Here is a 57,671-nt window from a genome sequence, read left to right on the forward strand (position 1 = left end):
GCATATTCCGATTGAAGCAGGCACACCAGCACCTAAATAAAAACTAGCAAACTGATACCCTGGAAAAAGAGGAAAGGCAATAATACGCTTTTCCTCTTATGATTTGTATTGCTTCACTAATAATTAATCCCGACAAAGTCATTCATTAGAGTAACTTACCATCCCCCACCTACTATGCCAATTTTTTTGCAGCACACGCTTTTCATATATTTTCATGAGCCGATCTGATTTCTGAAAAAACGGTGTAGGCCGAACAACCATATTCAAAACATCTCGGGTTCCGTGTGGTGCGGTTAAAATAAGCTTTCCATTGTTATCCAGACGAACACCCAAGGCAGTTGCTGTTTCAGGAAATTTAGCTATGGCATCTTCTGTATCAGTGTAAGGATCCAGGTTATTTCGCAAATGCATACGGGCTTCATTTTTTACAGACCATGGTAATCCTGGCAGTAAACCAGCCAATAAACTTTCCAGCCGTTTTTCTTCAACCTCATTTATGTTTTTTTCGTCATAATAAACAACGTCAATATCCGCGATTTCAGTTCTTTTTTCAAAACCATGAAGAACATCCCAGATTTTCGATCTTGCAAAGCCAGCGCAAATCCACCAGTCAGGTAAATCCAGCTCACTTGCAGTATGTAGTACATTCATCATCCACTGATCTTCACTAATTATTTGAATAATATCTGCTTCATTTTCTAATTTCATAAGATCACCCCATCTATTTTATTATAAGTGAAATTCTTGTACTAAAGTATGCTAGAATTGAAACACTTACTTTTGAAAGTGGTAATTGCTAAGGGGTTGATAATCTAATGAAAAATAATGAAGTAGAAAATATTGGACAGATAAATAAGCTTCCAATCATTGCCGTACTAATAACTGGTGCATTTTTGGCTATTTTAAATCAGACTTTACTGGCGACAGCCATTCCACATATAATGGCGGATTTAAATTTATCGGAGAATACTGCACAATGGCTGACAACCATTTTTATGCTGGTAAATGGGATCATGATTCCCATTACGGCTTTTTTAATTGAAACATTTACGACGCGTCGCTTATTTCTGACAGCGATGAGCACATTTGCTTTTGGTACGTTAATTTGTGCGATTGCTCCGGGCTTTGCTATATTGATGGTAGGACGAATCATTCAAGCAGCTGGTGCTGGAATTATGATGCCATTAATGATGACAATTTTTCTTTTGATTTTCCCGATTGAAAAAAGGGGATCAGCCATGGGAACAGTAGGACTGGTAATTGGATTTGCTCCAGCCCTTGGACCTGTTATATCCGGCTGGCTTGTAGAGCAATATCCGTGGAGATCCTTATTTTATATTGTGCTGCCATTAGCAGTGATCAATGTTATAATAGCTTATTTTGTTATGAAAAATATTACAAAACGAACTTTTCCAAAGGTCGATGTGCTGTCCATTATTTTTTCCACCTTGGGTTTTGGTGGTTTGCTGTACGGGTTTAGTAGTGCCGGAAATTATGGATGGTCGAGTGTGCTGGTAATTACTTCTTTAATTGTTGGAACACTAACCTTAACGACATTTATTTTAAGACAATTCAAGCTTGCTCAGCCTATTTTAGAATTCAGGATATTTAAAAACAAAATATATACGGTTACTACAATTATTGGAATGATTGCATTTATCGGATTGATAGCAGCAGAAACGATACTCCCAATCTATATGCAAAATATGGCTGGATATTCTGCGCTGGAATCAGGCATGATGATCCTGCCCGGTGCTTTAATTATGGGGTTCATGTCACCAATTAACGGAAGAATATTTGATAGATTCGGAGCCAAGTATCTGGTCATTATCGGAATGACACTTTTAACAGTGACATCACTCTTATATACAAATTTAACGCCGGAAACTTCGCTACCCTATATAACAACCGTTTTTGCGGTACGGATGTTTGGGATCTCCATGATTATGATGCCTGCGACTACGGCCGGGCTGAATCAGCTGCCAAATAGGCTGATCCCTCATGGTTCTGCAATGACAAATACAATGCGCCAGGTTGCAGCATCTATTGGTACAGGACTTTTAATAACAATTATGACAGCAACAGCATTAAATACAGGAGAAAATGCAACACCGAGTGAAATGATTCATGGTGTTAACATCGCATTTTATGTAGCAACAGGGCTATCTTTAGCTGGTCTAATTTCGGCGTTTTATATCAAAGGTACGACTCCGGCTGAGGATCGGGCTGGAATGGAATCCGAATAGAGAGGGGGGTGCTCCAGTGGTTTGGCAGCACTTTCCAAGAAACTGCTTTCGCTGATAAAAGCAACATTTGAGCTGATAGACGAACCAATTTCGCTGATATAAAATGTGAAACCGCTGATATGCAGCTCAATATACTATATAAAAGATAAATTCGAGCAGGAGGGTTGTGCAGACTACTCCTGCTCGAATATTAATTAACCAGTCCAATAGGCTTTAAAATATCCTATTCTTCAAAACAATAATGCAGTTTATCAAAGGTTGAACGCAGCTCATGAATTCGCTTTTTAGTATTTGCTGTTGATTCATCGCCTTTTAAAACATCTCCGATAAGTTTAGCGATAACTTCCATATCATCCTCTTTCATTCCAAGCCTTGTTATTTCGGTCGTGCCGATTCTTAGTCCACTGGGCTCATCCCAATCCTCCGGTTTATCTGTAGGAATCAGGTTTTTGTTTGTAATGATATTTGCTTCAGCTAATTGATTTGCTGCATGGTATCCTCCACCAAATTTTCCAACATCTAAAATCACTTGATGTGTCTCTGTAAAATCTTTATGTGAACCTAATACAGTAATCCCTTGGTTCTGGAATGCTTTACCAAGTGCTTTTGCATTTTTTACTATTTGTCCCATGTACTCTTTTCCAAATGCTAAAAATTCTGCTGCTGCAACTGCTAATGCCGCTACTCTGTTAACTTGGTGAGTCGCTGCGAGTGCAGGGAAGATTGTATCTGTAAATGGTTTGGTTAATTCAGGGTCGTCCCATAAAATAATTCCACTTTGCGGCCCACTAAATGTTTTTCCTGCTGAACCTGTAAGAACACTTGCGCCTTCCTTAAGAGGATCTTGAAACAGGCCTGCTCCAATTAGTCCAAGCTGATGTGCACCATCGAAGAATATTTTGCCGTCCCACTCTGAAACAATTTCAGCCATCTCTTTGATTGGAAAAGGAAACAGTGTCATGGATGCACCAAGCGTTACTACTTTTGGTCTTGTTTCCCGTGCGGTTTTGGCAAATTGCTCAATATCTACGGTCAGTTCAACTGGATCCATTGGGATATCCCGAATATTTAGACCACGAATACCAGCAGGTCCGTCAATCCGGTTACTTGAATGTCCACCAAAAGGCTGTGACATCGTCATAATAGGATCACCAGGTTCAGTTAATGCAGCATATACGGTCATATTTCCAAGCATACTCGCAATTAATCGGTGATCAGCATAATTAGTTCTAAAAACTTTCTTTAATAACTCCATACAAAGTGATTCTATTTCATCGATGTATTGTGTTCCAGCAAACCAACGCTGTTTGGGGCCAATATGACCTTCAGCAGCACGAATTCCTACTTCTGATGATAAAAGCTTTCTCACGATGGGGCTTGTTGGTGCTTCCGGAGCCAAAAGGTTTAAACATTCTCTTCCACGCCAAAGTTCATTCCTGTTAACAGCATGAACAACTTCATCTGCCGCCAATCTTTCTGAAGGACTATTATCAATTAATTCACGTGCCCAGTTTAAAACGGATGCATCATGTACCTCGTAATTTGTTTCGGTAATCGTAGTCATTAAATAACCTCCCTGAAATATTGTTTACTCTGTAAGAACATTGCTCAAGCTTAGCCAATTTTCTTCCACTGAAACAGATACAGCCCTGCTGTCACCCAACTCACTTAATGCAATAATCTTTTCATGCTCCTTAACTGAATCGATGCCTTTTAATGAGTCGAATTTAGCGAATTCAAGCCTTCTTATTTTTGGTGTAATGCGTTCTAAAGCCCTGATAATTTCATCATTTTCGGATGCTTGCAGGAATACTTGATGAAACTGATCATCCGCTTCAACAGCTTTAACTAAATTCCCTTCTTCCAGCATTTGCTTGAAACTATGGTTCAGTTTTTTAAGTAATTGGAAATCTTTCTCCTTGAATCTGGAAACAGCTAATCTTGCTGCCAAACCATGCAATGTTGCAACAACGACAAAAGCCTGTTTCACCTCCTTAATATTTAACTCAGCTACACGGGTGAGAGCACTTGGTGTTGAGACTACCAAACCTTCGTCCTCAAGCCGTCTTAATGCTTCTCTGACTGGTGTGCGACTAACATTAAATTGTTCCGCAAGGGCCTGATCTCTGATTTTTTCTCCAGGTTTGAGCTCCATGTTAATAATTGCAGTTTTTAAAGAGCGATAAATTTGTTCTCTAAGTGATAATCTTTCTATGCTTTTAATAGTTGTATTCGTTTTCATAAATCCAATATATCGGATTTCGGTTTTATAGTCAACCGATAATATTAAATTTTCAGTTTTTTAAAAATATAAATTGAGAAATAATTTATCATTAATTGAGTCAGATGTTAGAATAAATGAGAATGATTTATTTTGATGAAGTAAACGAGGAGAATTTAAATTGAGGAGATAATGTCTGGATTGGCGGTGGGACAATAATTAATCCTGATGTAAACGTTGGTAACAATGTTGTTATTGGATCCGGTTTCGTAATAACGAAGGATGTAGCGGATAATGTAGCTGTTGCAGGAAATCCTGCGAAGCTTATTAAGGAGATAAATGCATAGAGTTAATGTCCTCTTGTTGTCACCTCAGTATATAAAGTATAATACATAGTAAATATACTGTTACGGTTATTTCAGAATCAGTGTTTTACAACATGTATAAAGTTAAAGCAGGAAATTGGAGTTTTATGTAGAATTTAAATTTATAGGAAAAGGAGAGTGAGGCTGGCATGGAAACATTACCTGGTTGGTTTTTAATAATCTTTTTGATGTTTTTGTTTCTTACATTTATAATCAGCGCCATCTGCTATGCCCGGGCGGTGCAAACAACTATATCAGTAATAGCACTTATACTTTCGCTGGCCATTCCACTTATAAATTTAGTGTTTAGTGCTCAAAGGTCAGGAGAAATGAATGGATATGAATATTTAATTGCTCAATTACAAGATGGAAATTGGTGGGCCATTCTAATAATAGTGGGTTATGTTTATTTAATTGTTTGGTGGGTTTTATTTATAAATAAACAATTGATCAGGATACAGTTTTATCAAAGAGTTATAAAATTATATAAGAAGCTGAGTGACAAAACGGTTACCTATTGGAAAAATCGATCATCATGATACTACTACTACTACGGGTTCGATGGAAAAACATCTTGCAGGGAGTGACTGTTTTGGATGAAAAAATAATATCCTTTCCTCCGGTATTGCCTAAAGAACCTAAAGTACTTATTCTTGGCTCTATGCCTGGTGGAATATCCTTGGAAAAAAAGCAATACTATGGTAATCCCCGTAATCATTTTTGGGGAATACTTTTTGAGCTATTTAATCAAACTCCAATAGAAGATTATGAGGAAAAAATTAATTTCGTGAAACAGAATAATATTGCACTTTGGGATTCGATCGGTAACTGTTATCGCGAAGGAAGTCTCGATACAGCTATTACAGACGAAGAACCGAATGATATTATGGGATTACTTCGGCAATACCCGACTATTAAGCTTATTGCTTGTAATGGGACCAAATCATATCAGACATTTTTGAGGAATTTTCCAAGGGAGAAATTAGACGCTGTAGATGTTGTAAAAATGCCATCAACAAGTCCCATCCCTGGTCGGTACACAAAAAGCTTTGCCGGTAAAGTGGAAGCATGGAAGCGGATCGTAGATTTCTCATAAAATATTTTTTGATTATAATCATGCTTTGAGGGGTATATATATTGAAAAACGGTGATATGTCATCTGTTTTATGATACTATAGAAATGAGTCAAAAGTCTGTTAATCAGAAGTTGAAAAAATTCTACTTACTTTCGGCCTAGTAAAAAAAATTTTGACTCAAGTTTATAAAAGACGAATAATTTTATAATGATGGTAATAAGATTACATTGGCTGTTTTTTTACAGATAAAATAATAAAATGAGCCGCAAGCGGCAACTTACGGCTCTGACAGCTACCCGCAAAGTGCGGCGACTCTGTCTCACAGATCAAAAAAAGTAATTATCCTGTATCACATTATCGGCAGGGTGGTTACTTTTTTTCTCGGCTGTTAACAATCAACAATACCAGTGTAGCAAAGAGAAACATCAACTCAAGAGTTGTGTCAATTGGTATCACAAGTTTCAGCCCCTTTCATTAGGGGTTTTTAGCCGCCGAGTAAAAGAAATACTTTTACCGCTTTAACCGAAGCTCACCCTGCATAGCATGTCTCCTTCATTATACTATGGCTGTAAAAAAAAGGAAATGGTACAATATTCATATATTTCTGTATGTTAAGTAAAACTTCTCTCTTATACAATCTGAATATGCCTACTTTTGTCATGTCTATATTTTCTATAAAAAATAATCATCGAATCAATTGTTTCTTTAAAATCAGGACATCGTATTCCTGAACCGGCAAGATCCGCAATAGTTTGGGTGGAATCATATGATGATTGAAACATAAAGTAGTCCATCGCTTCTTTTTCAACATACAGCCATTTACGAACAGGAGCCGATGACAGTGCACTTTTTGCTAAAGGAAGCGGGATGGTTCCTTTGGGTGTTTTTCCTACGTAGTTTTGAGAGAGCATTGTATGCAGTTCTCTCATCGTATATGGATTTGGATCAGTCAGATGATAGGTTTTTCCAACACTGGAAGCGGAAAAGGAAAGAAAACTTGTTGCCTCCAGCACGTAGTCGGACGGAACAAAATTACCCTCTGCACTTCCTTCGCTAAAGTATGGAATAACCGGAAGAAATCGCAGGTGATCTAGCAAATTCAGCATAAAATAAATCCCATCAAATTTAATGGTCTCCCCGGTTTTTGAATGTCCTCTAACAATTCCCGGCCGAATAATAGTCGTCGGTACCGAGGCTTTTAACCCCTCAACCATCAGTTCAGCCTCAAATTTTGTTCGTTCATAATGATTTCTAAAGGTCTGTCCTTCCACCAACTCATGTTCAAAAATGCGTCCTTCCCGAGTGCCTGATACATAGGCAGTGCTGAAATAGATGTAGCGCTTAAGCCTATCAAGTGTTTTCACCCAATCATTTACGTTTTTTGTACCGTTTACATTGACACGAAAAGCTATATCTTTTGGCACTGCCAAGTCATAGATGGCTGCAAGATGGAAGACATGTGTAACAGAACTTTTTAAAGTGTTGTTCATTGCAGCATCGATTTTCATCGAAGGAACGGTAATGTCACCAGGAATTATGTTAAAAAAATCCGGATTTAATTCATTTCTTTCAGTAAGAGATGTAATTTCCTTAACAGCTTTATCTTTTAGACTGGGTAAAACAAGCAGATGAATCTTTTCAATATCTTTTTTATGATCCTTGATGAGTTGTGTGATCAGGCTGCTGGCCAGAAAACCAGGATAGCCTGTAAGAAAATAGGTATGCTTCATGAGATCAACTCCAATTTTATAGTATATTGATTGAATACAGTATATCACGCAAAATATATTAAATTTACCTTTTTCAAAAAACTGCTTGCATTATTAAAACTTCTGCCGTATAATAAATTTAATTTCATAGCAACACTATTAAAAACGTTGATGAGGAAAAGTAAGGTTTAGATATTTTTTAAAAGAGAGCTTCGGTAGCTGAAAAGAAGCAAAAAATACGAATCTGAACAATGGCCTCGGAGTTTCGTGCTGAAAGTACCTTTTGGTATTAGTAGGTTCCGACGAGATTTGGTACTCGTTACCCATACCACAGTATAAAAAGTCAGATGATCTTTTCGTACTTGATGAGGCTGTATGTGTGAGCATACAGTGAAGTAAGGTGGTACCACGTTTATCAAACCACGTCCTTATCGTTTATTCGGTAATGGCGTGGTTTTTTTAATTCATAAATTTATTGGAGGGTTACAGATGAGTAAAAATTTAGTCTTGCAGACGGATTTTGGTTTAAGTGACGGGGCGGTAAGTGCAATGTATGGTGTTGCCATTTCGGTTGACCCGGATATTCGGATTTTTAATTTAACACATGATATTCCACAATATAATATTTGGGAGGCTTCTTATAGACTTTATCAAACTGTCAGATATTGGCCTGAAGAAACAGTATTTGTTTCTGTAGTAGATCCAGGGGTGGGAACGGAGCGATTAAGTGTTGTTGTAAAAACGGGGGAAAATCAATATATCGTGACCCCTGATAATGGAACATTGACCCATATAAACAATAGTGTTGGAATTCTTGAAGCACGGGTTATAGATGAAAAAGTAAATCGTTTACCAAATTCCGGTGAATCCTATACATTTCATGGACGTGATGTATATGCGTTTACAGGTGCAAGACTTGCTTCAAATACCATTTCGTTTGAAGAGGTAGGTCCTGTTGTTGATGTTGAAAACATAATAGAATTGACAAAGCCAAAGGCAAGTAAAGACGGAGAAGTTATTCGGGGTAATATTGATATTCTTGATGTGCGTTTTGGTAATCTATGGACAAATATTAATCGTGAATTATTTAAAGAAACAGGTGTTGAGTACGGAGATTCACTGGAAGTTACGATTGAAAATAATACCCGTCATATTTATAAAAGTATTATGAGATTCGGGCGCTCCTTTGCCGAAAGCCGTATCGGTGAACCGCTTGTATTTGTTAATTCGGTTGATAAACTGGGTGTTGCTCTCAACCAGGGTTCATTCGCCAATGCCTACCATATTGAAACAGGTGCCAACTGGAAAATAAGCATTCGAAAAGTGCCAAATAATCTATAATCAATTAAAATATAAAAATTTTAGTGCGTGTTCAAAAGGAGGATAAAAAGGACCGAGAAGTTCGAGGCGGCGTAGCTTTGAGTACCGGAATGTATGCTTTTAATACATGAGGAAAGGAAAAGCAAGCCAACGAAGAAATTCGATGTGTCATTTTTACCGGACTTTTTGAACATCTTATTTAAAGGGGGAAGGAAAATGGGGAAGATATCAATTAAAACGATTGTAGCAATAGGGATTGGGGCAGCGGTTTTCGTTATTTTAGCACGTTTTGTTGCTTTACCAACCGGAATTCCAAATACAACGATCCAAACAGCATATGCATTTTTAGCTTTAATGGCGGTAGTCTTCGGGCCGATTGCTGGCGGATTGATTGGATTTATTGGTCACACATTAACTGATGCTACTGCTTATGGATCTGTTTGGTGGAGCTGGGTTTTTGTATCGTTATTTATTGGATTCTTTATCGGATTGGTTGCTAATAAAATTAATATTGATAGTGGTATACTTGGAGCAAAACAAATCATTACATTTAATATTATACAAGCAATCGTTCAAGCTATTGGTTGGGGTTTACTTGCACCAGCACTGGATGTTTTAATTTATGCAGAACCAGCAAACAAGGTATTTGTACAAGGAGCAGTCGCAGGTATATCAAACATTATTACAGTTGGGGTAATTGGCACAATCCTATTAATTGCATATGCAAAAACCCGCAGCCAGAGTAATAGTTTATCGAAGGAATAACCAGGATGGCACGATAGAAGGAGATCACTATGAAAAAACCAATCATAGAATTCAGTAATTTTACATTTAAATATAGAAGCCAAACAGAACCTACACTTGTCGACATTAATTTAAAGATTTATGAGGGAGAAAAGGTGTTAATTGTTGGTCCCTCAGGATCTGGAAAAAGTACGCTAGCCCATTGTATTAATGGGCTAGTTCCTTTCTCATATAAAGGTGATATCCATGGAAGTCTATTGATAAAAGATAAGGAATCAAAGGATATGGACATTTTTTCCATATCGAAATTGGTTGGTACGGTTTTACAGGATCCAGATGGACAATTTATTGGGCTATCGGTTGGTGAGGATATTGCCTTTGCTTTAGAAAATGATGAAGTATCCCAAGAACACATGACCCGTCAAGTGGTGGATGTCTCGAAACTTGTTGGCATGGAGGAAAATATTGAATCTTCCATACATCAGCTATCCGGTGGACAAAAACAACGTGTATCACTAGGAGGGGTAATGGTTGATCAGGTAGATATATTACTTTTTGATGAACCATTAGCAAATCTTGATCCTGCAACGGGAAAGCTTGCCATTTCGTTGATTGATAGGGTGCAAAAAGAAACAGATACAACAGTGATTATTATTGAACATCGATTAGAGGATGTCCTGCATTCAGATGTTGATCGAATAATTGTAGTCGATGATGGGCGGATTGTAAGTGATTCTACCCCTGATGAATTGTTATCTTCAACTGTTCTGGAATCAAGTGATATCCGTGAACCACTCTATATCAAAGCTTTAAAATATGCTGGTTGTGCTATTACTGCGGAAATGAATCCATCTCATCTAAACACATTGAAACTTGATGATTGTAAAAATAAGTTAATACAATGGTTTGAAGCAACAACTCAAAATGAAATTAATGAAAAGGCATCCCCCATTTTAGTTTTAGAGGATGTTACATTTGGCTATGAGCAGTCTAAAAACAACATACATAATATATCCTTTTCCGTTAATAAAGGAGAAATGGTAAGCATTGTCGGGAAAAATGGTGCTGGAAAATCAACACTGTCTAAATTAATTTGTGGTTTTGAAAAGGTTAAATCCGGCAGAATCTTATTTAATGGAGAGGATATTACAAAAGATACCATTCATGAACGTTCACAGCGAATTGGTATGGTTATGCAAAATCCAAATCAAATGATATCCAAGCATATGATAGTTGATGAGGTGGCACTGGGACTTGTGATGCGGGGAGTGCCAGAAAATGAGATTAAGGAACGTGTAGAAAAAACGTTGAAGGTTTGTGGTCTCTACCCATTCCGAAATTGGCCGATTTCTGCATTAAGCTTTGGTCAAAAGAAACGAGTGACGATTGCTTCCATTTTGGTATTAAATCCAGAAGTCCTGATTCTTGATGAACCAACTGCCGGTCAGGATTTTCGCCATTATACAGAGATCATGGAGTTTTTAGTTGAATTAAATCACAATGGTGTAACAATAATTATGATAACGCATGATATGCACCTCATGCTGGAATATACACCACATGCCATAGCTATTACTGATGGAAGAATCATAGCCGATAGTTCAGCTGTTGATGTAATTACAAATGATACAGTAATAGAAAAAGCTAATTTAAAAAAGACTTCATTATTTGATCTAGCTGTTAAGGCTGGGATTGGAAATCCGAAAGAATTTGTCACAAGGTTCATTTCCTTCGATAAGGAGGTTAGAAAAAATGGCAGCGGAAATGCTTTCATATATTGAAAGAAAGTCCCCGATTCATGATTTATCAGGCGTAACAAAGCTGATCATTTTTTTAATGTGGTCTACTGCAGCCATGCTTACATATGATACACGTGTATTGCTGTTTCTCCTAGTGATGAGCATAACTGTTTTTATTATTTCAAAGATTAGTATTCGCGACATAGCGTTTGTATTGATATTTATTCTGTCTTTCTTGCTTTTAAATAATATTGCGATCTATATTTTCTCTCCACAGGAGGGTGTGAAAATATATGGAACGAGCCATGTATTATTTGAAATTGCGGGTCGCTACAATGTTACGTTAGAACAGCTATTTTATCAGTTGAATATAACACTTAAATATTTTGTAGTAATTCCAGCAGCACTCCTATTTATTGTAACCACTCACCCGAGTGAATTTGCAGCCTCGTTGAATCGGATCGGAATAAATTATAAAATAGCTTTTTCTGTTTCACTTGCATTAAGGTATATTCCTGATATTCAGCGTGATTTTCGTACAATTGCACAATCACAGCAAGCAAGAGGAATCGATTTATCAGGAAATGAAAAGCTGTTAAAACGAGCTAAAAATGCAACATCTATTATTATGCCATTAATCCTATCCAGTCTGGATCGGATTGAGGTTATTAGTAATGCACTGGAGCTTCGGGGATTTGGTAAAAATAAAAAGCGAACATGGTACAGTGCTAAGCAGCTTAAACGTGCTGATTATATAACTGTTCTCATGGGGGGTATTATTTTAATCGTATCATTAGTTATAACTTTTCATGATGGAAGTCGCTTCTATAACCCATTTAATTAACTAAAGGTATATGCAGACTCCTCTGTTATTTACCTTTTTTACTTACAAAAATGAATACAGTATAATAAAGTCATAGTTTTTAACCCCCTCTGAAGGGATGAATTAAATGTGAAGGTTTTTTGGGTGAGATTTGGTTTGTTTTGCATATTATGGGTGCTATTAATTTTAATGGACAGTGAACAAATACCACTGAGTATAATGGCTTTTACAACTGCTATGGGGGGTTATTTTTTCCTATCCTTACAGAAAGCACTGCTTCTTTTATACACAGGATTATCTGCTATCGTTATTGTTCATGGTTTTTTCCTTGTAGATGAACCAATATTTACTGTTATATTACTGCTATATATTATGATGGATGCAGCTTTTCGATTGAAAAATAAATATTTGCCATGGTACCTGCTTATCAACCTTGCTTTTTCTATTTACCTTCTGTTTATTCAGTATTATCCTATTCTTGAAATAATTATAATTAGTGTTTTCTTTTACTTTCTTATTATGGCTATTAACAGACTCTCGATGGATCTGCGTGAACAACAGGAGATGTATGATGGATTATTGACGGAGTACCGAAATTTAAAACGATTAAATATGGCAACTGAACGCGATGCACGGCTGGGGGAGCGGACAAAAATAGCACGGGAGATTCATGACTCTGTTGGTCACAGGTTAACCGCCCTGATTATGAAGCTCGAGATGCTTGCTATTCAACAGGGAAGTACTGAGTATAATGAACTGAAAGAGATGGCGAGTGTCAGTTTGGATGAAACCCGTCAGGCAGTGAAAGCATTACAAACAGAAGAACATGAAGGAATTGCAACCGTCGTACATTTAATTCGTAAACTGGAAGCAGAAAGTCATATACTTGTACAGTTTACGATGAGGCAGGGGATACTGTCAGTTCCGTTGACCAATGAAAAAAGTGTCGTATTGTATCGTGTGATCCAGGAAGCATTGACCAATGCAATGAGACATGCCGGTTCTAGAGAAGTACATATCATTTTAGGGAAGTCTGCAACTGGAGATATTGCATTTGAAATAAAAAATTCAATTTTTAATGCGAAACCATTTACGTTTGGATTTGGGCTATCCAACATGAAGAGTCGTGTTGAGGAATTATATGGCAGTTTATCTGTGTATCAAACTGATGAACAATTTATCGTAAATGGAATAATTCCAAGTGAATAGGGAGGCTGTAAAATGCGTGTGTTGCTCGTAGAAGATCAAGCAATCGTAAGACAGGGACTTAAGGTTATTCTGGAGCAGGATGAAAATATTAACGTTTCGCATGAAGCAGGGAATGGCCAGGAAGCAATAGAAATAATGGAAAAGCACATGATAGATTTTATTATGATGGATGTGCGAATGCCTGTTATGAATGGAATTGAGGCAACCAGGAAAATTAAGCAAAAATGGCCGGAAGTAAAGATTTTGATATTAACCACATTTAATGATGATGAGTATGCACTAGAAGCGTTAAAAGAGGGAGCAAATGGTTTTTTACTGAAAACATCTGAATCGGATAAACTAATTGATGCTGTACACAGCTGTATGAAAGGTGGTCTTACACTGCATGATGATGTAGCGGCAAAAGTGATGCCGCGTTTATTACAGCGGTCAACGAAACCGAGTCCCGACGTCTCTTTCTCCACCCGTGAACTAGCGATTACAAAGCTGGTCGGAATGGGACGCACAAACAAGGAAATTGCTGTGGAGCTCTATTTATCTGTTGGTACAGTAAAAAATCACCTTACACAAATTTTGCAAAAGACTGGTCTTCGTGATCGTACTCAATTGGCAATATATGCTGTGAAACACGATATAGCTGAGTTTTAATTTTTTCGATTATATTAATACTGTCATTATTTTATGACATAAATTGTATCAGCTGCATGCAGACTTCAATTATAATTAAGATAGATTGTAATATGAAGAAGGTGTGGCAAAGACATGTTAGATATTATATTGGATTGGCGCTGAGTTTTACAAAAATATTTAAATAAAGGAAACTCTCCACATTGTTGGGGAGTTTTTTGCTTTTATAAAGCATTTTATGACCTAAGTCACTTTAAACGATTCAATTTAGTGACTCCAGACAGTATGAAGCAGCTTTGAATAGTTGTAAACTAAATGTACAGGAGGAGATACGAATGCTTGAATTAGTAGATCTGTCAAAGAAATTCAAACAAATGTATGCTGTGAAGAATTTAAATATGTTTATTGAAAAAGGGGAAATTGTTGGCTTGCTTGGACCGAATGGTGCTGGCAAATCGACAGCAATTTCTATGCTTTCATCCTTGGTTGAACCAACAAATGGGGATGGGCGCTTTAATAATATAAGTATTTTGAAAAGACCTGCACCACTTAGGAAGGTTATTGGAATGGTACCTCAGGAAATAGCATTGTATAACGATTTAACGGCAGAAGAAAACCTGAGATTTTTTGGAAGAATATACCGGTTGAAAGGTAATGTTCTTAAAAAGAAAATAGATGAAATATTAGAGTTGATCGGTTTAGCAGACAGACGAAAAGATGTTGTAGAAAAATATTCAGGTGGGATGAAACGGCGTCTTAACATAGGGGTAGCTTTATTGCATGATCCTGAAGTAATTATCATGGATGAACCAACTGTTGGGATTGATCCCCAGTCCAGGAATTATATTTTGGAAACGGTAAAACGTTTGAATGCCGAAAAACAAATGACTGTATTGTACACGAGTCATTATATGGAGGAAGTTGAGTTCCTGTGTGATCGTATTTATATTATGGATAAAGGAAATCTGATTGCCTCTGGAACAAAGGATGAAATTAAACGAATCCTTTCAGCAGAAAAAACCATTTCAATTAAAGCGGAGCGATTGAATTTCCTTTGCCACCATTATGGTTACTTCTTTTTCTTCCGCAATCACACGATTAACTATAGGATTCTGTTTTAACATATTTGTTCTAATTGCAATTCTGGGAACTGCTCTAAGTGGAATGATGAACGGTCAGAATCCGAATATAAATGTGAAGGTTACATTTATTGAACATGGGGATGAAGCAGAACAAGTAGATCGTTTTATGAATGAAATTGAAAATGATCTGCCACAAGCTGCAGTAGAAGGTATTCAATCAGGTATAGATGGAATGATGCCGATTAGCATATTAAAAAAAGAAGTTTTTGGCAGTGAGGATTTGAAAGAAATTGTTGAAATAAATGAGGTCCATCTGTCGGAACGCACATCTGTGTTGGATGATAATACCTACACGACAGTAATTGAAGTTCCAGATAATTTTACGTATCAAACGTTAAAACATATGGTACTTGATCAGGATACACAACCGACATTAAAGGTTACTCAAAATGATCAACATCAAATTGGATCAAGTATTGTATCTGATGTTTTAAATCAATTTCAGGAGCAACTTACATTGGGAACATTTCTTGAAAAGAATGGAATTGATCAGAATGCTATTCAATTAGATGAAGAGAGCTACGGTGAAGTAACAACAATCAACCAAAAGAAATCCGTAACATCAAAAGGTTACTATGCTGTTGGAATGGCAGTAATGAATGTTCTCTTTATTGCTTCAACAATAGGTTCAATGGCTTTTCTTGAGAAAAAGATTCATGTGTTTGATCGTGTTATTTTAGCGAATGTATCACGGTGGGTCTATTTTACTGGTGTTTTAATTTCCGGGACAATTATTGGATTTTTCCATTTATTAATTGTTTTTGGATTTGCATGGCTGGTATTTGGTGTATCCTGGCCGGATTTAATTGCATTCTTTACGGTTACGTTGGCATTTGCGGCTGCGGTGGGTGGAATAGCAGTATTACTTACAGCAATAAGCTATCGATTTAATTCAGAAGTTATTACAAATTTCTTTTCAGGTATTGTTGTAACAATTATGGCGGTTTTAGGTGGAAGCTTTTTCCCGCTTGGAGATTCCTCAGCAATTATACGAACACTTGGTAATCTAACCCCAAATGGCGCAGGTATGTCAGCATACTTGACTATTTTAAGAGGTGATGGTATTTCGCAAATTGGTAGTCATATCTTTTTCCTCATTATCTTTGCAATTGTGACAGTTATCATTGCAGCACTTAGTTTTCCTAAGAGGGGGTTGGCAAAATGAGGGGAATTTTACTGGCAAAATTTAAAATGTTTATTCGGAACCCATTTACCTTCTTAATTTTTACTGGAATGTCGATTGGATTTGCTCTTTTAATAGGTGGAACTGGTGGTATGACTACGATAAATGTTCCAGTATATGCAGAGGATAATTCAGTCGATGATTCCATTATTGGAGATATGTTAGACGAAGCTGATGCATATTCTTTTAACTGGATATCTGAAGAAGAAATGACTGAACAGGTTTCAAATGGAAAAGCAGAGGTTGGGGTTCTACTTCAAGAAGATGACTTTCAGCTATTAGTTGGCGTAGACTCACCAAATGCAGCTATGATTGAAAATACAATCCGAAGGGCATACGTGAAAAAACAGCAGCAGGAACAAATCCTGGAAGCTGCAAATCCCACAACTGAAGCTGAAGAGAAAACAGTATTGGAAGAATTACAGTCATCCATGGAGTCACCGGTTTTCAATATAAATACAGAAAGTTTTAGTAGTACGGACGCTGTTGTTTATGATAATACATTCCATTCTCTGTTTGGATTTACCTTATTCTTTGTAATTTACACGATTGCATATAATGTATTACCAATATTAATTGATAAAAAGGATGGAATTTGGGATCGGATAATTCTATCACCTGTTAAAAAATGGGAAATGTATGTGGCAAATTTAGTCTATAGTTTTTTTGAAGGCTATTTACAAGTATTGATTATTTTTCTTATTTTCCGCTATTGGGTCGGCGTAGATTTCAATGGCAGATTCATTGAAACACTGCTATTACTTATTCCGTATGTGTTTGCAATTGTAGCTTTATCCATTTTACTAACAGCATTAATGAAAAATGCACAACAGTTTAATGCAGTTATACCAATTGTTGCGGTTAGTATGGCTATGATTGGTGGAGCTTATTGGCCGATAGAGATAGTAGAATCGAAAATCTTACTCGCTTTGTCAAAAATTAATCCATTAACCTATGGCATGGAAGTTTTGAATGGCGTAGCTGTATACAGTTATCCACTTAAAGAATTACTTTATCCGATAAGTATATTGCTGCTGATGGGTGTAGTGATGATCGGTGTAGGAATTCATTTAATGGAAAGAAGACATGTGTAAAGTTGATAAATGGATTGACCATTTTGTGTGGCTGGTTCAGTTTAAGAAAAGAAAAACGCTCAGAATTTCATCTGAGTGTTTTTTACACTTCAATTCCCTTTCCAATTCCCAACCTATTCCAGTATAATTAATTTATATACTTTTTATAAAATTGGAATTAGGAGGAATTGTATGCTTAATAAGGCATTGATTGAAAATGTACTATCTGCTGCACTTACGACAGGCGGAGATTTTTCTGAAGTATTTGTAGAAGATCGCTATACGAATAACATGCACCATCAAGCCGGGAAACTGGAAAAGAGTCTTTCTGGACGGGATTTCGGTGTCGGGATCCGCATTTTTAAAGGACTTCAAAGTGTATATGCATACACAAATGAATTTTCTGAGGAAGGTCTTCTAAAAGCAGCAAAAAAAGCAGCAGAAGCACTTCAAGGAGCCAAAAGCGAAGAAAATATTATATTGCCAATGGAGAAAGAAATAATCCAAACGGCTCATCCAATCCAATTTATGCCAAATAGTGTGGAGAAAAGTCGCAAATTAGCTGTCTTAAGAAATGCCAATGATATTGTAACCAATTATGATCCATCGATTTCCCAGGCAATTGTTAGGTTAGTGGATGAAGAACAAAATGTATTAATCGCAAATTCAGAAGGAACATTTGTAGAAGATAAGCGAGTTAGAAACAGGTTAGCCATTGCAGCCATCGCAACGGATGGAACTGACATGCAGATGGGCTTTTACGGACCTGGTGCACTTCAAGGGTTCGAATTTATCGAAGGATTAGATCTTAATCATTATGCAAAAGAAGCAGCGCGTATCGCTGTTACCATGCTCCATGCAGATCCTGCTCCAAGCGGTAAATTTCCGGTAATTATTGATAATGAATTTGGCGGGGTCATTTTCCACGAAGCATGTGGTCATGGATTAGAAGCAGCTGCTGTCGCGAAAAATAACTCTGTTTTTGCCAATAAAGTTGGCGAAAAAGTAGCATCAGACCTTGTTACATATATCGATGACGGGACGATTACCAATGAATGGGGATCTATCAACATAGACGATGAAGGAGAAAAGGCGCGAAAAAATGTATTAATTGAAAATGGAATTTTAAAGGGATATATGATTGATAAGTTCAATGGCAGAAGAATGGGAGCCGAATCCACTGGTTCAGGACGAAGAGAATCCTATAAATTCGCACCAACTTCCCGGATGACAAATACGTATGTTGCACCAGGGAAATCAACACCTGAAGAAATTATCGCAAATACCGAATATGGAATCTATGCCAAATATATGGATGGTGGTTCAGTAAACCCTTCAACCGGTGATTATAATTTTGCTATAAACGAAGCATATTTAGTGAAAGATGGAAAAATCGACAAGCCAATAAAGGGAGCAACGTTAGTAGGAAACGGCGCAAAAACTATTCAAAAGGTAGATATGGTCGGAAATAATCTTGGACATGGTGCAGGTATGTGTGGTGCCTCCAGTGGCAGCATTCCAGTAAACGTTGGTCAGCCAATGCTGCGTGTGAGTGAGATTACAGTCGGTGGAAGGGAGACAAAATAAATGGAATTAACAACATTTCGTAATCAACTGTTTACAGAAGGGGAAAAATTAGGACTAACAGATATAGAGCTTTATTATGAAAAGCAGGAAAGCTTCTCTTGTCAAATCTTTAAAGGTGAAATAGATGGCTATGAATCATCCACCGTTAATGGTATTTCCGTTCGGGGACTTTATAATGGCCAGATGGGTTATGCCTATACAGAGAAACTAGACGAGGAATCAATTCTATTTTTACTTGAAAGTATCAGGGAAAATGCACCCTTAATAGAAGATGAGCCTGAAGAAATGTTTACAGGTGAAGACGCAAATTATCAGGAAGTAGATTATTACTCTACCAATCTTCAAGCTGTGACAGTGGAGGATAAAATAGCGTTCTTAAAAGAAGTGGAGAAGAAAATTTATGCATACGATTCACGGGTTGTCCAAACGGATTATGCAACCATCCAGGATCAATCCATTGAAAAGGAATTATTCAATAATAAAGGACTCTTCTTGAGCGATCGAAATAATTTCCTGAACGTTATCATTTCTGTCGTCGTCAAAGAGGGCGAGGAAATCAAGTCTGATATGTATTTTAAAATAACAAAGGACTTTGCTTCGCTTGATGCAGATGAAATCGCAAAAAAAGCAGTTGAAAAAAGCTTAAGCTATCTGGGAGAGCAAGCTTATCCTGACAAAAATTACCCAGTCATTCTCAAGAACAGTGCTGCAGCAGCACTCATTACGACCTTTGCATCATCCTTTTCTGCTGAAGCCGTTCAAAAGGGACAATCACAACTAAAAGGGAAACTGGATGAAAAAGTTGCATCGGAACATGTAACCTTATTGGATGATCCATTTTTGCCTGAAGGAACCCGAAGTGGAACGTTTGATTCAGAGGGAGTTCCAACAGGACAGCTAAACGTGGTGGAAAATGGGAAACTAAAATCCTATTTCTATAATTTAAAAACAGCAAAAAAAGATGGTGTTTCTTCTACAGGACACGGACATAAACCATCCTATAAAGAAACAATCGGTGTCAGTCCATCTAATTTTTATGTTGTTCCTAGTGAGAAAACCTATATGGAGCTATATGAAAAGCTCGAGGAAGGAATTATCATTACTGATTTAGCTGGACTGCATTCTGGCGCTAATCCAATATCTGGTGATTTTTCACTTGCAGCTAATGGATTTTATGTAAAGAATGGCAAAATCGTTGGACCAACCACCCTCATGACGGTTGCTGGCAACTTTTTTGAAGTCCTGCAAGAGATCGAACAAGTTGGTTCAGACCTTGAATTTTCACCAATGGGCGGATCTGGATATATTGGATCTCCATCACTTAAGCTTAAGGGATTGGCAGTAACCTTTGATTAGGGAAATGGGAAGCATGGAGATCGTTCCCATGCTTCCCATTTTTTCGAAGCGATACAATTTACAAGAGGTAGATTAGAATAGTGATTTAATCTATCTCTGTGTTTTGCCGTTTTTAAATCTTGATATATCTTATTCTTTTTTAACCGTGATCAAACCAATTTCGTCCTTGCTTCTTTATTTATCATCTTTAATAACTCTGCAATGTTGCTGGAAAAGGGGAGGGTATGCCTTTGTTCAAGTAATGGTTACTTTAAGTACGTTTCTACACAAACTATATATGATCGTTCCTACTATTTTACCGCTTTCCAAATTGTCCATCTATCTTTTTCAATTATATTAGTATTTGTTGATAACGATTTGTCTATATGACTTATTAGTAATTTCAATTCTTCATCATTTAATTCATGTAATATACTTCTTCCAGTTCTTTCACTTAAATCCTTTAGTAGTTGGTCTTTATCACTGTAAACTTTTCTTGTTTCCCACAATTTTACTTCTTCTATAGACTTGAACCCAGCTTCCTGTAGGGAGTCAATTACATATTTACTATTGTATCTGCGTTTGGTCTCCATTTCACTTAATCTTGGAAAGAGTTCAGAGAAATACCCTCTAATATGATTATCATTACCTTCTAATAAGCAATCTTCAGGAGTACGGTCTTGTATAATATAAAATCCTTCGTTCTTCAATACTCTATAGCCTTCTTTGAAACAGGCTTTTAGATCTTCAATGTGATGAATCAATGCTCTTTCAAGTAGCAAATTAAAACTATTACTATCTAAACCTGTTTCAAGAGCATTTCCATGTTTAAAGATAATATTTTCATGTTTTTTACAATTAGCTCTAGCACCTTCAAGAATGGCTTCTGAAAAATCAATACCAGTAACAAAACTCACACCTATGTCCGATAGAGCGTTAGAATAGATTCCTCCACCACAACCAACATCTAAAGCGTTAGAAACATTTTCGATTGGTACAAGTTTTTTAATTTTTTCAATCCACGACTTGTCAGCAGTCCGAGTTGTATAAGTAGATTGATTTTTTTTGTTATGAAAATCGATACTCATTTTGCATACCTCATCTCAGGCTTTTTGTATTACCCTACTAATCTTAACTCATAATACAAATAACTTAAAATACTAACATTTTATATAAACCGATAAGTTTTTCTTATTACTTTAGTTTACCCTAAATCTAACTCTGCCCCCTTTAAGTTAACACACCAATGCTAAGGCACAATATACAATTTCTTATTCTACGAAACTCCTTTTTTTAGGATCGGAGATTGTTGAAGTGTATACTCACAATCATTCCATCTGTTAAGAAAAAAAAGAGCTGCTAAAACAGCTCAGTGACCAAAAATGTAATTTATTTTTTTGAAACTGGAATCCAAATTTCGCTTTTCACAGTTGACGAAGTTAAGTCTTTGGTCTTAATCGACAAGATTTCGGGTCCTTCTGTTACTTGATAATTGGAAGATGGAAACCACTCAGAATAAATCCTTCCCCAAGTTTCCTGTAACGTACTAGGAAAAGGTCCCGTTGATTCAAATATCGCCCATGTTAAGGCGGGAACTTCAAGTTTTGAAAAGTTTTCAGGGCATCCTTGGATTGTTGCCACTCCTATATACTGATCAAGCTCTCCCTTTTCTTCCATGCGCCCTTCAGAAAAATTTGTAGATGCTTGAATCATCCCTATAGGTTCCACATTAGAGAGTTTTTTTAATTGATCTATTTTTTCCATAGTCAAAGATTTCCACATTGCTGAAATTTCTGGGTTTTCTCCTTCAAACATAATTGGAACTCTTTTCATGAGACCAACTATGTTAAATGCCTCTCTTTGTTCAATTCGGTAATTCATTTCATTTCCCCCTCTAATTGATAATTGAAAGGTCATTAGTGGATAGGCTTTTAATTGATGTCCATTGTTTCTTGCTTCTGATGGTGTTATACCATGTAAATTTTGAAAAGCTCTAGTAAAAGAGTCCGGTGAGTTGTATCCATATTTAATCGCAACATCGATTACTTTGTTGTTACTATTATTAAGCTCTAATGCCGCCAAACTAAGTCGTCTACGACGGATGTATGCTGATAATGTAATACCTGCAAGGAAAGAAAACATCCTTTTAAAATGATATTCCGAACAATGGGCTAATCTTGCCACCGCCTTGAAGTCTATTTCGTCAGTTAGGTTTTCCTCGATATACTTTATTGCATCATTCATGTTCTTAAGCGAATCCACTATATGACCTCCTTCATCAATAGAATAGCAGGATTTGAATGTATCCATCCTACATTTTGTGCACAGTTATGCAGGATTAATCTTTTCTTTGACTAGCCTGACTGTTACGAAAAAATCATCGCCACTTATTGTAGTAACGCACCAGATACCAGTTCAAGTACAATATTTCACATTTATCGACTACAAAGAGTTACAAATTTAACTGTGCTTTGTCAGCTATTTAATAACCCTTAATTTTATATTTTTATCAAGGGTTATATTCATGGTTGAATATCTATGAAAATGGAGTATTAAGATAAATTAAATAGTATGCGTTGTTCTTCCCCATTTTTTTGACCATTTCTCGATCTCATTCAGAATAGGTTTAAAGGATAAACCTTTTTCAGTCAAAGAATATTCAATTCGTACAGGGGTTTCTGGAATTATTTCTCGATGAACAATTTCTAGCCTCTCCAATTCCTTTAGCCTGTCAGATAATACTCTTCCGCTTATACCTAAGGAAGATATAATAGTGTGAAATCGTTGTGGTCCATTCAGCAAAAAGCAAATAATCAATCCATTCCATCTCATACTTAAAATATTTATAGCATTATCTCGATTATGACTTATTATAAATTCCTTCATTTCCAATCACCCCTAATGTTTTTCTTATTTAAGGTCCAAATTATTCGTATTTACAATCGCCTCTTTATCTTTTTTCAATAAAAACATTGTCTATTACGGAGTTTAAAAAAAGACAGGACTCTTCCCAATGGATAGTGTCCTGCCTATAGTTATTAAAATGGATGGCAGCATACTTCACATAAAATATACCTGCTGTTGCCTTTTCCACAATGGTAATTTAACATAACCTATTAATCGTTAAAAACCATATGCGGCCTCTTTCTCTTCACGAATTTTTGTATAAGTTTCAGTTAGTACTACAGTGTCTTCAACCAATCGGTCAATTCGGAATAGCACATCATCATTTGTGATTTCCTTTCTATGGAATTCACGTTCTTCCACAAAAACATACGTCTGAACAATTTGTGCCTTCATATAGCCCAAAATAGGTTTTAGTTGGTTTTCGGCAATTAAATAGTGCTTTGGAGAGCCTGCAGTAACTAGGATGCTGGTTACTTTGTGCTGAAGTGCATCAACAGGTAGTAAATCAAATATATTCTTCAATGTAGCCGGTATAGAGGCTTGAAATATAGGCGTTCCAATAATAACGGCGTCAGCTTCCATAATTGTTTTCGTTACATATCCTGTGTCGCCCTCGTATTCTAAATAATTACGTCCATCACTAAACTCCATTTCATATTCTGCTAAATCAATTAATGATGTTTGTGCGCTCGGATACTTTTCAGTAATGGATTTCTTCGTATAATCGATTGCTGTCCTTGTCTTTGAGCCGACTTTCGAGCCTGATAATAGTACAATTTTCATATTCTCAACTCCTATTTCTTTGCAGTATATTTTTTAATTGCTGGTAAAATTTCATTACCGATCAACTCAATATTTTTCATTAATTTATCAAATGGGACACCACCGAAATCCATTTGACCAATATAACGCTGATGTCCAAATAGTTCATGCTGGTATAAAATCTTTTCAATAATTTGCTGTGGACTCCCAACATTCATGACGTCTCTTGTGTCCGAGCTCTGTGCAAATTGCTGTTTCGGATACCCTCGTCCATTAATTAGTGTCATCCCTTGGTTAACATGAGGATATACCTCTTTTTGTGCTTGCTGTGTCGTTTCTGCAGCATAGAAGAATCCGGCAGTCGAAATAGGAAGCTCAGATGGGTCAAAACCATTTTGTCTTGCAGCCTCACGGTATGCGTCTACTGAGTATTTAAAACTAGTTGCAGGTCCACCTAAATTAGCAAGGAACATGGGAACACCAGCATAACCAGCCTTAATAGCACTTGCAGGTGGTCCACCTACAGCTCGCCAAATTGGCATTGAACCGTTTTGCGGTCGTGGAATAACCTCAGCATCTCTTAATGGAGCTCGGAATTTTCCACTCCAATTGACAACCTTCTCTTCATTAATCTGTAATAGTAGCTCTAACTTTTCCTCATACAACTCTTCATAATCACGAAGATTATATCCTAACAAGTCAAAAAGCCCCACTCTTGATGCCCGACCGGCAATTATCTCCGTTCGACCTTTTGAGATCAGATCAATGGTCGCAAAATCTTCATATACTCGGACCGGATCTGATGTACTAATAATTGTAGAAGAGCTCGCTATTTTAATTTTCTCCGTTGCTTGTGCGATTGCTGACAATACAACAGAATGTGCCTGTGTTGCAAAATATTCTTGATGGCTTTCCCCTACACTAAAGAAATCAATACCTGCCTGCTCAGCCAACTGTGCTAATTCTATTATTTCGTGTATTCTTTGTTGTGCGGAAATCCGTTCATTTGTATGTGGATCTGGGATATGATCCCCCAGTGTATATATTCCAAATTCCAATCCTTTGCTCGGGTCAATGCGATATTTTTCCATTTATTTCCCAACCTTTCTTTTTGTATGTTAATTATTTTCCTTTTGTCACTTTTCGTATAGCTGGAACGACCTCTATTGCAAACATCTCAATCATTTCCTGAATTTTTTTAAACGGCATGTTTCCATGGTCAATTTGTACAATAAAACGTTGATGTTCATATAATTCATACTGATATAGTATTTTTTCTATAATTTGCTGTGGACTTCCAACCATGATGGCGTTTTTCACACTTGTCGCTTCAGCATATCTATCCTTAGGAAAAGGAGTTCCACGCAATTGTGTGAACGTATTATTAAGATACGGATAGTATTCTTTAAGGGCGGTTTGAGAGTCTTTATGCAAATACATCATGGTGGCCATCGCTACAGGTAGCTTGGCAGAATCAAAACCAGCTTCTGTCGCAGTTCTTCGGTAAGCATCAATGCTATGTTTAAACACACTTGAAGCTCCATAAAGAGCAGCTAAGTGCATAGGCATTCCTATTTTTCCCGCTTTAATTGCACTGGCAGGTTTTCCTCCTACAGCACGCCAAATTGGCAGTTTCCCAGAAAATGGTTTAGGGAAGATCTCCGCTTCGTTTAACGCTGGGCGAAATTTACCGTTCCACGTAATTTGTTGTTCGCTATTTAATTTTAATAAAAGATCAATCTTTTCCTCAAACAACTCCTCAAAGTCTTCCATATCATAACCAAATAATTCATATACTCCATATCTAGAACCGCGTCCAGCTACAATCTCAGCTCGACCGTCGGAAAGTAAATCCAGGGTAGAAAATTGTTCAAATACACGAACCGGATCATCTGCACTTAAAACGGTCGAGGAACTAATCAATTTTATTTTCTCTGTTTCCGAAGCTATTGCTGCAAGTATCGTAGGAGTTGAAGAGGCGATAAAATATTTTTGATGACTTTCCCCCACACCATATACATCAAGCCCTGCATCTTCAGCAAGTTTTGCCATGGCGACCATTTCTTTCATTCGGCTGTGTTCGCTCATTAATTTTCCAGTGCTTGGATCCGAAACATGATCGCCTAATGTATATAAACCAATTTCCATACCATTATTTTTGTTTATACGAAATTCTTCCATATTTATTTTCCCCCTTTCAATTATTGCTTTACAATGCTATTATAATTTATATAGAATATATATGTAAGTACGCACTTAAAAGTTGTATAGTATACAAAAAGATACTATTGGAGGTAATTAACATGAATATAGATCCAAAATTATGTCAAGTTGATAGTGCTCTAGATATTATTGTCGGCAAATGGAAGCCTATAATTTTATTGCATTTGATGCATAATGGGAGGATGCGATTTAGTGAATTAAAACGCAGCATCCCTGAGATTACGCAGAAGATGTTAACGAAGCATTTACGAGAATTAGAAAGCGAGGATATTGTCAAGCGAGTTGTCTATCCACAAGTACCTCCCAAAGTTGAATATTCTATTACAGAATATGGTCGAAGCTTGGAAGAGATTTTAGTAGCAATGCACGAATGGGGTAGTAGACATACGTCGCGGAAGAAACAAAAATTAAGTAAAGAGATGAGCGTGTAGCTCATCTCTTTAAACTTATACCAATTTTTTCAGTTTTATTCTATTGTAAGAAAAAGATAAAAACAGCTTAAGAAAACTATTACAACAAAATTGTTATTATGTTACTTTCATTATAATCTAATAAAAGACGATTTGACTAACTATGATCAAATCGGGTCTTATTTTTTCCTTTTGGCTGACGAATGTTAGAAACCACCACCCTAGGATAAAACATCCAATGAGGTTGATTAAAAAGGTGCCTAAAGGAAATCCATTGTTTGTATGTATCCATTCACCCAAAGCAAACCTAGATATAGCCCCAAAAATACCACCAATCATCACTAATAATAAATTCATTCAAATCACCTCTCTGTTTATCATTTGAAAATAAAAGGACTCCTGCTAAAAGACATAGGTATCCCTTTATCTTTGGCAGGAGTCATCAGCCTCATACAGGCAGTTATGGTGAACTCCATCACCTATTCGCTTAGTAATTATAGGCTAAATTATTGATAACTGTTTGGAATCTGCCAACTATAATTCAATCTATCTTATTGTACTAAACTGCCAGTTACTTTAAGTGTAAACGCTCACAATATCTATACACAGTTTAACATAAAATCCCATATATCCTCTGGAAAACTTAATAAGTATAGGGTTTATTTGTAGTATAAATCAACTATGGATTTAACACAGCAATTAGCAAGGGCACATAAATTTATGACTCTTGCTAAAATGGATGTGTTTCAACTACTAAGTTAGAGTTAGAACACTAAAAACAGATATGCCAATAAATAAAGAGAAACTAATCGTTATGCGATTTATTGTTTTCCCCTCGATAACTGAACCACTTATATTTCCTGCGGCTACTTATCTATTGAATTAGTTGTAGCCTTCCCACATAATAATATAGCTAGCATGAAGAATTATGGGTAATGGAGTGATATTTTGAAAATAAATGAACAAGCACGGGAAGCGTTAATTGGAGAAGTAGATGGATTGACTGATGAGGAATTGAATAAGAAGTCTGCAGATGATCAATGGTCCATTAAACAGGTACTGGAACACTTGTATTTGATGGAGGCTGCGGTTACTAAAACGATTCAAACTCAATTGGAAACAGGGGAAGTGGTTATTGCAGAGGAAAAGCCAATTGAATTAACAATTAATCGTACAATGAAAGTCAATTCACCGGATTTTTCTCTTCCAAGTGAATCATTTGTTACTTTGGAAGAACTAAAGGTGAATTTAGCGGCCACACATCAAGACTTAAAAGAATTATTTGAGTCTACAAATGACAAGCAGCTTGAAGATAGAGCATACCTCCATCCAGTATTTGGACAAATGAGTCTAAAGCAATGGATTCCATTTGTGGGCTATCATGAAATGCGGCATATTGAACAAATTAAAGAAGTTAAATCGAAATTGGGTTTAAAATAACCAAAAAAAGAAACGGGCAGCATATGTTGTTCGTTCTCTTTTTGCTAACAAGTACCAGCGGGAATTTGGTTTCATTCTCTTCCTTTTCTTGTATAATAGAATAAGAGACTTACAGAGAGGAGAGGCAGCGTGAAAAAGAAAAAAAGATGGTTGAAAATCGGAATAGGGCTGCTTTCAGTTCTGTTAATTATAGATATTGTTGCCAGTTTTTATTTTTATAATCTGGCAATTGAGCGAAATGTGAAGGATTTTTTAGTTGATAATTCAGATTTGGAAGTATCTGCTGAAGCAATGGATGTTTTTATCGACGGTGACTGGCGGGAATGGGTTGATAATCAGGATTTTGAACAATGGGAATTGGAATCTTATGATGGTTTAAAACTGCAGGGATATTTCCTGGAAGCTAAAGAACCAACAGATAAAACAGTGGTATTAGCCCATGGCTATCTGGGTCGAGCCAGGGATATGGGGTTATACGGTCAATATTATTATGAGGAGCTTGGCTACAATATTTTCACGGCTGACCTCAGGGGACATGGCGAGAGTGAAGGTGATTATATCGGATTCGGCTGGCATGACCGGTTGGATTATATAGATTGGATCGATATGGTGCTGGAGGAAGTGGGAACGGATTCCGAAATCGTACTACATGGTGTTTCGATGGGGGCAGCGACAGTATTAATGGCAAGTGGAGAAGAACTGCCTGATAATGTTAAAGCAATCGTAGCAGACAGCCCTTATACCAGCGTATATGATATGTTTGATTATCAAATGGGTCGCATGTTTAACTTACCTGCCTTTCCTATTTTGCCAAGTACAAGTGTTGTGACGAATATGCGTGCCGGATATTCATTATCAGAGGCTTCAGCTTTGGATCAGGTGAAAAAAGCGGAAGTGCCGATTTTATACATTCATGGAAATGCAGACACATTTGTACCGACAAAGATGACTGAAAAATTATATGAAAATACGAAAAGTGAAGCGGAAATGATTACATTTGATAATGCAGGTCATGGTGAGGCATTTGTAACGCAGGAAGATAAGTATGTTGATAAATTGAATAAATTCTTAGATAAGTATTTAAGATAGAATGAGAGACTTTCTGTTCCTGGGACAGAAAGTCTTTTTATTAATCTCTATTCGTAGTTGTATTGCTTTTTAATCCTCGTAGAGGATAGAAAGTGCGACGTAAGATACAAATTCAGAAATGAACTGTGTGGATCTTAAGGCTGGAGGAAAATGGATGCAAACTAATAGAAAGCTATGATATATGCCCAAACGAAGCTGAACTAGGTGCAACTGGTCACATATAACGCTTCTATATGCCCGGATTAAGCCGAACCAGTTGCAACCGGTCATATATAATCCTCTTATATGCCCGAACGAAGCCGAACTAGATACAACCGGGTACATATAGCGCTTCTTTATCCGAACGTCGCCTTATATATCTTTTACGCAAAAACAATATTTTTCTTTGGAACGAGCAGTGCGCAGTTCCATTCTTTCAGAAAACAGCCTTTTACAATAAAATGTATAAATATAAAAAAAAATACATAAATATACTTGAATAATTGTAATCATAGGTCTATAATAATGAATAATTAAAATACAGCGAAAGGGAGAGAGTCTTTGAAGAATGTAGCAATTATTGGTGGAACAGGGTATGGAGCAATTGAATTAATACGGCTTATTCATTCACATGAATATATGCACGTAAAAAAGATAATTTCACATTCACAGCATGGGGAAGAACTTGCTCAAGTTTATCCACATTTGATTGATTTTATTGAAGGTCCAATGGAAGAATTGGAGATTGAAAGTTTGAAAGAAGATGTGGATATCGTGTTTTTTGCTACGCCAGCTGGTGTTTCGAAAAAACTTATTCCCAAGCTCGAAGACTCAACAGTGCAATGTATTGATTTATCGGGAGATTTAAGGATTTCTTCTCAGGAACAGTATGAAAATTGGTATGGCAAGGAAGCGGCACCACAGCACACATTAGATAATGCAGTTTATGGATTGCCGGAGATTTATAAAGATCAGGTGAAAAAGGCAAAGGTGCTCTCCAATCCCGGTTGTTTCCCAACATCCGCCATTCTTGGGCTTATCCCGGCACTCAGTCATAAAATAATCGCAGCAAATCCTATTATTATCGATGGCAAAACCGGTGTATCAGGTGCAGGAAGAACACCTTCTTCCATGACACATTTCTCTGAGACGAACGATAATGTAAAACCTTATAAATTAGGGAAGCATCAGCATATCCCGGAAATTGACCAATATTTATCAGTGATGGCAGGCGAGTCTATTTCTGCAACATTTACAACACATCTTATTCCAATGACCCGTGGATTAATTTGCACCATGTATAGCCAATTAACAAAGGATATTTCTACTGATGAAGTAATCAAATTATATCAATCATATTATCAATCCCATCCTTTTGTCCGAATTCGTAAGGAAGGTGACTTTCCAGCTACAAAAGAAGTCTATGGCAGTAATTTTTGTGATATTGGGCTACATGTTGATCAAAGAACAAATCAGCTGATTATCGTTTCTGTGATTGATAATTTAGTCAAAGGAGCAGCAGGGCAGGCAATACAAAATGTGAATTTAATGAATGGATGGGATGAACAGCACGGTCTAAGCACAATACCAATGTATCCATAGGAAGGGTGAAAATAGATGGTTGCAACTACTGAAAAGAGCATCCACGTATTAAAAGAGGGGCATGTAACAAGTCCAAACGGTTTTTCGGCAGGGGGCGTACATTGCGGAATACGCAGGTCAAAGCTGGATTTTGGATGGATTCATTCAAACACACCGGCAACTGCAGCAGGTGTATATACATTAAACGCTTTTCAGGCTGCCCCGTTAAAAGTAACGAAAGAAAGTATTGAAAAAGAAAAGCTAATTCAAACTGTTGTTGTTAATTCCGGAGTTGCCAATGCAGTTACCGGAAAACAAGGATATGCTGATGCTTTGGAAATGCAAAAATTAGCGGCGGAGAAGATGGGGGTGGATGTGGATCATGTAGCTGTATCATCTACTGGACTTATTGGGGTCCCGCTTCCAATGGAAAAAATCCATACTGGTATACAATCGATGGAGAATCCGGATTGCTATTCAGCTGAAAATTTTGAGAAAGCTATTTTAACAACAGATACAGTAACGAAACACATGGCTGTACAGGTGGAGATTGATGGTAAAACGATTACGGTTGGGGGAGCTGCCAAAGGATCCGGAATGATTCAGCCTAACATGGCAACAATGCTTTCTTTTATCACGACAGATGCTGCTGTGGAGCATGATAGCCTGCAACAAGCCTTAAAAGATGTAACGAATAAATCATTTAATATGATTACAGTGGATGGAGATTGCAGTACGAATGATACGGTCCTGGTTCTGGCAAATGGACAGCAAAACAATGAGATTTTAAATAAATCACATCCACAGTGGCCGCTTTTTTTAGAAGCCTTTCAGCTTGTGAGTGAAGGATTGGCAAAGCTTATTGCAAGAGACGGGGAAGGTGCGACAAAACTAATCGAAGTAAACGTAAAAGGTGCTTCTACAGAAGTAGCAGCAAGACAGGTAGCCAAAGCGGTAATTTCTTCGAATCTGGTAAAGACAGCAGTTTATGGTGCAGATCCTAATTGGGGACGGATTGTTTGTGCTGTAGGATATAGTGAACAACCAATAGATCCGGATAAGGTAAGTGTTTCGCTTGGAGATATAGATGTTGTAGAAGATGGGCTTCCATTGGATTTTGATGAGATCGAAGGAAAGCAATATCTGGAAAATGAAACAGTACAATTGGTAATTAACTTAAAAGATGGTCCCTATGAAGCAACTGCATGGGGATGTGACTTAACCTATGATTACGTCAAAATAAATGCTTCCTATCGAACGTGAGGTGAACATGATGAATGCTGTAATTTTAAAAATGGGTGGAAGTGTTTTAGCAAAGCTTCCTGACTCATTTTATAAAATGGTTGCGGGCTTAAAGGAATCCGGGATATGTGAACCTGTCATTGTACATGGAGGTGGTCCGGAAATTAACCAAACCCTGGAAAAGTTTGGAGTAAAGAGCTCATTTGTTGACGGACTTCGGGTGACAACGGATGAAGTGCTTGATGTGGCTGAAATGGTAATGAGTGGATCTATTAATAAAAACATTACAATAAAACTGCAAAAAGCAGGAGTTCTGGCATGTGGGATAAGTGGTGTTGATTGTTCGCTTCTAAAGGCTGAGCCGGTAGATCCGAAGGGAAGCTTAGGACACGTTGGGCAGGTAACTGATGTGAATAAAGATTGGTTAAAGCTAATTATTGATAATGGGGGAATTCCGGTAATTTCTCCGATTGGTATGGATGCATCAGGACAAAGATATAACATAAATGGAGATATGGCAGCCGCAGCCATTGCCGAGAGCTTGAAGGGAAAACTCATTTTCATAAGCGATGTTCCTGGTGTTATATCAACCTTTAATGGAAAGAAAACAGTTCTTACCAAACTTACCAAACAGCAAATTGAAGAAATGATTGCGTCAGGCACGATCTATGGCGGGATGATTCCTAAAGTACGTTCCGCAATCAATGCGCTCGATGGTGGTGTCCAGGAATCGGTTATATTAAATGGCTTAATTCCCACAGATCTGGAGGATTATATCGAAGGGAAGGAAGTAGGGTCAAAAGTTATTATGGAGGAGGTTCACCATGTCTAGCACGGTAGAAAAACAATCTAAGCTATCTGTAATGAACACGTATCAGCGTTTTCCCATCACACTTGTAAAAGGAAAAGGAAGCTATGTCTGGGATGACAGTGATAAGCAGTTTCTGGATTATACTTCCGGAATCGCAACATGCAATTTAGGGCATGTACCAACAGCAGTTCAGACGAAATTAAAGGAACAAATAGATACGCTCTGGCACTGTTCCAATCTATATAATATACCTTCCCAGCAAGCGCTGGCAGACGAATTAACAAAAAACAGCTGCTTCGACAAAGTGTTTTTTTGTAACAGTGGGGCTGAAGCAAATGAAGCAGCTATAAAAATAGCGAAAAAATATGCAAAAGACAAAGGATATGACGAAAGAACAGAAATTATTACATTCAACAGTTCTTTCCACGGTCGGACAGGGACGACAATGGCAGCAACCGCTCAGGAGAAAATTCATCAGGGTTTTACTCCGATAACTCCGGGTTTTCGTTATTTGCCATTTAATGATACTGCATCTCTTAATCAACTATATCGTGGCAAGACGGCAGCCGTACTTCTGGAACTTGTTCAAGGTGAAGGTGGAGTAAACCCGGCATCGCAGGATTGGATAAAGAAGCTTCAGGAAATATGTGAAAAGGAAGATATTTTATTAATGATAGATGAAATACAAACCGGAATTGGCAGAACCGGCACCTTATTTGCTTATGAACAATTTGATATTGAGCCAGATGTTATTACATTAGCTAAGGGACTGGGATCCGGTTTTCCGATTGGTGCAATGCTGGCAAAAGAAGCTGTTGCTGATTCATTTCAACCTGGAACCCATGGCAGTACGTTCGGTGGAAATCCATTAGCCATGAGTGCTGGTCTGGCAACAATCGAAGCAATAGAAGCAGAGGGTATCCTTTCAGAGGTCAAAATAAAGGGAGAATGGCTTAAGGCAGAGCTGGAAGAATTGAAAACAGCTTTTTCCAGTATTGAAGAAGTAAGGGGCGTTGGTCTTCTACTAGGTGTTCAGCTTTCGATTGAAGTTAGTTTGTTTATTGATGCCTTTAGAGAAAATGGAATTCTTGTTCTGGCAGCAGGGGGCAATGTACTACGAATCGTACCTCCATTAACAACAACGAAAAAAGAATTGAAAAGTTTTATTCATACATTCAAATTAATTCTGGCTGAAATAGAGAGAACTTCCCTATGATTAAGGGGAGCCTCTGAATCAGATACTTACTTCAGGAGGAAATAATCATGTGGAAACATAAACCTTTAAAAAAAGTACTTGTTATAGGGTCAGGGCCAATTGTTATTGGGCAGGCAGCTGAATTTGACTATGCGGGTACACAGGCCTGCCTGGCATTAAAAGAAGAAGGTATTGAAGTTGTATTAGTGAATAATAATCCGGCAACCATCATGACAGATGAAAAAATTGCTGATCATGTTTATATGGAAGCACTTCAGGTAGATATATTGGCGAGTATCATTGAAAAAGAAAGACCTGATGGAATGATTGGAAGTCTGGGTGGACAAACAGGTTTAAATTTAACGGTGGATCTCTATGAAAAAGGGATTCTGGCTAAATATAATGTGGAATTACTGGGCACGTCTGTATCCTCAATTAAAAAGGGAGAGGATCGTGAACAGTTTCGCAGTTTAATGATCGATATTCATGAGCCAATTCCTGAATCAAAAATTATAGAATCGATGGAGGATGGAATTGAATTTATTAAGGAAATTGGTTATCCGGTAATATTACGTCCCGCATACACACTTGGTGGTACAGGAGGTGGGTTTGCATATAATGAAACTGAATTTAAAACTATCCTGAATCAAGGGTTAAAACTGAGCCCAATTAACCAGGTGCTTGTTGAGAAAAGCATCAAAGGATTGAAAGAAGTAGAATATGAAGTGATGCGTGATTCTCAAGATCATTGCGTAATTGTTTGTAATATGGAAAACTTCGATCCTGTTGGCGTACACACAGGGGACTCCATTGTGGTAGCGCCATCTCAGACACTGACAGAAGTACAACAGCAAATGCTGCGAGCATCCTCTCTTAAAATTATCCGGGCATTGGACGTGGTTGGTGGCTGTAATATACAATTTGCATTGAACCCCAAAACCAATGAATACTTCATCATTGAAGTGAATCCGCGAGTAAGCAGGTCGTCAGCATTAGCCTCTAAGGCAACAGCTTATCCGATTGCACATATTACTGCAAAATGCGCACTTGGATATTCTTTAGACTCAATCATTAATCCAATCACAGGGAATTCCAACGCCTCTTTTGAACCAAAGATGGATTATGTTGCTGTAAAATTACCGCGTTTTCCCTTTGATAAATTTACAGAGGCAGACCGGACGTTGGGTACACAAATGAAAGCTACAGGAGAAGTACTGGCGATTGAGCAAACATTTGCAGGAGCGTTAAATAAAGGAATTCGCTCACTGGAAATGAATGTAAATAGTCTCAGCTGGCCTGGTATGAGTGAAAAAACAACCGAAGAATTAATTGAATTATTATCCACTCCTAATGATTTACAGATCTTTGCAATTGCTGAAGCTATTGCAAGGCAAATGACAATAGATCAACTGATGAAATTAACTGAAATAGATTACTGGTTTTTAAGCAAAGTTGATGAAATTATTCAGTGTGAGCAGTCATTTATCGGTCATACTTGGCCAAATGTCCCCATGGAAATGCTTCAGAAAGCAAAACAATTTAATATAAGTGATGAACGAATTGCTAAGCTTGTAGGGACGACTTCAAAAGAGTTAAGAAAAGCATATAAAAAACAATCAATGCAACAGATTTATAAATTGGTGGATACCTGTGCCGGTGAATTTGACGTGAACACCCCATATTACTATTCTACGTGGGACGGAATGGATGAAGTTATAACAAGTGATGAGCAGAAGAAAATTCTTATATTAGGATCAGGACCCATCCGGATCGGGCAGGGTGTAGAATTTGACTATTGTTCTGTACATGCTGCTTTGGCTGTGAAAAAAATGGGTTATCAAGCTATCGTTATTAATAATAATCCCGAAACGGTAAGTACAGACTATTCTGTTGCAGATCGACTATATTTTGAACCATTAGCCCTGGAGGATGTCTTAGCAGTTATCGAAAAAGAAAATGTGGCCGGGGTACTGATCCAATTCGGTGGACAAACAGCGATAAATTTAGCGAATGAATTGCAGGATGAAGGGATACATGTTTTAGGAACTCTGCCGGAGCATATCGATCAAATGGAAGACAGGGAACAATTTTATAATATATTGGATGAATTAAATATCCCTCATATTACAGGACGTATTGTTAATAAACCTGAAGAGCTATCCATATCCATTCATGAATTAGGATTTCCTCTGCTGGTTCGTCCTTCCTATGTTATTGGCGGGCAATCCATGTTTATTTGTAATAATGAACAGGAGCTAAAACATAATGTGGCACGTATTATAAAAGATACCAATGGCCGCTCGTGGCCGTTGCTAATAGATCAGTATATTCCAGGGATAGAATGCGAAATTGATGTAATTAGTGATGGCAAGGATATTGTCATTCCAGGAATCTTCGAACATCTGGAGAAAGCGGGTGTACATTCGGGAGATAGCATGACGGTCTTTCCACCTGTTTCCTTGACTGAATACATGAAGGAAACAATGGTAGAAATTGCACGTAAAATCTGTCAAACCGTGCCGATCATAGGTATGATGAATATCCAATTTGTTATTCATGAAAATACAATCTATGTATTGGAAGTAAATCCTCGATCATCAAGAACTGTGCCTATTATGAGCAAAGTAACTGGAATCCCTATGATTGAATGGGCTGTTAAGACACAATTGGGTACACCACTGAAAAAATTATCAGAGGATGTAGATCTATTAACAGAGCCGGCTTATTATACAGTGAAGGCACCTGTTTTCTCAGCGGGCAAGCTAAGTGGCGTGGATCATGTACTGGGACCGGAAATGAAGTCAACCGGGGAGATTATCGGTGTAGGTTGGTCCAAACAAGAAGCATTGGCAAAAGCATCTGTTTTTCCTGATAATGGTGAAGGAATGAACCCAGAAAAAACACAGCTATTTGTATCTGTTTCAGATCGCATGAAAGAGGAGAGCCTCGCGCTTATTTCTGAATTTACTACACTCGGTGTCAGAATAACTGCAACAGAAGGAACAGCAAAGTACTTGGAAGAAAAGGGAATTCAATCTGCTGAAATGGTAAAAAACAAGCAAGACCTATTAAACCATTGGCAAAATAATCCACCACATATCGTTCTAAATATACCTAATCAGGGAAGGGAAAAGGAAAAGATAGGATTTTACATTCGTGAATTATCTGTAAACTATCAGGTTCCTTACTTTACCAGTTTGGAAACATTAGAAGCAATGAAGGGATGGTTCAGTGGTGAAAGGATTGACATAACACCAAGGTCATTACAGTCCTATCTACAAAATACGGCTGATAAAAAGGAAAAGATCATGGCAAAAGAAGCATGACTATTGGAGCTTTTGGCTGTGATATAGGAAATTTTAGATATAAAAGAAGCTGACGTAGATTACGTCAGCTTCTCTTGTCTATAAATATTCCTCAAACCAGCGGCAAATATGATTTAACCGTTCAATTCGCATTTCCGGTTTTCCACTTCGGCTCAGTTCGTGATTGGAACCTGGGAAACGAACAAATTCAACTTGTTTACGCATATGCTTCAACGTGATAAATAACTGTTCTCCTTGTTCAACCGGACAACGGAAATCCTGTTCACCATGTAAAATTAATAGTGGTGTTTCCACATTTTCTGCATATTTTAATGGAGAAAAATCCCATAGTTTTGCCGGGTCATCTAATAAATTCAGTCCATGCTCCCACTTTGTGAAAAAGAAGCCAATATCACTAACCCCATAAAAGCTCAGCCAATTTGAAATCGAGCGTTGGGTTACTGCTGCTTTAAAGCGGTTTGTATGACTGATAATCCAGTTGGTCATAAATCCACCATAGCTACCACCTGTAACACCTAAACGATTTTCGTCGATAAAGCTGTAATTTTCCAACACATAGTCAACTGCACTCATTAAATCTGTATAATCTCCTCCACCATAATCAGAGCGGCAGGCATCTACAAAGCTTTGCCCATATCCATGGCTGCCTCGTGGATTTGTGTATAAGACGACATAGCCTTTCGCTGCAAGCAGCTGCAGTTCATGGAAAAATGTTTGGCCATACATCGCATGGGGACCACCATGAATTTCCAATACGAATGGATATTTTTTACCTTCTTCAAATCCATATGGCCTGAGCAGCCAGCCTTGGATTTCCTGGTCATCATCTGCAGTTATTGTAAGCGTCTCAGGTTCTTCCACATGAACTTCCTCTAAGTATTTAGCATTAGCATTTGTTAATCTTACCAATTCTGAAGTCTTTCTTAATTGATAAAAATTACATGGATTTGTTGGTGTACTGATCCCAAGAATGAACGAATCTGAATGAGGGTCATATGAAAAACCAAAAACATGATTATCATCCTTATACAGAACTTCCAAATCACTATTCAATGTTACTTGATATAAACCGGTAGCACCAAAATCAGTAGCGATAAAAAATAGACGGTCTTCTTCTTTAGACCAGACCGGTCCAGTAGTTGACTGACCTAAACGCGTATCGCCAATCATCAAATCTCCCAGCTGCATGTCCCATTTCTCACTTAGACAAGTACGTTCACCTGTTGCAATATCAAATACATACAATTCACTTAAGGTTGCACCCTTGTATGCAAACTCATGTCCGAGACAGGCAATCTTGTCACCACTCGGTGAAAAAGAAGCACTATGATAACCGCCCTTACCATCTGTCAGCTTTGTTATATCTTTTGTTTTTAAATTTAAAGTGAAAAGGTCATTTATCAGCTCATAATCTGCATCATCATTCAGATTTGCAGTGAATAAGACGAAGTTGCCATCAGGTGAAATGTCCTGATAACCATGATCAGTATCAGCAGAAGTTAGTTGTGTGAACTTCTCATTTTCCACATCAAATAAAATAAGTTGATTCCGTTTGTTATCATGGAAGCCTTTCGCATCTGATTTGTATTTTAAGCGATTGATAACGAGTGGCTGCTTCTTTTTCTCTTCATTTTGTTTTTGGCGTTCTTCTTTTGATTGTTCTTTTTGACTTTCTACATCATCATCATGATCAAGTGATGCATTGAAAATAATATACTTTCCATCTTTAGACCAAGCTGGACTTACAGCGCCGTTTTTGAAAAATGTCAGCTGCTTCGCTTCACCGCCATCCGTGTTTAAAACCCAAAGCTGTGGTAAGCCGCTCCGAGTGGATTGAAATACAACTTTTTTTCCATCAGGTGAAAATTGAGCATTACTATTTTTAACATTGCCAAATGTCCATGGTGTTGCATCACTTCCATTTAATTTTTTATAAAACAAATGGGATTCATACTCATTCTTATCATTAATTGCTGTTGATACATATGTATATGCATCTCCATCTGGAGTGAATTGCGGATCACTGTATACTTGTAATCTAGTAATATCTTCAGCTGTTATTGCACGCTTAAACTCGCTCATTAAATAGCCCCCTAAAGTATATAAATAATTTTCAAAACTTTGTTTTCATTCTAAACTATTTCGAGTTTCGAATCAATTAGATTGCTAGTTTTATTTCTTTGGGTGATATATTTGCTCTTTGGCAGATAAATCTAATCTCAGGCAGATAAATTTCTATTCCGACGGATATATCTATTCTCCGGCAGATAAATTTCTATTCCGGCAGATAAAATCGTTTTCCGGCGGATATATCTGTTCTTCGGCAGATAAATTTGTTTTCCGGCAGATATATCTGTTCATCAGCAGATATATTCTCTAAGTATTAACCCTGTTCACCGTTAGACATTCCCATGTTCCAGCTTATCTAAAAACGTGTTGAGTTCTTTTCTGTTTTTGAAAATATGTATATTCTTATCCTCTAAGCTGGAGAGACGTTTATAAATTGGAGGAACTTTTGTCTTATTAAATTTTCGCACCCACTGGAAGAATTCCCAATCAATCTTTTCCGGACAGTCTTCACCCATGTCGGGGCGGGTTTTGTTGCGGTAATGAATGCGTCGTTTTATGATTCCATAAAGACAGTGTACTGTTTTGTAGTGTAAAAAAATAACGGTATCTGCCTGTTGCAGTCGAAGATCCATCGTAGAGCCATAGTTACCATCAATAATCCAGGACTCTTTATTTAAAATGTTTTCGGTTTTTTTAATAAAAGCTTCACTTGTAATAGGCACCCATCCAGGCTGCCAATGGATTGCATCTAAATGATATACAGGAATCTGAAGTATTCTACCAAGTGTTTGTGCTAATGTTGATTTCCCAGCACCACTACCGCCGATAATAGCGATTTTTTCCATAATGTCCCCCCTTTTTCAACTTTAATAACGGAGAAATATTATAACATAATCTTCTGATAAATACACCATGTATTTGTAAATTACTGATGAAGAAAAAAGCAGCTATTTTTAAAATAGCTGCTTTAGTAATTGGTTCTAGCTAATACGCTCACTGTGTACTGTTTCTGAAATTGCGATATTCGCATCTTTTTTATACGCTTCTTGCAATAGTCTAGTGATCTTTCCTGGTTCCCCATTGCCTATTTGACTGTTATCAACTTTAATTATTGGTGTAATTTCTGAAGTACTGCTGGATAAAAACATTTCGTCTGATAATGCAATATCTTCAACAGAGAAACCTTCTTCATTAAAAGGGATGTTTAGATCTTCGGTGAATGTTTCAATACGCATGCGTACACAGCCGTTCAAAATGTTATTTGCTACTGGATGTGTGTATATTTTACCATCCTTAACCATGTATACATTCGCTGCACTGCATTCTGTTACAAATCCATCTTTATGGAGAACAGCTTCATAGCTGCCTTGCTCTTTTGCTTCTTGTTTTGCAAGTACGTTTGGAAGTAAGTTCAAACTCTTAATATAGCAATTTTCCCAGCGAATATCACGGTGGGTAATTGTAGAAACACCATTTTCCAAGGCTTCCAGATTACGAGATAAGTCCTGAATATATGCATAAATATTTGCAGGTACATTTACTGGAAATACATGATCACGTGGGGCTGAACCACGAGATACCTGCAGATATACTTTTCCATCATTTTTCATGTTATTTTTCTCTAATAATTCGAGTAATAAATCAGTCAGTTCTTCTTTTGTAAATAAGAGTTTAATTTTAATTGCTTCTGCAGAGCGGAATAAGCGATCCACATGTTCTTTAAGTAAATAATATGAACCTTTGTAGATACGAATTACTTCATATACACCATCACCAAACTGCAGTCCACGTTCCTCGTAAGGATATTTTAAATTTTCTCGATGTGTAAACTTTTCCTGGGTCATAATAATCGGATAAACAGACATTCTTTTCTTCGCCTCCCTAAGGTTATACCTATTCTATAACTTCTAATATATGTTGTAAATGGCTAATCATAGGTGCCTGAATGAAAGAGTGATAAATATCACAGATTTAAGTTTAATAATAGCTTATAATGGTAATTAAGTTGGAGAAGGGTTGGGATTGTATGGAACCTTTATTAAATAGATTGGATACATATGATTATGATATGCTGTTGGCTCATTCAAGGAAACTAGAAATTAAGAAGGGGAACATAATTTATAAAGAAGGCAGCCCTTCTAATTATTTATATTTTATACTTAAAGGTCAGGTCCGTATTTATAAAGATTTGGGCCCTGGCAAAGAAATAACGATATTTACACGAAACAAAAATGACGGTTTTGGTGAAATTGGAATATTTAGTGGAGAAAAATATTCTAATACAGCTGAAGCAACGCAAAAAACGATACTTTATTATATTACTAAAAACGAAATTGAAAGTATTTTAGGGCAAAATGGAAAAATAGGCTTACAATTTACAAGATGGGTTGCGGAGTCACTGGAATCAAGTAAAGCAAAAATGCGTGATTACATAGCATTTGGTTCAGAAGGAGCAGTTGCGTCTGTATTTATACGGTACTCAAACATGTATGGCGTCGTAACAAAGGAAGGGATTCGCATTACTGAGCCGATTATGTTAAAAGAAGTAAGTAAGCAAATCGGTATTTCCAGGGAAACCGTAAGTCGTGTTGTAAATAAATGGAAAGAACAAGACATCGTAGCAAATGATAATAAATTTTTTTTGCTTAAGAATATAAATTACTTTAAAAAAATATTAGTATGTGAAAAATGTGGAGTGGAGAATTGCATGTTGTAGTGCTGGAGTTGTAAGGGCTGATCTGCCTGAGAGTGGTGGGGGCAACAGCTCGGGAGGAACATCTGCACGAGCTTAGGGACATCAGCTCGAGAGCGAAAACATCAGCCCGAGAACAAAAACATCTTCTTGAGATCAGAAAAGTCAGCAATAAACAAAAAAAGTCGAAAAAAGTAAAATTTCCTATTGATTTGTTTGAAAGTAATTGATATAATTGTTCTTGCATTCAAAAATAAATGTAGCACATCTTAATTAGATGCGGGTGTAGTTTAGTGGTAAAACCTCAGCCTTCCAAGCTGATGATGAGGGTTCGATTCCCTTCACCCGCTCCATACATATGTCTTAACGCAGTATCTCGTAGTTTTGTGTACGAGGTGTTGCGTTTTTAATTTGCAATTTAAATTTTGCATGCATACCTCTTCACTTGAACTCACACTTTTGCTCGTAGTATTCTTAAAGCAAACCACAATATGTGAGGGATTCTTATGGAAAATTTACTTCAGCAATTAAAACAACTTGATAATAAAGGCTATAAGGCTTATAAAAGTGTTCAAGGTCACTACAACTATGATGATTTTGATTTATATATAGACTACGTGCAGGGTGATCCGTTTGCGGCACCTTCAAAGATTCGTGTCACAATTCCGCAGCAAAAACGCCTAATTGCAAATGAATGGTTGGAAACATACGCCAGAAAAGTTGCAACTGAGGATGTATTTGCACGTAAAGTTGGCGAGACAGTTACTAACCAACAATTCTCAATCAAGGGCTCTGGTAAGAGTGGTGTCATTTTATTCGATCAACCAGGGCAGGAGATTCTGGAGCGAAGTGCCGTTCAAATTAATTCCGAATCCATAACAGTTTGTATATCAGTAGGTCTGCCGGCTAATGGACGGAGAATTAACGGAAGGGAAGCAGAAAAATTATTTGCCCAGGCGATTCCGTGGATTATAAAGAATTCAATTTTTACTATAACGGATGACGAAATTCACAATGCAATTAAGCTTGCTGATCAACAAGAGGCCATTCGAAAGCATATAAATAAAAATAACTGGATAGCGTTTATTGCAAATGGAGCAATTTTGCCTAGGGAAAGTGGTGTTAGCAATAGACCGCTGGAAAATGCAGTGGCATTTCAAAGTCCTGCTGAAAATGAAGTAACGATCCCGATTCCACATCAGTCCGAAGCGATAAAAGGAATGGCAATCAAAAAAGGCATCACTTTAATTGTTGGCGGTGGCTATCATGGAAAAAGCACTATTCTAAAAGCAATCGAACGTGGTGTCTATTCCCATACAAAAGGGGATGGACGCGAATATGTTTTGACAGATCCTGATGCTGTTAAAATCCGGGCGGAAGATGGTAGGAAAGTTACCGGGGTAAATATTTCCCCATTTATAAATAATCTACCTCATAAACAGGACACTGAGTTTTTCACAACTGAGAATGCAAGTGGAAGTACATCACAGGCAGCTAATGTTATGGAAGCGTTGGAGGTTGGTGCAACAACATTGCTGATTGATGAGGATACAAGTGCAACAAACTTTATGATTCGCGACCAGCGCATGCAGCAATTAGTGAGCAAAGATAAGGAGCCAATCACGCCATTTATTGGTAAAATAAAACAAATGAATGATGAGCATGGTGTGTCGACAATACTTGTAATGGGTGGTTCAGGCGATTACTTTGCAACAGCAGATACCGTCATTATGATGGAGGGATATACTCCTCATAATGTAACGCTTGAAGCAAATGAAATAATGAAAAAGTATCCGTTAGAGCGTGATACTTTTTTAAAGGGTTCGTTTGGTTCTATTAGCCAGCGATATTTTCAGCAATCCTCCCTGCAAACGAAAAAGGGAAATCGTGCAAAGGTGCAAGCAAAAGGATTAAAGAAAATTTTAATGGGAAGAATGGAAATTGCTTTTGAGGATACAGAACAGCTTGTTGACGATTCTCAGACACGTATGATTGCTGAAATCATTCAGTACTTAGATCGGACAAATGGACTGGAGACAGCATCATTAAAAGAGCTTTTGGATAAAATCGAGCGGCAGATGAATCAAAAAGGATTAGCATCTTTTACTATATTTAAAGCGCAGCACCCAGGAGATATTGCACGGCCACGCAGGTACGAGATTGCGGCTGTGTTAAATCGAATGCGAACAGCAAAAGTAAAACAGAAATAGAAGGGAGGACGTGCCGATGAATACCGAACAGCTTAAACAGGAAATAATTGATTACAGCAAAGAAATAGGTATTGATAAAATTGGCTTTGCCTCTGCTGATGTATTTGGTGAATTAAAGGAAAGGCTGAAGCGGCAGCAGTCATTGAAATATCAATCGGGATTTGAGAAGGGCTCTGTAGAAGAACGAACAGAGCCGCAGCGTTTATTACCGGAAGCCCAGTCAATACTTTCCATTGCTATTGCTTATCCAACACGGATGGAAAATGCACCAAAAGGCACGAAAGAAGATCGGCGTGGTATATTTGCCCGTGCCTCGTGGGGAATTGATTATCATGTTGTTTTACGTGATCGACTGGAGAAGCTTTCTGCCTTCATCCAAGAAAAAGTTCCGGATGTACAAAATAAAGTAATGGTTGATACCGGCGAGCTTTCAGATAGAGCTGTTGCTGAACGTGCCGGGATTGGATTTAGCGGAAAAAACACTGCCATCATTACCCCGGAGTTTGGTTCTTTTGTTTATTTGGGTGAGTTAATAACGAATATCCCATTTGTGCCAGATGAGCCTGTTGAAGATAGCTGTGGGGACTGTACAAAATGTCTCGATGCATGTCCAACAGGTGCGCTTGTACAAGGAGGGCAATTAAATGCCCAGCGCTGTATTGCATTTTTAACCCAAACGAAGGATTTTCTGCCGGATGAATTTCGAACAAAAATTGGGAATCGGGTATATGGCTGTGATACATGTCAGGTTGTTTGTCCAAGAAATAAAAAAATAGATTTTCATATACATCCGGAATTCGAACCGGAAAATGAAATTGCCAAACCAAAACTAAAGCCAATGCTAAGAATTTCAAATCGAGAATTCAAAGAAACTTACGGTCATATTGCTGGTTCGTGGCGGGGGAAAAAGCCTTTGCAGCGTAATGCATTGATCGCACTTGCGCATTTCAGGGATGAAACTGCAGTTGAGGAAATAATTGCTGTTCTGACAAACGATCCAAGACCGGTTATTCGCGGAACAGCTGCCTGGGCTCTTGGTAAAATTGGTACAGAAAAAGCTTACGAGGCAATCAAATCAGCAATGGAAAAAGAACAGGATGAACAGGTTTTATATGAAATGGAAAAAGGATTGGATTTTGAAAAAGAGCTGTCCCTTAAATAATCATGAAACCTTTTGCTCCCTCCTTCGTAGATTATAGTATAGATGAAAATAGAGGAACATAATAATTTACAAAGGGGTCAATTTTATGAAAAAGTCCTTTTTCATCAGCTGTGGTCTGGCATTTATTCTATTATCGCTTGGATATTTTACGAATGACCCACAATTTTATGGGTCCATCGCACTTGGAATTGCAGTAATTGCCTTTTTAATTGGTGGTTTGACTAGTGGAGCATTCATTAGTGGGCGTCAATTACAGGTTAATTTTCATACGGAGAGTAAGGAAGACCGATCAAGACGAACGAAAGTTTCTTTGATTGCAGGGACATTTGCGCTTCCTATCTTTTTTGTAGGTATATTGCTGTATTTATACTTTTAGATTATCCATTTATAGGAAGCCAACGTAGATGAAGCAATACATTTAATGAACATAAGACTATTGCCAAGCCTTCTCTCCATATACTTTTTATGGAGGGGATTTTTTATGGAAAAATTAAAGAGGTTGTGGCTGGATTTTTTTCAATCGGAACGTACTGCTGATTGGTGGGGCAGAAAAAAGGATATGTGTAAAAAGCGTGATACGGAGATCGTTCGGATTCAGGGTGATGGACATATTTTTTCAAAAATACGCTATGATAACGAATGGGTATATCATTATTTGCTTCATGTCTCTTTTTTTATGAAGCAAGGGGATCATTTCCATCTGGAGGAGCAGGTAATTCCATATCAATTCCGCTTAAAAAATGGGGAAGTTGTAAATCATAAAGAAATAGAACCTATATTACAGCAGGAAAGTGCACCATCGATATTACCGGATGATACACGAAACGATTTAGAAGAAAGATTTTCATATGATCGCCAGGCAGCTGTACAATATGCTGAACGGTGGTGGAATAGTTATAATCCTGATTATAGGAAATTTGATGTGGACTGCACGAATTATATATCACAATGTTTACGTGCAGGGGGGGCACCCATGCATGGGGCTCCTGATAGAAGCCGTGGTTGGTGGTATTCAGGTGATAACTGGAGTTTCAGCTGGGCAGTTGCTCATTCCTTAAGGTGGTATTTAAGTGGTTCCACGAAAGGGTTGCAGGGTAAGGAAGTTCAAAGTGCTGAGGAGCTAATTCCGGGTGATGTTATATGTTATGATTTTCAAGGTGACGGCAGGTGGGATCATAATACGATTGTTGTGGCGAAGGACGCATATGGTATGCCGCTGGTTAATGCGCATACGGATAATAGTCGTAATCGATACTGGTCCTATGAAGATTCTACTGCCTGGACCTCGGACATTCAGTATAAATTTTTCCGGATTGGTGAGTAAAAGTGGTATAATAATAGGGTACTTTTAAGATAGTAAGGAGAATGAGAAAGTGAGTTTACATGTAGTATTATTTCAACCGGAGATCCCTGCAAATACGGGAAATATTGCGAGAACATGCCTGGCAACAGATACAACACTTCATTTAATTCATCCACTTGGATTTTCAACAGATGATAAAATGCTGCGCCGTGCAGGCTTGGACTATTGGAAAAATGTTGATATCAAAGAATATGATTCGATTGAGGATTTGTATAAGACGTATCCTAAAGGATCTTACTATTATATAGAAAACTTCGGTACAAAGCATTATACGGATTTAGTGTTTAATAGTGTTGAAGAGGATTTATTTTTCGTTTTTGGCAGAGAAACAAATGGTATTCCAAAAGAATTGCTGATAGGTAAAGAAGATAGCTGTCTTAGAGTTCATATGAATGATAAAGTACGCTCATTGAACTTATCTAATACAGCAGCAATTATTATTTATGAAGCATTAAGGCAGCAGGGATTTCCTGAGTTGACTTAAAAGAAGGCTCTATTCCTGAGTTTTTGTTGCTTTTTAATCTTCTCAGTGGATATAAAAGACAAAGTATGAGCTTGTTTTTTTCGCTGCGGACCGTTGCGGACCGTTGCGGACCTTAGGGCACGGCTTCAGCCTCCTCGCGGAAGGTCACCGCTGCGGGGTCTTCAGACACGTGCTATTCACGCAGGACAAGGAAAGCTCCGGCAGCATTACATCGCACGAAGAAAATTGGTCTGTATTTTCGAGGAGTCAACGGTCCTTCGCTCCAAACAACCGCCACAAATGTGCTAGTATTTGTTTGAATTAATCAAGAATTTTTTACGAAGTTACAAAGCACAATTCTAGCGAAGGAAACACATTGAAGACTCCTTGAAAAAGAAAAACACTTTTTCTGCGTGCGATGTTTCGCTTACGTAGCCTTCCTTGTCCTGCGGGAGGAAAGGCATAGGTGAGACCCCGGAGTGCGTAGCACGAGGAGGCTCACCAGCCGCCCTAAGGTCCGCAAAATGTGTTTCCGTAGCGGTCAATGAGACCTGCCACCATTGATTTTACGTCTTCTTTTATATCCTTTGTGGGAAGAGTAAATGTCGTCGTGCTCAATCTTTTAGAAAACAACTAAAAAAACCGTCCTGTGTTTTATGAACAACAGGACGGTTTTTGTGATTTCTATTGATTTTTTCTCGGTACACCTGGTTTTGCATCGTAACCAGAAGTGAAGCAGGACACTAAAAAAGTAATCATTACACCAAATAGCAATAGTAATTTCATGCGGACTTCCTCCTTTTATATCTATGTAAAACGAATATATATTTTAATTATGCCCTTATTATACCTAAAAAATTTCAAATTGTGAATACATACCTTCATTTTTAGCGAAAAAGTCACATTATGGAGCTGTTTTTTTAACAAGAAAATTCAAACAAATTTTATTCTTCCATAAAGGTCATCGGATATATTGTTTCATCAATTAAAATAAGGTATATTAGTTGATGAAGCTATGAGACAGTTCTATAATAAATATGGAGCGCAGGAAAGCGTTACATAAAGGAAAATGTTTACATCTACTGGGGGTATCTAACGTGGCACAGAGTGAAGAATCTATTAAAAGATTCTGGGGAGAATTTCATGGTCCGAACATGGGGTATGTTGAAGAACAATACGATTTGTACAAAGAGGATCCAGAAGCTGTTGATCCATCCTTAAAGGAAATGTTCGATCAATATGGAGCTCCCGAATGGACAGTTCAATCAGGAGTACAAGACCAGGCAACATCTGGACAAACTTCAATAAATGATGTTAAGAAGCTAACCTCAGCGATGAAACTTGTTGAGGCTATTCGTCGTTTTGGACATTTGGAGGCGGATATATACGCTGTTAGTGTTCACAAGGAACGTAAGTCCAATTTAGTTGATCCGGAGAATTACGGATTAAATGATAATGATTTAAAAAACATGCCGGCATCCTGGTTGTGGGAGAATGCACCAGGAAATATTGAAAATGGCTTGGATGTAATTAAAGAATTGAAGAAGTATTATTCGGGCACGATTGCTTTTGAGTATGATCATGTAAATAATGATGAAGAACGCACATGGCTGCAACAGTTGATTGAAGCCGGTGAAGCACGAATGGATTTATCTGACGTTGAAAAGAAACAATTACTTGAACGTCTTGCACATGTAGAAGGATTTGAAGCTTTCCTGCAAAAAACTTTTGTTGGTCAGAAACGTTTTTCAATTGAAGGATTGGAAGCAATGGTTCTGATGCTTGACCAAGTTGTAAAATATGCGATTGATGACAAAATTGAAAACATCATGATGGGTATGGCTCACCGTGGCCGCTTATCGGTGCTGGCACATGTGCTTGGGAAGCCATATGATAGGATTTTCTCTGAATTTCAACATTCACCTGATAAGGAATTAATGCCTTCTGAGGGATCAATGGGAATTAATTATGGTTGGACAGGGGATGTGAAATATCATTTTGGTGCAACGAAGGATGTTAAAGATGGGGACGAAACAAAAACCCGTATCACATTAGCCCATAATCCATCACATTTGGAATTTGTGAATCCTGTTGTTGAAGGATTTGCACGTGCAGCACAGGATAACCGTTCTGAAAGTGGATACCCAAAACAGGATACGAACAAAGCGATACCTGTATTGATTCATGGAGATGCTGCATTTATTGGTGAAGGCGTTGTAGCAGAGACGTTAAATCTAAGTGGTTTGCCAGGATATAAAACTGGTGGTTCGCTCCATATTATCGCTAACAACCTTGTTGGGTATACAACAAGCCAGGAAGATGGACGTTCCACTCGTTATGCAAGTGATTTGGCAAAAGGCTTTGAAATTCCAATTATTCATGTAAATGCTGATGATCCAATTGCATGTGTATCAGCAGTTAAAATTGCTTATGAATATCGTCAAAAATTTAATAAAGATTTCCTAATTGATTTGGTTGGCTATCGTCGTTATGGTCATAATGAAATGGATGAGCCAAGAAGTACACAACCTAAGTTATACCAGGATATTGATAAGCATCCAACAGCAGCTAATGTCTTTGCTAAGTTTTTAGAAGAAAAGGGCGTTATGAATGCAGATGGATTTAAGAAAGTTTTAGACGATGTCGAAAATCATTTACGTGATATTTTCGAAAGCATGAAAGAAAATGAAACAGGTCAGGCAGAAGTGAAAAATATGCCTGAAGCATTAACTAATGGAATCAGTCAATTTGAAACAGCAGTGGAATTGAATGCTTTAAAAGCTTTAAACAAAGGTCTATTGAACCGGCCGGAAGGTTTTAATGGCTTTAGAAAAGTTGAGAAAATCCTTAAACGCCGTGAGAATATCCTGGAAGAAGGAAATAAGGCAGATTGGGGTGCTGGTGAAGCATTAGCCTATGCATCTATTTTACAGGATGGAATTCCTATTCGTCTAACCGGTCAGGACACGGAAAGAGGTACATTTGCACACCGACATATTGTTTTACATGATATTGAAACAAATGAGAAATACAGTCTTATGCATGGTTTAGAAGAAGCAAAGGCATCTTTTGATGTAAGGAACAGTCCTTTATCAGAAGCAGGTGTATTAGGTTTTGAATATGGGTATAGTGTTCAATCACCAAATACATTGGTTATTTGGGAAGCACAATTTGGTGATTTTGCCAATGCTGCTCAAGTAGTATTTGACCAGTTTATTTCTGCAGCACGTGCGAAGTGGGGCGAGAAATCTAATATGGTCATGTTACTGCCACATGGCTATGAAGGTCAGGGTCCGGAACACTCTAGCGCTCGTTTGGAACGTTTCCTGCAAATGGCTGCAGAAAATAACTGGATTGTTGCATATCCAACGTCATCTGCACAATTTTTCCATTTGATTCGCAGACAGGCTGCCCTGCGTGGTCGTGAAGAAGCTAGACCATTAATTCTAATGACGCCTAAAAGTAGTTTGATCCGTAACCCACGTATAGCATCAACTGCTAAAGAATTTTCTGAGGGCAAGTTCGAACCATTAAGACAACAGCCAAACTTGAAGGTTAGTAAGAAAAATGCAAAACGCTTACTAATCGGAAGTGGTAAAATAATGGTGGATATTGAAGAGGCAATAGACAATTCTGAAGAGAAATTTGATTGGTTGCGTGTACTACGACTTGAACAAATTTATCCATTCCCTAAAAAGGATCTGGAAAAAGAATTGAAAGAATTGCCTAATCTGGAAGAAATCGTTTGGGTACAGGAAGAACCAAAGAATATGGGTAGCTGGGATTTTGTAGATGATTATTTAAGAGATCTTCTGCAAGATGGCCAAACCTTACGATACATTGGTCGCCCGGATCGTTCCTCACCAGCTGTTGGAGTACCAAATGTGCATAAAACAGAACAAAGTCAACTAGTACAAAAAGCAATTAACCCGTCAAAAGGAGGAGATTCCAGTGAACGAAATTAAAATACCTGAACTGGCAGAATCTATTACAGAAGGAACAATCGCCGAGTGGTTAGTGAAAAAAGGTGATAAAATTGAAAAAGGTGACCCAGTTGTTGAGTTGGAAACAGATAAAGTAAACGTAGAAGTAAACTCCGATTTTGCCGGTGTCATTACAGAAATTCTAAGTGAAGAAGGCGAAGATGTTGAAGTTGGTGACACAATCGCAAAAATAGATGAAAATGGTGAAGCTGGGGGAGACGCTCCTGAAGAGAAAGAAGCACCTAAAGAAGAGAAAAAAGAAGAAACAGTCGTAGAAGACAAAGATGAAACACCGAAAAAAGAAGAAAAGCAGGAATCTGGCAGTAATGAAGATAAAGGTGATATAATTGCGTCTCCTGCTGCAAGAAAACGTGCTCGTGAATTGAACATTGATTTAAGCTCTGTAAGCCCGCGTGATCCATTAGGCCGTGTTCGTCCAGAGGATGTGGAGGCTGCAGCTAAAGATGAAAGTGAAAAGAAAGCATCCAAGCCTGCTAAGAAAGAAGAAAAGAAAGAAGCAGCTAAAACAGAATTTGATAAACCAGTTGAGCGTGTGAAAATGACTCGTCGCCGTCAAACAATTGCCAGAAACCTTGTTGAGGTTCAGCAGGAGACAGCAATGTTGACTACATTTAATGAAGTTGACTTAACCAATGTTATGAAGCTTCGCAGTGAGCGTAAAGAAAAGTTCATTGAAAAACACGGTGTAAAACTTGGCTTTATGTCATTCTTTACAAAAGCAGTTATTGGCGCATTAAAAGAATTCCCGTATTTGAATGCTGAAATTCAAGGTAAAGAACTAGTATTGAAAAAATTCTATGATATCGGTATTGCTGTATCAACAGATGATGGATTGGTTGTTCCTGTTGTTCGTGATGCAGATAGACTGGATTTCGCAGGAGTAGAACGTGAAATTGGAAATCTTGGGAAGAAAGCACGTGATAATAACCTGGCATTGGATGATTTAACTGGCGGCTCATTCACCATAACCAATGGCGGTACATTTGGATCCATGCTTTCAACACCAATTCTTAACGCACCACAGGTTGGTATTCTTGGAATGCATAACATTCAAAAACGTGCGATGGTAATGCCTGATGACTCCATTGAGGTTCGCCCAATGATGTATCTTGCACTTTCCTATGATCATCGCATCGTTGATGGTAAAGAAGCAGTACAATTCCTTGTACGCATTAAACAATTATTAGAAGATCCATATGATTTATTGCTTGAAGGATAAATAATAGGTAAAGCTATAAATCCTTACTTTGATGAAAATCAAAGTGAGGATTTTTTGATTGGTGAAATGATGTGAGATAGACTGATAAAAAAGATTTAAAAAAATCCTGTTTTATATTGCGTAAACATGAAAAAACGAATAATATAGATAATGTTGATTAAATTATTCGGAAAGCAAGGTGTTTTAAATGAATAAGTCCTTTAGATTAAAACAAAATAACACAAATATCCGAACAGAGGTCATGGCGGGTATGACAACTTTTTTAACAATGGTTTATATTGTTGTTGTGAATCCGGCGATATTATCTTCTGCAGGCGTTCCATTTGAGCAAGTATTTATGGCGACTGTTATTTCTGCAGTTGTTGGTACATTATACATGGCACTACTCGCAAATTATCCGATAGCCATTGCACCAGGTATGGGCCTGAATGCTTACTTTGCCAGTGTTGTTGCAACACAGGGGCTGTCTTATCAAGTAGTTTTTGGTGCTGTATTTTTAGCAGGTATTATTTTTATTTTATTAAGTCTTACAAAATTACGGGAAACATTAATTGTTGCAATTCCGGCTTCACTAAAATATGGGATCACGTCAGGTATAGGTTTATTTATTGCGTTTGTTGGCCTGAGAAACTCGGGAATTGTTGTACCAAATGAGGCCACTATTGTTGGGTTGGGTGACTTACATCATCCGATGACATTATTGACGATTGCAGGTTTATTTATCACGTTAATATTATTTGTATTGAAAGTAAAGGGAGCATTGTTCTTTGGGATGCTGGCAACCGGAATCATTGCATTTTTCACTGGCCAGTTAGATTTTAACGGTTTTATTTCAGCACCCCCAAGCCCTGTATTCTTTGATATGGATATTGGTGGCGTTATTTCAAATGGACTTTATACTGTAGTTTTTGCATTTTTACTAGTAACTATCTTTGATACAACAGGCACAATGATTGGTGTTGCAGAGCAGGCAGGCTTTATGAAAAACGGAAATATGCCACGTGCAAAACAGGCGTTATTGGCAGATGCAACTGCTACTACTGTTGGTTCTATGTTTGGTACAAGTCCGTCCACAGCATATATCGAGTCAACATCCGGTGTTGCTGCAGGTGGAAGAACTGGCTTGACATCAGTTATAGTTGCAGGCTTATTTGCCCTATCTATTTTCTTCACACCTATCATTGAAGTAATTGCAAATATTCCGGCGATAACTGCACCAATTCTAATTATTGTAGGTTGTTTCATGATGGAAGGTTTAGCAAAGATAGATTGGCAAACATTTGATGAAGCTTTCCCGGCATTTGCGATTATCCTGACAATGCCATTTACATCCAGTATTGCAACAGGAATAGCCATTGGATTTATTACTTATCCAATCCTAAAAATTGCTGTCGGAAAAGGAAAAAATGTTCATTGGATTCTATATGTTTTTGCGGTGATTTTTTTATTGCAAATGATTTATTTCCCGGCACATTAGGTCAAGCAGACTGCTTGCGAGGGGGTACGCCTTCCTAAGCAGTCTTTTTATTTTGTTTTATTCTTATGTTAAAAAATATGAAAATAGGGAACAACTAATTCAGACAATACAAAATATAAAATACCTCTTGCATGACGTCTGACAACTTGGTACAATTACCTTTGGAAATTCAAAATGAAAACATTTTCAAACAATACAAAGGGAGGCTACATCCGTGGATATTCTTCTTGGACTACTAGCAATTCTTGTTGTCCTCGGACTAGCATTTTTGATGTCTAATGATAAGAAAAATATTAATTATAAAGGCATCGGAATTATGTTGGTTTTACAATTATTAACAACTTGGTTTATGTTCACAACAGAAATTGGCCAGAATATTATTAATGGTATATCGGCCGGCTTTAATAAATTAATTGAATTTGGATCAGAAGGAATAAGCTTTGTTGTAGGCGGATTTGTTACAGAAGATAGTGGCGTATTCTTCTTTAACGTATTATTACTCATCATATTTTTTGCAACGATATTATCCGTACTTACTTATTTGAAAATTTTACCGGCTATTATTAAATATCTTGGTGGAATTATTTCCAAAATTACAGGTCTGCCAAGGGTCGAATCATTTAATGCTGTGAATAGTATCTTTTTTGGACAATCTGAAGCATTAATTGCAATCAGGACACAGTTTCATCATTTAAATAATAACCGTCTGTATATCGTAAGTGCTTCTGCAATGGGTTCCGTTTCTGCATCAATTGTCGGCGCGTATTTACAAATGCTGCCACCGGAATATGTCCTGGTAGCTTTGCCATTAAATATGTTTAGTGCTTTAATGATTGCATCTGTTATTGCACCTGTTAAAGTTCCTAAAGAAGAAGACCTTGTAGACGTGACCGATGTTACAAATGATAAAAGTATTTTTGAAGCAATGGGTAATGGTGCACTTGAAGGTGGAAAAATTGCTTTAATCGTTGCAGCAATGTTAATTGCCTTTATTGCATCATTGGAATTAGTAAATTGGTTAATACAGTTAGTATTTGCCGGAGTTACCCTGCAAGAGATTTTAGGATATATTATCGCTCCAATAGGTATGCTTATGGGTATTGCGCCGGGTGAGGTGCTTGAAGCTGGTGCCGTAATGGGAACCAAAATCGTTACAAATGAATTTGTAGCAATGCTTAAATTCCAGCCAATGCTTGAAACGATGTCAGAGAAAACGATTGGTATTGTAACTGTTTTCCTAACGAGCTTTGCCAACTTCTCTTCCATCGGGATTATAGCTGGGACTGTTAAAGGAATCGACAGTGAAAAGGCGGTCAGTGTATCAGGCTTTGGTATGAAGCTTCTGATTGGCGCTACATTAGCATCTATTCTGTCAGCTACAGTAGTAGGTTTATTCCTATAATAAAAAATCCGCTCCCTGGGGGCGGATTTTTAATGTATGTAGGATGTAAAAGCGAGGCTGAAAGTCCTCGCTTTTACATCGCCCGAGCGCTCAGACTTTTACTGTTCTCCAAATTTGGCGTATTTCTTTTGCAAATGTAACAACCGCCATAATAATGCGACTGCACCACAGCTCAATCCAACAATAATACCAACCCAATAACCGAATGGCTCTAAAGCAGTATAATTTGCCAACAGCCAGCCAGTTGGTAATCCGATGATCCAATAGGAAACAAGGGCAATAATAAATGTCACATTAACATCCTTGTATCCACGCAGTGCACCTTGAATTGGAGCACCAAATGCATCTGCCAATTGGAAGAATATTGCATAGATGATGAACTGTTTCGTGAGTTCAATTACTTCTGGATTGGAACTGTACATTGCCGCAACAATGTCATTGGATATATACAAAACAAGACCGGCAAAGATAGCGATAAACACACCTCCGCTTAGGCCTATATAGCCATAAGTGCGTGCGTCAGCAAAACGTTTTCCACCAATTTCAAATCCGATTGCAATCGTTAATGCCATACCAACACTTAATGGAATCATATATAAAAGTGAGGCAAAGTTAATTGCCGCCTGATGTGCAGCGATGGTATAGGTGCTGTAGACACTCATTAATAATGTCATAGCAGAGAATATACTCGTTTCAAAAAACATTGCAAATCCGATGGGAAGTCCAATTTTTAATTGCTCCCACCAAACATTGAAAGAAGGCTTTACCCAGTTTGAAAAAATACGGAAATTACGAAATGGGTTGATCTTATAAACAATGCCTAAAGCAATAAAACATACCAGCCAATAGGTGATTGCTGTTGCGATACCCGCACCAATTCCACCTAAAGCAGGAACACCAAATTTACCAAAAATAAAAATATAGTTAAAAATAAAATTTAGTGGTAAGGAAATTAATATGATGACCATGGAAATCCGTGTTTGTCCAAGAGCATCAATAAAACATCGCAATGTATTAAAAATAAAAAGTGGTATAATTCCTGCGCATAATGAAATAAGATAATATTTAGCCGTATGTCTAACTCCTGGTTCCAGATCCATTAATGAAAGTATTGGTTCAAGTGCTATCAATATGATTAACAGCACAATAACTGCTAAACCAATTGATAAATAAATTCCTTGCTGCACTTTATTAGACACTTCATCATGTGCCTTTCTTCCTGTTAATTGAGCTATTATTGGGGTTATGGCTAAAAGTACGCCATTAATCCCTGTGAAAATAGGAACCCAGAGACTGGAACCAATTGCCACTCCGGCCAAATCCTCTGCCCCTGCACGCCCTGACATCACCGTATCAAATATGTTCATTAAATACATGCTTACTTGTGTAATGAGAATGGGAACCAATATTATGCTAAATAACTTTAATTTTTCTTTTAATGTAGCAGTTTCATACATAATACTCTTCCTTTTTTACTTATTTTCCAGTAGGATGTAAGAAGTCATAAATTCTATTATACCGTTTTATTTCGTAATGCGAAAGAAGGGAAGACATTTAATGAAAAAGAAACGAATTTTGTTCACCGGTGGCGGAACTGCCGGTCATGTAATTGTTAATTTGGCATTAATCCCAGTGTACCAACGTGATGGTTGGGAAATTGATTATATAGGTTCGAAGGAAGGCATTGAAAGAAAGCTGATCGGACAATTGGATGGTGTAACCTATCATGCGATTTCTACAGGTAAATTGCGCCGCTATATGTCTAAAGAAAATTTCAAAGATCCATTTAAAGTATTAAAAGGAACGATGCAGGCTGCAAGAATTATGGGAAAAACAAAACCTTCCATTATATTTTCAAAGGGCGGTTTTGTTTCTGTACCTGTTATGTTGGCTTCAAAGCTGCGAAGGGTGCCGGCAGTTATACATGAATCGGATTATACTCCTGGACTTGCAAATAAAATTGCGATTCCATTTGCAAAGAAAGTATTGGCAACTTTCCCGGAAACAATGAACTTTTTGCCTGAGAAAAAGGCTGAATATGTTGGGGCAATTATTCGTGAGGAGTTATTTAAAGGAGAGAAAGAAAAAGGCCTGGCATATGCTGGTCTAACGAAAGAAAAACCGGTATTACTTATCATGGGTGGCAGTGGTGGCTCGAGAAAAATTAATGAAACCGTACGGACTAGTTTGCCCGAGCTATTGGACACATTCCAGATTATTCATATTTGTGGACAAGGAAATTTGG

At 37.6% G+C, this 57,671-nt stretch carries 49 protein-coding genes, 1 tRNA gene, 1 pseudogene, 1 riboswitch and 1 other annotated feature (2 of these 53 running past the window's edge); of the genes and pseudogenes, 36 read left to right on the top strand and 15 right to left on the bottom strand.

Translation table 11 applies throughout. From position 1 onward, the window contains the following. Positions 1-40, top strand: partial view of an adenine deaminase gene (gene ade, locus CIL05_RS10380; RefSeq protein WP_439144834.1) — the end only. It extends 1,712 nt beyond the left edge of the window; 40 of the gene's 1,752 nt are visible here — the last part of the coding sequence; its start codon lies off the left edge, out of view; the stop codon is at positions 38-40. 98 nt (positions 41-138) lie between these two features. On the opposite strand, the gene CIL05_RS10385 is transcribed toward ade, so the two are convergent. Continuing rightward, the gene (locus CIL05_RS10385) at positions 139-708 is read right to left on the bottom strand and encodes a nucleotidyltransferase family protein (protein WP_095655461.1); all 570 of its coding nucleotides are present in this window, start codon (positions 706-708) and stop codon (positions 139-141) included. A gap of 107 nt (positions 709-815) precedes the next feature. Here CIL05_RS10385 and CIL05_RS10390 point away from each other — a divergent pair, with 107 nt between their 5' ends. Next, on the top strand, positions 816-2,246 hold the full coding sequence (locus CIL05_RS10390; protein ID WP_095655462.1) for an MDR family MFS transporter: 1,431 nt from the start codon (positions 816-818) through the stop codon (positions 2,244-2,246). Positions 2,247-2,469: 223 nt separating this feature from the next. On the opposite strand, the gene glyA is transcribed toward CIL05_RS10390, so the two are convergent. Together glyA and CIL05_RS10400 are read right to left on the bottom strand one after the other, a co-directional pair. Beyond that, entirely contained in the window at positions 2,470-3,810 is a 1,341-nt protein-coding gene (gene glyA, locus CIL05_RS10395; RefSeq protein WP_095655463.1) for a serine hydroxymethyltransferase, read from the bottom strand. 24 nt (positions 3,811-3,834) lie between these two features. Next, on the bottom strand, positions 3,835-4,488 hold the full coding sequence (locus CIL05_RS10400; RefSeq protein ID WP_095655464.1) for a GntR family transcriptional regulator: 654 nt from the start codon (positions 4,486-4,488) through the stop codon (positions 3,835-3,837). A 164-nt stretch (positions 4,489-4,652) separates the two neighbouring features. Here CIL05_RS10400 and CIL05_RS10405 point away from each other — a divergent pair. The 3 genes and pseudogenes from CIL05_RS10405 to CIL05_RS10415 all read left to right on the top strand — a co-directional run. Beyond that, a pseudogene (locus tag CIL05_RS10405) lies at positions 4,653-4,814 on the top strand (acetyltransferase); the annotation flags it as partial. 167 nt (positions 4,815-4,981) lie between these two features. After that, positions 4,982-5,371: a hypothetical protein gene (locus tag CIL05_RS10410; RefSeq protein ID WP_095655465.1), complete on the top strand. Its 390-nt coding sequence runs from the start codon at positions 4,982-4,984 to the stop codon at positions 5,369-5,371. A 53-nt stretch (positions 5,372-5,424) separates the two neighbouring features. Beyond that, on the top strand, positions 5,425-5,928 hold the full coding sequence (locus tag CIL05_RS10415; protein WP_206207772.1) for a DNA-deoxyinosine glycosylase: 504 nt from the start codon (positions 5,425-5,427) through the stop codon (positions 5,926-5,928). A gap of 609 nt (positions 5,929-6,537) precedes the next feature. On the opposite strand, the gene CIL05_RS10420 is transcribed toward CIL05_RS10415, so the two are convergent. Continuing rightward, positions 6,538-7,638, bottom strand: a complete 1,101-nt coding sequence (locus CIL05_RS10420; RefSeq protein WP_095655467.1) for an SDR family oxidoreductase — start codon at positions 7,636-7,638, stop codon at positions 6,538-6,540. A gap of 138 nt (positions 7,639-7,776) precedes the next feature. Next, positions 7,777-8,050: a binding site (T-box leader), on the top strand. A 56-nt stretch (positions 8,051-8,106) separates the two neighbouring features. Between CIL05_RS10420 and CIL05_RS10425 the strand changes: the two genes are divergently transcribed. The 11 genes from CIL05_RS10425 (at position 8,107) to CIL05_RS10475 (ending at position 20,420) form a co-directional block, all read left to right on the top strand. Beyond that, positions 8,107-8,958, top strand: coding sequence for an SAM hydrolase/SAM-dependent halogenase family protein (locus CIL05_RS10425; protein WP_095655468.1), 852 nt, complete (start codon positions 8,107-8,109; stop codon positions 8,956-8,958). Between the two features lie 195 nt (positions 8,959-9,153). After that, the gene (locus tag CIL05_RS10430) at positions 9,154-9,702 is read left to right on the top strand and encodes an ECF-type riboflavin transporter substrate-binding protein (RefSeq protein WP_095655469.1); all 549 of its coding nucleotides are present in this window, start codon (positions 9,154-9,156) and stop codon (positions 9,700-9,702) included. Positions 9,703-9,731: 29 nt separating this feature from the next. Continuing rightward, positions 9,732-11,462 carry an ABC transporter ATP-binding protein gene (locus CIL05_RS10435; protein WP_095655470.1) on the top strand — a complete coding sequence of 577 codons (1,731 nt, stop codon included), beginning with the start codon at positions 9,732-9,734 and terminating at the stop codon, positions 11,460-11,462. Continuing rightward, entirely contained in the window at positions 11,434-12,264 is an 831-nt protein-coding gene (locus tag CIL05_RS10440; protein WP_095655471.1) for an energy-coupling factor transporter transmembrane component T family protein, read from the top strand. Before CIL05_RS10435 ends, CIL05_RS10440 begins: the two co-directional genes overlap by 29 nt. 108 nt (positions 12,265-12,372) lie before the next feature. Then, on the top strand, positions 12,373-13,452 hold the full coding sequence (locus CIL05_RS10445; RefSeq protein ID WP_095655472.1) for a sensor histidine kinase: 1,080 nt from the start codon (positions 12,373-12,375) through the stop codon (positions 13,450-13,452). A gap of 12 nt (positions 13,453-13,464) precedes the next feature. Beyond that, positions 13,465-14,100, top strand: coding sequence for a response regulator transcription factor (locus CIL05_RS10450; RefSeq protein ID WP_095655473.1), 636 nt, complete (start codon positions 13,465-13,467; stop codon positions 14,098-14,100). Positions 14,101-14,414: 314 nt separating this feature from the next. Next, positions 14,415-15,200: an ABC transporter ATP-binding protein gene (locus CIL05_RS10455; RefSeq protein ID WP_095655474.1), complete on the top strand. Its 786-nt coding sequence runs from the start codon at positions 14,415-14,417 to the stop codon at positions 15,198-15,200. Next, complete coding sequence (locus CIL05_RS10460; RefSeq protein WP_095655475.1) at positions 15,145-16,386, top strand: ABC transporter permease; 1,242 nt, start codon at positions 15,145-15,147, stop codon at positions 16,384-16,386. The genes CIL05_RS10455 and CIL05_RS10460 overlap by 56 nt, the downstream gene beginning before the upstream one ends. Continuing rightward, on the top strand, positions 16,383-17,498 hold the full coding sequence (locus CIL05_RS10465; RefSeq protein WP_095655476.1) for an ABC transporter permease: 1,116 nt from the start codon (positions 16,383-16,385) through the stop codon (positions 17,496-17,498). Before CIL05_RS10460 ends, CIL05_RS10465 begins: the two co-directional genes overlap by 4 nt. 171 nt (positions 17,499-17,669) lie before the next feature. After that, complete coding sequence (locus tag CIL05_RS10470) at positions 17,670-19,064, top strand: TldD/PmbA family protein (RefSeq protein ID WP_095655477.1); 1,395 nt, start codon at positions 17,670-17,672, stop codon at positions 19,062-19,064. Continuing rightward, a complete protein-coding gene (locus tag CIL05_RS10475) occupies positions 19,065-20,420 on the top strand; it encodes a TldD/PmbA family protein (RefSeq protein ID WP_095655478.1) in 1,356 nt (451 codons plus the stop codon). A gap of 290 nt (positions 20,421-20,710) precedes the next feature. Here CIL05_RS10475 and CIL05_RS10480 read toward each other — a convergent pair whose 3' ends face one another. The 6 genes from CIL05_RS10480 to CIL05_RS10505 all read right to left on the bottom strand — a co-directional run bounded on the left by CIL05_RS10480 (position 20,711) and on the right by CIL05_RS10505 (position 26,249). Further along, a complete protein-coding gene (locus tag CIL05_RS10480; protein ID WP_095655479.1) occupies positions 20,711-21,487 on the bottom strand; it encodes a class I SAM-dependent methyltransferase in 777 nt (258 codons plus the stop codon). A 301-nt stretch (positions 21,488-21,788) separates the two neighbouring features. Further along, on the bottom strand, positions 21,789-22,661 hold the full coding sequence (locus CIL05_RS10485; RefSeq protein ID WP_206207773.1) for an AraC family transcriptional regulator: 873 nt from the start codon (positions 22,659-22,661) through the stop codon (positions 21,789-21,791). 300 nt (positions 22,662-22,961) lie between these two features. Beyond that, positions 22,962-23,285 (bottom strand): winged helix-turn-helix transcriptional regulator, encoded by a 324-nt coding sequence (locus tag CIL05_RS10490; protein WP_095655481.1) that lies wholly within the window; start codon positions 23,283-23,285, stop codon positions 22,962-22,964. Between the two features lie 237 nt (positions 23,286-23,522). After that, positions 23,523-24,089 carry an NADPH-dependent FMN reductase gene (locus CIL05_RS10495; RefSeq protein WP_095655482.1) on the bottom strand — a complete coding sequence of 189 codons (567 nt, stop codon included), beginning with the start codon at positions 24,087-24,089 and terminating at the stop codon, positions 23,523-23,525. A gap of 11 nt (positions 24,090-24,100) precedes the next feature. Next, positions 24,101-25,159 carry an LLM class flavin-dependent oxidoreductase gene (locus CIL05_RS10500; RefSeq protein WP_095655483.1) on the bottom strand — a complete coding sequence of 353 codons (1,059 nt, stop codon included), beginning with the start codon at positions 25,157-25,159 and terminating at the stop codon, positions 24,101-24,103. Positions 25,160-25,190: 31 nt separating this feature from the next. After that, complete coding sequence (locus CIL05_RS10505; RefSeq protein ID WP_095655484.1) at positions 25,191-26,249, bottom strand: LLM class flavin-dependent oxidoreductase; 1,059 nt, start codon at positions 26,247-26,249, stop codon at positions 25,191-25,193. A gap of 122 nt (positions 26,250-26,371) precedes the next feature. Between CIL05_RS10505 and CIL05_RS10510 the strand changes: the two genes are divergently transcribed. After that, positions 26,372-26,722, top strand: coding sequence for a winged helix-turn-helix transcriptional regulator (locus tag CIL05_RS10510; protein ID WP_095655485.1), 351 nt, complete (start codon positions 26,372-26,374; stop codon positions 26,720-26,722). A gap of 117 nt (positions 26,723-26,839) precedes the next feature. On the opposite strand, the gene CIL05_RS10515 is transcribed toward CIL05_RS10510, so the two are convergent. Next, positions 26,840-27,058 carry a fluoride efflux transporter FluC gene (locus CIL05_RS10515; RefSeq protein WP_095655486.1) on the bottom strand — a complete coding sequence of 73 codons (219 nt, stop codon included), beginning with the start codon at positions 27,056-27,058 and terminating at the stop codon, positions 26,840-26,842. A gap of 69 nt (positions 27,059-27,127) precedes the next feature. Continuing rightward, positions 27,128-27,190: riboswitch (Fluoride riboswitch) on the bottom strand. 459 nt (positions 27,191-27,649) lie between these two features. Here CIL05_RS10515 and CIL05_RS10520 point away from each other — a divergent pair. The 7 genes from CIL05_RS10520 (at position 27,650) to carB (ending at position 37,364) form a co-directional block, all read left to right on the top strand. Continuing rightward, positions 27,650-28,141, top strand: coding sequence for a DinB family protein (locus CIL05_RS10520; protein WP_165769100.1), 492 nt, complete (start codon positions 27,650-27,652; stop codon positions 28,139-28,141). A 129-nt stretch (positions 28,142-28,270) separates the two neighbouring features. Further along, a complete protein-coding gene (locus CIL05_RS10525; protein ID WP_095655488.1) occupies positions 28,271-29,230 on the top strand; it encodes an alpha/beta hydrolase in 960 nt (319 codons plus the stop codon). Positions 29,231-29,770: 540 nt separating this feature from the next. Continuing rightward, a complete protein-coding gene (gene argC, locus CIL05_RS10530; protein ID WP_095655489.1) occupies positions 29,771-30,811 on the top strand; it encodes an N-acetyl-gamma-glutamyl-phosphate reductase in 1,041 nt (346 codons plus the stop codon). A gap of 15 nt (positions 30,812-30,826) precedes the next feature. Next, a complete protein-coding gene (argJ, locus tag CIL05_RS10535; protein WP_095655490.1) occupies positions 30,827-32,053 on the top strand; it encodes a bifunctional ornithine acetyltransferase/N-acetylglutamate synthase in 1,227 nt (408 codons plus the stop codon). Between the two features lie 7 nt (positions 32,054-32,060). After that, entirely contained in the window at positions 32,061-32,864 is an 804-nt protein-coding gene (gene argB / locus CIL05_RS10540) for an acetylglutamate kinase (RefSeq protein WP_338066932.1), read from the top strand. After that, positions 32,857-34,059: an acetylornithine transaminase gene (argD, locus tag CIL05_RS10545; RefSeq protein ID WP_095655492.1), complete on the top strand. Its 1,203-nt coding sequence runs from the start codon at positions 32,857-32,859 to the stop codon at positions 34,057-34,059. The genes argB and argD overlap by 8 nt, the downstream gene beginning before the upstream one ends. A 47-nt stretch (positions 34,060-34,106) precedes the next feature. Further along, on the top strand, positions 34,107-37,364 hold the full coding sequence (gene carB / locus CIL05_RS10550) for a carbamoyl-phosphate synthase (glutamine-hydrolyzing) large subunit (protein WP_095655493.1): 3,258 nt from the start codon (positions 34,107-34,109) through the stop codon (positions 37,362-37,364). A 78-nt stretch (positions 37,365-37,442) separates the two neighbouring features. On the opposite strand, the gene CIL05_RS10555 is transcribed toward carB, so the two are convergent. From CIL05_RS10555 to dat, 3 genes are all read right to left on the bottom strand, one after another. Beyond that, complete coding sequence (locus CIL05_RS10555) at positions 37,443-39,446, bottom strand: S9 family peptidase (protein WP_095655494.1); 2,004 nt, start codon at positions 39,444-39,446, stop codon at positions 37,443-37,445. Positions 39,447-39,763: 317 nt separating this feature from the next. Further along, on the bottom strand, positions 39,764-40,279 hold the full coding sequence (locus tag CIL05_RS10560) for a DNA topology modulation protein (RefSeq protein WP_095655495.1): 516 nt from the start codon (positions 40,277-40,279) through the stop codon (positions 39,764-39,766). Between the two features lie 135 nt (positions 40,280-40,414). Beyond that, complete coding sequence (gene dat, locus CIL05_RS10565; RefSeq protein ID WP_095655496.1) at positions 40,415-41,299, bottom strand: D-amino-acid transaminase; 885 nt, start codon at positions 41,297-41,299, stop codon at positions 40,415-40,417. A 161-nt stretch (positions 41,300-41,460) separates the two neighbouring features. On the opposite strand from dat, the gene CIL05_RS10570 reads away from it, so the two are divergent. The 11 genes from CIL05_RS10570 (at position 41,461) to CIL05_RS10625 (ending at position 55,426) form a co-directional block, all read left to right on the top strand. Then, entirely contained in the window at positions 41,461-42,150 is a 690-nt protein-coding gene (locus tag CIL05_RS10570) for a Crp/Fnr family transcriptional regulator (RefSeq protein ID WP_095655497.1), read from the top strand. 255 nt (positions 42,151-42,405) lie between these two features. Continuing rightward, positions 42,406-42,479, top strand: a tRNA-Gly gene (locus CIL05_RS10575). Positions 42,480-42,632: 153 nt separating this feature from the next. Further along, positions 42,633-44,336: an ABC-ATPase domain-containing protein gene (locus CIL05_RS10580; RefSeq protein WP_095655498.1), complete on the top strand. Its 1,704-nt coding sequence runs from the start codon at positions 42,633-42,635 to the stop codon at positions 44,334-44,336. Between the two features lie 16 nt (positions 44,337-44,352). Continuing rightward, positions 44,353-45,498 (top strand): tRNA epoxyqueuosine(34) reductase QueG, encoded by a 1,146-nt coding sequence (queG, locus tag CIL05_RS10585; protein ID WP_095655499.1) that lies wholly within the window; start codon positions 44,353-44,355, stop codon positions 45,496-45,498. An 85-nt stretch (positions 45,499-45,583) separates the two neighbouring features. After that, positions 45,584-45,874: a DUF5316 domain-containing protein gene (locus CIL05_RS10590; protein ID WP_095655500.1), complete on the top strand. Its 291-nt coding sequence runs from the start codon at positions 45,584-45,586 to the stop codon at positions 45,872-45,874. 105 nt (positions 45,875-45,979) lie between these two features. After that, positions 45,980-46,822, top strand: a complete 843-nt coding sequence (locus CIL05_RS10595; protein WP_095655501.1) for an amidase domain-containing protein — start codon at positions 45,980-45,982, stop codon at positions 46,820-46,822. 49 nt (positions 46,823-46,871) lie between these two features. Beyond that, positions 46,872-47,345 carry a tRNA (cytidine(34)-2'-O)-methyltransferase gene (locus CIL05_RS10600; RefSeq protein ID WP_095655502.1) on the top strand — a complete coding sequence of 158 codons (474 nt, stop codon included), beginning with the start codon at positions 46,872-46,874 and terminating at the stop codon, positions 47,343-47,345. A 1,076-nt stretch (positions 47,346-48,421) separates the two neighbouring features. Further along, positions 48,422-51,289: a 2-oxoglutarate dehydrogenase E1 component gene (locus tag CIL05_RS10610; protein ID WP_095655504.1), complete on the top strand. Its 2,868-nt coding sequence runs from the start codon at positions 48,422-48,424 to the stop codon at positions 51,287-51,289. Continuing rightward, a complete protein-coding gene (gene odhB / locus CIL05_RS10615) occupies positions 51,276-52,547 on the top strand; it encodes a 2-oxoglutarate dehydrogenase complex dihydrolipoyllysine-residue succinyltransferase (protein WP_095655505.1) in 1,272 nt (423 codons plus the stop codon). The genes CIL05_RS10610 and odhB overlap by 14 nt, the downstream gene beginning before the upstream one ends. A 187-nt stretch (positions 52,548-52,734) precedes the next feature. Next, on the top strand, positions 52,735-54,024 hold the full coding sequence (locus tag CIL05_RS10620; protein WP_095655506.1) for an NCS2 family permease: 1,290 nt from the start codon (positions 52,735-52,737) through the stop codon (positions 54,022-54,024). Positions 54,025-54,238: 214 nt separating this feature from the next. Beyond that, positions 54,239-55,426 carry a NupC/NupG family nucleoside CNT transporter gene (locus CIL05_RS10625; protein ID WP_095655507.1) on the top strand — a complete coding sequence of 396 codons (1,188 nt, stop codon included), beginning with the start codon at positions 54,239-54,241 and terminating at the stop codon, positions 55,424-55,426. Positions 55,427-55,524: 98 nt separating this feature from the next. On the opposite strand, the gene CIL05_RS10630 is transcribed toward CIL05_RS10625, so the two are convergent. Beyond that, positions 55,525-56,883: an MATE family efflux transporter gene (locus CIL05_RS10630; protein ID WP_095655508.1), complete on the bottom strand. Its 1,359-nt coding sequence runs from the start codon at positions 56,881-56,883 to the stop codon at positions 55,525-55,527. 100 nt (positions 56,884-56,983) lie between these two features. Here CIL05_RS10630 and murG point away from each other — a divergent pair, with 100 nt between their 5' ends. Further along, a protein-coding gene (gene murG / locus CIL05_RS10635; RefSeq protein WP_095655509.1) for an undecaprenyldiphospho-muramoylpentapeptide beta-N-acetylglucosaminyltransferase crosses the window boundary here: on the top strand, positions 56,984-57,671 show its 5' portion. Its footprint extends 383 nt past the window's final position; only the first 688 of its 1,071 coding nucleotides appear in the window; its start codon is at positions 56,984-56,986; its stop codon lies off the right edge, out of view.

The sequence above is a fragment of the Virgibacillus profundi genome (assembly GCF_002287375.1).
GTDB classification, from domain to species: domain Bacteria; phylum Bacillota; class Bacilli; order Bacillales; family Amphibacillaceae; genus Virgibacillus_K; species Virgibacillus_K profundi.

Coding starts and splice junctions, on each gene's coding strand:
- CIL05_RS10385 (WP_095655461.1), bottom strand. CDS start 708: ATGAAATTAGAAAATGAAGCAGATATTATTCAAATAATTAGTGAAGAT.
- CIL05_RS10390 (WP_095655462.1), top strand. CDS start 816: ATGAAAAATAATGAAGTAGAAAATATTGGACAGATAAATAAGCTTCCA.
- glyA (WP_095655463.1), bottom strand. CDS start 3,810: ATGACTACGATTACCGAAACAAATTACGAGGTACATGATGCATCCGTT.
- CIL05_RS10400 (WP_095655464.1), bottom strand. CDS start 4,488: ATGAAAACGAATACAACTATTAAAAGCATAGAAAGATTATCACTTAGA.
- CIL05_RS10410 (WP_095655465.1), top strand. CDS start 4,982: ATGGAAACATTACCTGGTTGGTTTTTAATAATCTTTTTGATGTTTTTG.
- CIL05_RS10420 (WP_095655467.1), bottom strand. CDS start 7,638: ATGAAGCATACCTATTTTCTTACAGGCTATCCTGGTTTTCTGGCCAGC.
- CIL05_RS10425 (WP_095655468.1), top strand. CDS start 8,107: ATGAGTAAAAATTTAGTCTTGCAGACGGATTTTGGTTTAAGTGACGGG.
- CIL05_RS10430 (WP_095655469.1), top strand. CDS start 9,154: ATGGGGAAGATATCAATTAAAACGATTGTAGCAATAGGGATTGGGGCA.
- CIL05_RS10435 (WP_095655470.1), top strand. CDS start 9,732: ATGAAAAAACCAATCATAGAATTCAGTAATTTTACATTTAAATATAGA.
- CIL05_RS10440 (WP_095655471.1), top strand. CDS start 11,434: ATGGCAGCGGAAATGCTTTCATATATTGAAAGAAAGTCCCCGATTCAT.
- CIL05_RS10450 (WP_095655473.1), top strand. CDS start 13,465: ATGCGTGTGTTGCTCGTAGAAGATCAAGCAATCGTAAGACAGGGACTT.
- CIL05_RS10455 (WP_095655474.1), top strand. CDS start 14,415: ATGCTTGAATTAGTAGATCTGTCAAAGAAATTCAAACAAATGTATGCT.
- CIL05_RS10460 (WP_095655475.1), top strand. CDS start 15,145: ATGGTTACTTCTTTTTCTTCCGCAATCACACGATTAACTATAGGATTC.
- CIL05_RS10465 (WP_095655476.1), top strand. CDS start 16,383: ATGAGGGGAATTTTACTGGCAAAATTTAAAATGTTTATTCGGAACCCA.
- CIL05_RS10470 (WP_095655477.1), top strand. CDS start 17,670: ATGCTTAATAAGGCATTGATTGAAAATGTACTATCTGCTGCACTTACG.
- CIL05_RS10475 (WP_095655478.1), top strand. CDS start 19,065: ATGGAATTAACAACATTTCGTAATCAACTGTTTACAGAAGGGGAAAAA.
- CIL05_RS10480 (WP_095655479.1), bottom strand. CDS start 21,487: ATGAGTATCGATTTTCATAACAAAAAAAATCAATCTACTTATACAACT.
- CIL05_RS10490 (WP_095655481.1), bottom strand. CDS start 23,285: ATGAAGGAATTTATAATAAGTCATAATCGAGATAATGCTATAAATATT.
- CIL05_RS10495 (WP_095655482.1), bottom strand. CDS start 24,089: ATGAAAATTGTACTATTATCAGGCTCGAAAGTCGGCTCAAAGACAAGG.
- CIL05_RS10500 (WP_095655483.1), bottom strand. CDS start 25,159: ATGGAAAAATATCGCATTGACCCGAGCAAAGGATTGGAATTTGGAATA.
- CIL05_RS10505 (WP_095655484.1), bottom strand. CDS start 26,249: ATGGAAGAATTTCGTATAAACAAAAATAATGGTATGGAAATTGGTTTA.
- CIL05_RS10510 (WP_095655485.1), top strand. CDS start 26,372: ATGAATATAGATCCAAAATTATGTCAAGTTGATAGTGCTCTAGATATT.
- CIL05_RS10515 (WP_095655486.1), bottom strand. CDS start 27,058: ATGAATTTATTATTAGTGATGATTGGTGGTATTTTTGGGGCTATATCT.
- argJ (WP_095655490.1), top strand. CDS start 30,827: ATGGTTGCAACTACTGAAAAGAGCATCCACGTATTAAAAGAGGGGCAT.
- argB (WP_338066932.1), top strand. CDS start 32,061: ATGATGAATGCTGTAATTTTAAAAATGGGTGGAAGTGTTTTAGCAAAG.
- argD (WP_095655492.1), top strand. CDS start 32,857: ATGTCTAGCACGGTAGAAAAACAATCTAAGCTATCTGTAATGAACACG.
- carB (WP_095655493.1), top strand. CDS start 34,107: ATGTGGAAACATAAACCTTTAAAAAAAGTACTTGTTATAGGGTCAGGG.
- CIL05_RS10555 (WP_095655494.1), bottom strand. CDS start 39,446: ATGAGCGAGTTTAAGCGTGCAATAACAGCTGAAGATATTACTAGATTA.
- CIL05_RS10560 (WP_095655495.1), bottom strand. CDS start 40,279: ATGGAAAAAATCGCTATTATCGGCGGTAGTGGTGCTGGGAAATCAACA.
- dat (WP_095655496.1), bottom strand. CDS start 41,299: ATGTCTGTTTATCCGATTATTATGACCCAGGAAAAGTTTACACATCGA.
- CIL05_RS10570 (WP_095655497.1), top strand. CDS start 41,461: ATGGAACCTTTATTAAATAGATTGGATACATATGATTATGATATGCTG.
- CIL05_RS10580 (WP_095655498.1), top strand. CDS start 42,633: ATGGAAAATTTACTTCAGCAATTAAAACAACTTGATAATAAAGGCTAT.
- queG (WP_095655499.1), top strand. CDS start 44,353: ATGAATACCGAACAGCTTAAACAGGAAATAATTGATTACAGCAAAGAA.
- CIL05_RS10590 (WP_095655500.1), top strand. CDS start 45,584: ATGAAAAAGTCCTTTTTCATCAGCTGTGGTCTGGCATTTATTCTATTA.
- CIL05_RS10595 (WP_095655501.1), top strand. CDS start 45,980: ATGGAAAAATTAAAGAGGTTGTGGCTGGATTTTTTTCAATCGGAACGT.
- CIL05_RS10620 (WP_095655506.1), top strand. CDS start 52,735: ATGAATAAGTCCTTTAGATTAAAACAAAATAACACAAATATCCGAACA.
- CIL05_RS10630 (WP_095655508.1), bottom strand. CDS start 56,883: ATGTATGAAACTGCTACATTAAAAGAAAAATTAAAGTTATTTAGCATA.